Source organism: Acinetobacter sichuanensis, assembly GCF_003024515.2.
Taxonomy (GTDB): Bacteria; Pseudomonadota; Gammaproteobacteria; order Pseudomonadales; family Moraxellaceae; genus Acinetobacter; species Acinetobacter sichuanensis.
Genome location: NZ_PYIX02000010.1, coordinates 1 through 57,671, shown reverse-complemented (window position 1 = coordinate 57,671; position 57,671 = coordinate 1). Strand labels below are relative to the sequence as shown.

Genomic DNA, 57,671 nt, shown 5'->3' with positions numbered 1-57,671 from the left:
ACAGTTTCACCATTGAAAAAAAATGTGAAAAAAACTAAGGTGGAGCGCAGCAATGTCTAGAGAATAAATGCGCATGTTTTTAAAGAAATCCTTATATGCTGCCGTGTTAGCAAGTTTGTCTTTGCCCGTTTTTGCACAAGGTTTGGTGCTCAATAATGAAGATATTCGTACAGATTTAAACTGGTTAAATCAACAAGGTGTGATTCAAATTAGCACATCAACTTGGCCAATGAGTGGTGATGAAATTCAGCGCGCTTTATCTCAAGCAAAAGTTTCTGACAATACACAACAAAAAGTGATTGACTCGATTCAAAATGCATTAAAAGCAGATAACCAAATGGCAAAAGTTGGTTTATTTGCTGAAACAGATCAAAAAAATATTCCGCAAGCTTTTGGTGATAACCAAAAAGCACAATATGCTGCTTCATTGGAGTTGAATGCAGGCGGTGAAAACTGGGATGCAAAATTACGTGTAACTGGTGAGAAAGACCCACAAATTGACAATGGACAAGATGTGAATGTTGAAGGTTCTTATCTTGCAGGAAAATTATTCAACCAATGGGTCATTGCAGGTCAAATTCCAACATATTGGGGACCTGGACATGATGGTAGTTTGATTCGTGGTGATGCCAGTCGTCCTGTCTATGGCTTTACTGCACAACGTGCAGAACAAAATGCCTTTGAATCGAAATGGTTATCTTGGATTGGACCTTGGCAATATCAAGCATTTGTAGGTCGCTTAGATGATTATAAAGCAGTACCAGATACGAATTTAGTGGGTTTACGTTTAACTGCACAGCCTTTACCTTATTTAGAGTTAGGTGCATCACGTACTTTCCAAATTGATGGTGAAGGTCAGCCAGGGAGTGCAAAAGCTTACTGGAATGCTTTTGTCGGTAAAGATAACGAATGTAATGCACAAGGCTGTTCAGGAGAGGGAAATGCATCAAACCAATTGGCAGGTTTTGATGCTCGTTTGAATTTACAACAATTGGCTAACGTTCCGATGAGCTTGTATGGGCAATTTATTGGTGAAGATGAAGCTGGTTTATTACCCTCTAAAAAAATGTATTTAGCGGGTGCAGATTATTCTTCATCTTATAAAGATATGCCATTCCAAGTTTATGCTGAATGGGCGAACACCGAAACAAATGGTGATGCAAAAGGCATTTCTTATAACCATCACATTTATAAAGATGGATATTATCAGCATGGTTTTTCTTTAGGTCATGCGATGGGTGGTGATGGTGAAATGGTCTCAGTCGGTGGTGACATTCGCTTTGATCTTATGAATCGTCTAAGTGGTCGTGCGATTTTTGCTAAAGTAAATCAATCAAATCGTTTAATCAATGTTGCTTTCCCAGAAGATGATAAAATTAAGGCACTTGATTTAACTTGGACACATTATTTAAAACCGACTGTGCCTTTAAAAATTAATGCTTGGGTAAGTGATTCAGATCATCAAGGGAATGATGCAGGTGCATCGGTTGGTGTGGAAATTCCATTAGATAAAGCAATTTTTGGTTATTAATTGTTCATTAAATGCCAAGAAATACCTGAACTCAGGGATACTTGGCAGAGCTAAAGTCATTTAAACTGTGAAGACTTCTTTAAATGACCATAAAGAAGTAATTCCTACCATTAAAGATATAATTTAAATATTATATTTTTAATCGTTTTATAGCCTATTTGAAAAAATAGGCTTTTTTTTTAATATTTTGAATTTATATCCCTATTTAGGGAGTAGATGAAAAAAATAGATCGCTTAATATGAAAAGACTTCTTTCTGACCATAAAGAAGTATTCCTACCATTAGGAATATAATCGCTAAATTATATTTCTAATCGTCTTTATAGCTTATCTCCAGAGATAAGCTTTTTTTATTTTGATTTAGCCGTATAAAAGCAAGAATTTATAGATAAAAAATTCAAAATCATTTTTATAATGCCTTTTTATATTGAATAAACCCTGTTTTGTTAGCGATACGATCATATAGATATTGAGCTGTGATATTAGATTCTTGAATCAGCCAATAAATACGATCAAATTTTCCAGAACATACGCTATAACTATGTTCAATCAGTTGACGTGCTAAACCTTGATTTCTAAACTGCTCATTGACATACAAATCTTGTAAATAGCAATAAGGTAAATCTGTCCACATACTCATATGGGAAATTAAGTGCACAAAACCTGCCACTTGACCCTCAATTTGAATCGCATAACCAAACATATCTGCTTGTTCAGGATTTGTGATGCGCTTCCAAGATAATCTTATTTGTTCATCTGTCAGTTGTGATTTATAAAAGTTTAAATAACCTTGCCAAAGTGGAAGCCATTGTTCGAAATTAATTTCTTCTAGAGGTATAATCTGTGCGGTCATAATGAACTCAAGTATTTTGTTTATGATGTTTTTATATATCAATATAAAAAAACAAGCAAAAGAACTCAAGTGTAAATCATTATAATGAATATAAATTTTAATATGTGTAATAAGTACACCTTTTTGTGAGCTGGTGCTGTCAATGTCTATATCTGAGGAAAGACTTACTCATCTCAAACAGCTTGAAGCTGAGAGTATTCATATTATCCGTGAAGTTGCTGCTGAGTTTGAAAACCCAGTCATGCTTTACTCGATCGGGAAAGACTCAGCGGTTATGCTGCATCTTGCTTTAAAAGCATTCTATCCTGCAAAACTTCCATTCCCACTGTTGCATGTCGACACAGGCTGGAAGTTCAAAGACATGATTGCATTCCGTGACAATATGGCAAAACAACACGGATTTGATTTGATTGTGCATCAAAATAAAGAAGGTAAAGATGCCAATGTAAACCCATTTGATTATGGTAGCTCCAAATATACTGACATTATGAAAACTCAAGGCTTAAAACAAGCACTTGATAAATATAAGTTTGATGCTGCATTTGGTGGTGCACGCCGTGACGAGGAAAAATCTCGTGCCAAAGAGCGTGTTTACTCTTTCCGTGACTCAAAACATCGCTGGGATCCAAAAAATCAACGTCCTGAACTTTGGAATCTTTACAATGGTAAAGTGAACAAAGGCGAAAGTATTCGTGTATTCCCATTGTCGAACTGGACCGAGCTGGATATCTGGCAATATATTTACCAAGAGAGCATTCCTTTAGTGCCTTTGTATTTGGCTGCGGAACGTCCTGTGGTTGAACGTGATGGCACACTGATCATGGTGGATGATGAACGTATGCGCCTGAAAGAAGGTGAAGTTCCACAAATGAAATCGGTACGTTTCCGTACTTTAGGTTGTTATCCATTGACAGGTGCGGTGGAGTCTACAGCAGACACATTGCCTGAAATTATCCAAGAAATGCTTTTGGCAACGAGTTCTGAGCGTCAAGGTCGTATGATTGACCATGATGAAGCGGGCTCGATGGAAAAGAAAAAGCAGGAAGGTTATTTCTAAGAATCTCTCCCGACCTCTCTTTAGAAAAGAGAGGAGAATTTCCCCCTTTGAAAAAGGGGGATACAGGGGGATTAAAAGAAACCGATTTCTAAAGAATATGTGGAGCTTTGAGCAATGTCTCATCAATCAGAATTGATTAGCCAAGATATCTTGGCGTATTTAAAACAGCACGAAAATAAAGACTTATTACGCTTTTTAACTTGCGGTAATGTGGATGATGGTAAATCGACTTTAATTGGTCGTTTGCTTTACGATTCAAAATTGATCTATGAAGATCAATTACAAGCCGTGACTCGTGATTCAAAAAAAGTGGGTACAACAGGTGATGCACCTGACTTGGCGTTACTTGTAGATGGTCTGCAAGCTGAACGTGAGCAAGGGATTACCATTGATGTTGCGTATCGTTATTTCTCCACAGAAAAACGTAAGTTCATTATTGCTGATACTCCGGGACATGAGCAATATACCCGCAACATGGCGACTGGTGCATCTACGGCTGACCTTGCGATTATTTTGATTGATGCACGTTATGGCGTACAAACTCAGACCCGTCGCCATACGTATATTGCGAGCCTGCTCGGTATTCGTAATATTGTGGTTGCGATCAATAAGATGGATTTGGTTGAATTCTCTGAAGCACGTTTCAACGAAATTCAGGACGAATACAATACTTTCGTCAACCAATTGGGCGATCGTAAGCCTGCCAATATCATTTTCTCGCCAATTTCGGCGTTGAACGGTGATAACGTCGTCAACAAGTCTGCAAATACACCATGGTACAAGGGTCAAACCTTGATGGAAACTTTGGAAACTGTTGAAATTTCGCGTGATACCAGCGCACATGAATTCCGTTTTCCTGTGCAATATGTCAACCGTCCAAATCTCGACTTCCGTGGTTTCTGCGGTACGATTGCTTTAGGTTCAGTCAAAGTGGGTGATGAAATCGTTGCCTTACCTTCAGGCAAGAAATCGACGGTAAAAGAAATTGTAACCTTTGATGGCAATCTGGATCATGCGATTGCAGGTCAGGCTGTAACGCTGACGCTGAATGATGAGATTGATGTTTCCCGTGGTAATGTCTTGGTGAAAGCGGGTGAGCAACCATCTTTGTCACGTTCTGTACGTGCGACCGTAGTGTGGATGGCAGACCAACCTTTGGTGGTGGGTAAGTTATATAACATCAAAATTGGTACGCAAACTGTGCCTGCCAAAGTTGAGAAAATTAACTATCGTACCAATGTGAATACTTTAGAAAAAACTCAGGTCGATCAACTGGATTTAAATGCGATTGCAGATGTTGAAATCGAGTTTGATGCACCCGTATTGTTTGACCGTTATCAGGATAGCCGTTATACAGGTTCGTTTATCTTCATTGATCGTTTAAGCAACGTAACGGTTGGTGCGGGTATGGTTGAGGCGGCAGTGGAATGGGCTGCACATGATGAGCCTGTGACTGCGGAAGCACGTGCTGCACGTTTAGGTCAGAAACCTGCTGTTGTAACGGTGACTACTAAAGCATTGGAGCAAGCACAAGCACTTGAAAGTTTGTTGATTCAACAAGGTGTAGTGGCAATCGCTAAAGCAGGTTTAACCGCTGATCAGGTTGCTTTGCTGCGTCAAACAGGTGTAGTGGTTGTAACAGATGTTGAGCAGGGTACAGATGTTACTTTTGCTCAGGAAACAGCAGAAGAATTGGCTGAGAAAATTGTGGAATTGGTTCGTCTGTAATAGCTTGAATTGAGTTAAGAAAACCCGCTTAGGCGGGTTTTTTATTTTTATAAATGATTAAGTCAACTTCATCCATGGAATAATGACTTTAGAAATAGAGATAAATCCTAGATAAAAAAGTGCAATACCTGTCATTGCAAAGCAGATGATATCCACCCCATCTTCCTTAAAATTTTGGTATAAACAAAAAAACACTGAAAGTGTTGCGAATAAAATACTTGTTGGTATAAAAAAGAAGAATAATTGACGTTGCAATTGAATTTTAGCTTTGGCTTTTGATGATGGCAAATAATCATTTGCCTGAACTGTTAAAACATGACCATCTTCAAGTAATAATTCTCCTCGTACAAAAAGTATAATAGGTCTGGTTGGGTCAACTACACTTTTTTGATTGGTGGTTATAAATAGTGCATGATCTAACTTATATGTTTTCTTACTATTTAAAGGATATATAGATTTAGCATCATAGATAAGATTTGCCTGAAGATATGAATATTGTTTTTTTATGACATATTTTTTGAGTTGAGGGTCATAAATTGAAAATGTTGGGGTTTCTTTACGTGCATTAATTCCTGAATGATTATATTTTAACTCAAATAAATCATCAGACTGTTTGACTGTCTTCCAATCTTTAACCTGATGGTATTCATATATAAACATCGCTTGTTTTAGTTTGTTAAAGGTAAGACTTTGAAAGAAAAATCCAATAAAAATGAGAAAAATAATAAACATTATTTTAATCGAAAATCCTTTTTCTGTTTTGGGGTCTTCTGATATCTGATTAACCATTAAAACCCCGATATATTCCCTTTATTTGGATAAGTGAACTGGTGTTGTAGGTCTAAATTAAATTTTTGTTTTGAACCTAATTCAACATTCCATTGGTTAATATTGGGTTGACCTTGCCACGTTGTGTGATTTGGCTGTGGTTGATAGGTTGAATGCGTCATTAATTTTCCATTGCGACTTTGCGGTTCAGCTTCAAATACAGTCAGTTGAACAGGGTAAGGGTGTAAGTTCTCAATACTATATTGCTGCTTTTGAACGGTTTGAAACTTAGCATCTGCAACAGGTCTTTTTTGATCTGATAAATCAATCACATGAATTTTAATTTGATCATCTGTACCAAAGCTTATTTCTAAATGATCAGAAGTCCCATTTTGCCATTGGCGTTCACCAACAAAATCACCATCACGATATAATTTGACTAAACCATGAGGTAAATGATCATCAAGTTTTGCAATACTAGCAATCATAGAAGCTTTTTGGCTTTGTTTTGGAATGACCCAAAGAGAAAGTTTGGCAGGAAAGCTTTCACTACTTAAAGGTAAATAAATTTGTTGCTGACTGCTATAAATTGTAGTTTGCGTATCGGAACGAAACTCGGTGCTCAGGTTTAAATTGTTTGCCTGAAATTGCGGAAATTGTGGTTCTTGCGCTAAAGAGTCTTGAGTGTTGGAAAGTTTAGCAACAGGTGCAGGCATGGCAGCTTCTTGAAATGAATATCCTGCATTGAAAGGCGTGACACGAATGGGCTGAGGCTCATAATAATCTACCCACCAGTTTTGTGGTGTTAATTGCTGTACATAGCCTTGTGGTGTGGCGGTAGAAAGCGTTAATTTGACATTTGACCAATCCTCTCCTGTTTTTTGTGCAATCATAGCCATGCGTGTGAGTTTTACTTGTTTGGTCTGTGTATCAAGTTCAGCTTTATAGATGGGTTGCCAGCGCGCATAAGGTACTAAATAACTCATTTTAATTACACCATTTTGTGGTGCTTTGACATAAAACTTAAGGCTGCGTTGTTTAAATTGATGATCTCCAACGGCTGCTAAATCTTGTCTTAATTCCTGTAGTCGTTGCTCAAGTTTCACTTTTTCAGCTTTGGCTTGGTCAATCGCAATAAAAGCGTCATAAGCCTGTTTTCGTACTTTATTGGCAGAGCCTTTTGTTAGATTTGTTAAGAAATTATTTTGTAACTCGGCTGCTTGAATAATAGAGTTTTGTTCTGCGATTTTATTTTCAATCTGTTCTATTTGAGTTTTTAATTCACGAGACTCAGCACCTGAAGGCTTATCTAAGGCACTGTCTTGGTGAGAAACAGCATTTACCTCAATATTATTTTCAGTTTGATATTGTAATTGAGAAATATCAAAATTTGCAGCAAGACCTTGTAGTGTGACAATATTTTCCCCAGATTTTACGGGAATGTTACGCTCAATTTTTGCTGTTTTTGGATAAAGCGTGACATTGGAAATGGGTGCATCAGTAAGCGTTAAAGCAAAAACCATAGAAATAGGTAAATTTAATAGGCTGAAATAGACTATTGGTTTAATTTTCATGTTTTATCTCTATATAGGAATAAATTAAAATTAGCTAAATAGCCTATAAAATATAATAAGCACGTTACTTTTGAATTAGATTATACAAAAAAATGAAAAAGCCTCAAAATGAGGCTTAGAATTAGTGTGCAGTTGAATTTACGGCAGAAAGGTATTTTTGAATATATTCAGTTCGTAATTCATTACGTTGTCCTGCTGTTTCGGCTTTTTGCATTTTTTGACGCATTTCATTGCGTTCAGTACTGCTCATTTGTTGCCATACTTCACGCATTTTTTGTTTTTCTTCATCTGGAAGTTGCGTAAACCAATCCATTTTTTGTTGTAAGGCAATACTTTGCTCTTCAGGAATTTCCTTGAGGTTTTGATAGCGTTTAATTAATGCACGTTGCTCATCATCAGAAAGAGAGTCCCATGTATCATTGGCTTGAGTGGTCGTATCTTTGGAAAAAATCCAAAAACGCTCTAAGCCAGCAAAACTTGTTTGCAAAAAACCGATAGCACAAAAAGCCAAAACTAATTTTTTAGCTGCCATGGGAATTTTTATCCTCACCAAAAACTGATAACATTTCTAAATCTTCCATCATTTGCGGTGAAAGTTTAGGACTCACAGCAACATGCTGTTGAGTTGGGCTTGTTGGTTTAGTATCGAACGCATTTGGTAAAACAATAATACCTGTCAATGCTGCTGCTAGAGCAAAACCTGTCATTTTCCAGTTGTCATAACGAGACGTTGATTTGTCTTGAATATGATCAAGGACATTGTTCATCACAACTGCTTTATTGCGATGATTATGTGCAAGCCCGTCTAACTTGGATGTGACTTGTTTTGTAAAATCATCATTATTCATCCGATGATCCTCCATAAGGATTTAAATGCGATAACGTAGTTCTCAATCCTTGAATCGCCCTATGGTAATGGGTCTTAACGCTACCTTCTGTGCAATTCATGATAGATGCTGTGGTTTGGGTATCAAAACCTTCCCATGCACGTAACATAAATGCTTGTTGCTGACGCACAGGTAAGCGACTAATCGCTTCCTGAATTTCTTCAATCGTAAGGTCTTGATCTAAAAACTGTAATGGATTTGGTGTTGACTCATCGACGATGTCCATTGCTTCTTCATCATCATTGTCTAAGCTGACTTTACGAAATAATGAAAAAGGTGAAGCACGACGAGCTTCTTTACGACGCCAATCCTGTAACTTGTTGTTTAAAATCGTATAAAATAGGGGATACCATTCTTCAGTGGATTTTTCAGCATAAGATTTGTGCAGTGAAATAAAAGCTTCTTGGACTAAGTCCATCGCGATGCCATTATGCCCCTGTGTTGCACTTTCCATCATTACTAAGGCACGACCTGTCACATCCTGCATAAAAAACTTCAGGCGTTGTTCAGCAGTACTCTTTAGAGCAGCGGCTGTTTCAGACTGTGACTTCTTTGGCGCTAAATCCATAGAGATGGAAAATCCCGTCATTGGGTACCCACCATTATTTTATAAACCTATCTATATAACGTTTAAAAACTCTGATGGGTTGACACATAAAAACAATTATTTTTATCAGTTTAAAGGATTTTTGAAGATGAAAGGCAAATCAATAAAATAAATTAACGAATTAAAGTCGTTGACGTACCATTTCAAAGAAACATACCGAACCTGCAATGGCAACATTGAGTGATTCTTGTCCACCTGGTTGTGGGATGGTGACAGCTTGAGCATGTTGCAAGGCAAATTCTGAAACACCTTGACCTTCATTTCCTAAAATCCACACGCATTGTGAGCGTAAGTTTTTGCTGTATAAGCTTTCTGACTCGTGAGAGCTTGTGACATAAACGGGAATTTTAAATTGTTTTAGAATGTCTTCTAAGACAATATTTTCATAGGTGTGTAAGGAGAAATGAGCACCCATTCCTGCACGTAAAACACGTGGTGACCAGAGTGAAGCTGAACCTTTGGTACATACGATTTGTTCAATACCTGCTGCTGCGGCAGAGCGTAGTAATGTACCGACATTTCCAGGGTCTTGTACATTTTCCAAAATGAGGGTGTCTTCAGTAAAATTTAAAGCTTGTGTAGATGTCGGTAAATCTACAATAGCTAAACATGCTAAAGTGGTACCTAAAGTACTTAAATCTTTATATAAAACTTCGCTGACTACAAAAATAACACCTTGATAATATTCTGTAATCTTTACAAAATCTTCGTGTTCAAGTGCATGTTCAGTGGTGAAAATTGATTTGATTTTACGGTTTTTTTCTAGCCAAGAAAGACACAAATGGGTGCCTTCAAGTACAGTCTGACCTTGTTTCTTACGGTAAGTATTCTGTTCGATTAATCCACGTAAGTGTTTGATTTTGGGATTGTCACGAGATTCTAGAAAAATGGTTGGCATGGGAGTGCATCCAATAAATGTAAGTAGGGGTTGTGCAATTGCGACAACCCCTGAATGGACTTACTCCCTTAAAGTAAGAGAGTAAAATATAAAAATCAGTTGTGGTAATGAGTCACTAAATCGACTTCATTTTTTGAACCAATCACGACAGGTACACGTTGATGGAGTTCAGTTGGCTGAATCTCTAAAATACGAACACGACCTGTTGTAGATGCGCCACCTGCTTGCTCTACAAGCATACTCATTGGGTTTGCTTCATACATTAAACGTAAACGACCTGCTTTTTTCGGATCTTTAGTATCGTATGGATATAAGAAAATACCACTACGGCAAAGAATACGATGAATGTCACCTACCATACAGGCAACCCAACGCATATTGAAATCTTTTTCACGAACAGATGTTTTACCTGCTTGTAATTCTTCAATATAACGCTTTACTGGTGCTTCCCAGTGGCGTTGATTTGATGCATTAATCGCATATTCTTTAGTCTCTGCTGCAACTTGAATATTTTCAGATGTTAAGAGAAATTGTTGAGTTTCAGGGTTAAATGTAAAGAATACAGTACCAGCACCTACAGTTAACGCCATCATGGTAGATGGACCATAGAGCACATAACCTGCAGCAACTTGTTGTGTACCTGCTTGCATGAAATCTTCGGCTTGGGTTACGGCATTTTTAGCGGGTAAAATAGAAAAAATTGTACCTACGCACATGTTGATATCAATATTACTTGAACCATCAAGTGGGTCAAATAAGACTAAATATTGACCATTATCTTGTGCAGGGGTAAATTCATCAAGTTCTTCAGAAGCTAAACCGCCCACATTTTTGTTATTTTTTAACGCATCAATTAAATAATCGTTAGAAATAACATCGAGTTTCTTTTGCTCTTCGCCTTGTACATTTTCGTGTTGTGCGCTACCTAAAACACCTGCCAATGCACCTTTTTGAAGAAGTTGGTCAATAGATTTACAAGTGTTAGCAATAGTTTCGATAACATCAGCAAGTTCAGGTGTTAAATTCCCTTGTTGTTGTTCTAAGTACTGGGATAAAGTACGATTTGACATAGCAAAGCTGCTCCAATAAAAGCGATAATTTTCTAACAAATTAAACAATTCGGCTATTTTAGATGAGTTTGACTCAAAATAAAAATTATCCTGCATTATTTGTCATATTTTTACGCTTGCAAGTATTTTATAAACTGTTATGTTGAAGATACAGAAGAATAGAGTAAAGGAGCACTCATATGACCGTACAAAAGTTTGAAGCGACTCCAACGCCAACTGATGGTATTGATTTAAATGAAATTAGTGCCGAAAATGTGAAGGACGCTTGGAAGGATTACGAAGCAAAACCTGAATATAAAAAGTTCAATAAGCATGATCTTATCGAGTCCATGCAAAGCCCCAAGCCTGAGGAATCAAAAGCGTAGCTTATAAAAATGCCCATGATCATAATGGGCATTTTTAATTGGGAATAAATAATTTTAAATGAGATTTAAAATTATTTTAAAAGTGGAGGAACCGCTTCATAGTTTAATTCTACACGACGATTTTCTTTCCAAGCAGCTTCATTATGACCAGCATTGATTGGCATTTCTTTACCATAACTTACAGCTTCTAATTGGCTTGCATTAACACCATTGGTAATTAAATAGCTTTGTACTGCTTTTGCACGGCGCTCACCGAGTGCCATGTTATATTCACGTGTACCACGCTCATCTGTATGACCTGTCAAAGCAATTTTAGAGTTTGCATTTGCAACTAAAAATTGAGCATGTGCTTGAAGTGTTTGATAGTCTTCATTTGAAAGATCACTGCTGTCATAGTCAAAATGAACCACACGTTTTGCAAGAAAAGCTTTATTTGCTTCAGTAACACCTTTTGAAGATGCACCTGCTAAGTTTTGAGCATTTAATGCAGCATCTTCACTTAAACCACTTGTATTGACGCTATTTGGGTTTGTTGTTGCATTGGCATCAGTGGTTGGTTTGCGGTTTGCACAACCTGTCATGACCAAGCTTACTGCAAGTAAAGGTAGTGCTAAATATTTAATCGTATTCATTGTTAACTCCATAAAGTTATTTTAAAAGTTACCGCATTATTGAAATAAAAACATCTATATTTGAATTATTTAGGTGCCCATGCAGGTTCACGAACTTCACCTTGTTCACTTGGTAAGTTCATGCGGAAACGACCATCTGTTGACATGATCGATAATAATCCACGTGAGCCTTCACGTGTTGCATAAACCACCATTTGTCCATTTGGAGAAAAACTTGGTGATTCATCTAGACTGGTAGGAGTCAAGATATTTGTGATACCTGTTGAGATTTCTTGAATCGCAACTTTATAGTTACTACCAGATGGTCGGTGTACAAGTGCAACATATTTACCATCCGCACTTAAAGAACCTCGTGCATTAAATGCACCACGGAACGTTAAGCGTTTGGTTGTACCATCTGCCAAGTTATAGCGATAAATTTGTGCTGAGCCACCGCGGTCAGAGGTAAAGATAAATGATTTACCATCAGGGGCATAGCGTGCTTCGGTATCAATCGCACTATCATTGGTCATGCGTTTAACTTGACGAGTTTCTAGATCCATTTGATAAATTTCAGGATTGTCATGCATAGACGCAGTAAACAGCATGAATTTACCATCTGGTGAGAAGCTTGGAGCACCATTTAAACCACGGAAGCTTGCAAATTTTTCACGCTGCCCTGTAGCAAGGTCTTGTACATAAATCGCAGGGCGTTTAGTTTCAAAAGAAACATATGCAATTTTTTGTGCATCAGGCGTCCAAGCAGGTGATAAAATTGGATCACGTGATGTCAAAATAGTTTTTGGTTGTTCGCCATCTGTGTCAGCAATTTGTAAGGTATAACGTTGCTCAGGTGTGGCAGGGTTACGTAGCACATAGGCAATACGTCCACTAAAATCACCTTTGATACCTGTCAGAGCTTGATAAATCGCATCCGAGATCATATGTGCTGCGGAGCGTAAACGTGATGCAGGCACAGTTAATAATTCATTGAGTAAGAATTGTTGTTTTTCCACATCGTAGAGTTGGTAGTGTACTGCTAATGAACCATCAGGATTGGTTTTAGTATCACCCACAACGACATAAGGAACGCCACTTGCTTTCCATGCTTCTGCATTAATATTATTTAAGCTTGCTGTTGCAGGAAGGTTTTTTGATGCGCTACTAAAACGCCCAGAGCGGTTTAAGTCATTTTCTACAATAGGATAAATTGTTTGATCATTACCAAATGGCAGAATAGCAATTTTGGGTGCTTCTTCTGGTGCTTTAGCAATTTCTAAATGCAATTGTGCATATGTCGTGGTGACAAAGGCAGGGCTAAAAGCCATTATTACTGCCAAACCGAGTAAGTGTTTAGGCGTCATTTTCATGGGTGTTCATGTACTCAAAATATTGATATTTTAACTATGAATAGCTTTGTAGCATAAAGACATGATTTTAATCTATATAAAGCATGTAATTATGAATGTTCAATGAAATATTACTAGGAACTTTGAAAATTATAGACTTTATTTTTCATTTTCCTGATCTAAGTAATTTTGTGCAACTTTGACATAATGTCGAGCTGAATAGGGTAAAAAGTCTTTTTCTGCTTCAGTCAGTGGTCGTATTTGTTGGACTGGACTGCCTACATAAAGATAGCCACTTTTTAGAACTTTACGTGGAGGAACTAAACTACCCGCACCGATCATGACATCATCTTCAATGATCACATCATCAAGTACGACGGTATTAATACCGATTAATACACGATCACCAATTTGACAACCATGTAAAGTGACATGATGCCCAACGGTAACATCTTCACCAATAATTAAAGGCGAACCATTTGGCTTGCTGTCTTTTTTATGGCTTACATGTAACATGCAATGATCTTGAACATTGCTATTTTGTCCAATTTTAATGGCATTGACATCACCACGAATCACCGCAAATGGCCAAACGGATACATTTTTTGCTAAGCTTACTTCACCTATAACCACGCTTAAGTCATCGATATAACAGGTTGAGTCAATCTTAGGATGATGTTCTAAATAACCACGAATATTTTTTTTCATAAGATTTTTTACACGCGTAAAATTTACCAAGTGCAGTATAAAAGAAAAGCACTCATATCCTAGACATGAATGCTTCTTTTTGATGACATTTAAACAAAATTAAAATAAGTTGCTAAAGAACATTTTAATATGGTCAATCATACGTGCAAAAAAGCCTGCTTCTTCAACCGCATTTATTGCAACTAAAGGTTTTTCAGTAATGACTTTGCCATTAAGCGTAGCAGTCAATTTACCAATTACTTGTCCTTTTTGCAGTGGAGCGTTTAAGTTTGGTTGAACTGAGATTTGCGTTTTAATGGCATTGGCTTGACCTTTTGGCATAGTGACATTAAATGCTTCAGGTAAACCTACTTGTACTTCACTTTCTTTACCAAAATAGACTTTGGCTTTTGCCATGACTTGATTTGCAGGTTGTACATTAACAGTTTCAAAGTTTGAATAACCCCAAGAGAGTAATTCGCGTGTTTGTGATGCGCGTTCATTCATTGATGGTGCGCCAAAAATCACTGAAATTAATCGCATTGGACCGCGTTTTGCTGAAGTCGTTAAGCAGAAACCTGCTTCATTGGTATGACCTGTTTTTAAGCCATCTACACTTGGGTCAGTATATAAAAGGGCATTACGGTTACCTTGTTTAATGCCGTTAAAAGTAAATTCTTTTTCTGAATAAATTGGATAATATTTTGAACTATCGTGAATAATATGTTTGGCAAGCATTGCCATGTCTTTTGCAGTTGAATAATGACCTTCAGCTGGCATACCTGTCGCATTAATAAAACTTGTATTGCTCATGCCAATACGTTTAGCTTCTTGGTTCATTTCATGTACAAATGTACCTTCATTACCAGAAATATGCTCAGCCATTGCTTTTGATGCATCATTACCTGATTGGATAATAATACCACGCAGCATTTCAAGTACAGTTGCTGTGCCATTTAAAGGAACATACATACATGACTCTGTGCTGCTACCACGACACCAAGCCGATTCGTTCATACGAACCTTTTCGTCTTCTGTAAGGTCACCTTTGAGTAGTTTTTGTTCAATAATGTAACTCGTCATCATTTTTGTCATTGATGCAGGAGCGAGTTTTTCATTTTCATTCTTAGATGCAAGGATTTGCCCTGTCTCATAGTCCATCAAAACATAGGATTTATTATTTAATTCTGGTGGATTGGATAAAACAGTTGCTGCATAGGAAAATGAAGGAAAGAGTAACAATGCAGCGAGGGCGCTTTTTGGGGTCATTCTAGGTAGTTCCAATCTTTGTACGAGCACGAAAAGAGCCTAGCATTTTAGGACAAAGCAAAGCCGACTTCTATGGGGTAAGTCGGCTTATTTCATAGGATTTGTAACTAATTCGTTGCTTGTCGATTGGGTCAATTAGTTTTGTGGTTGATAGTTGAGCACATCTTCACAAACACCTGTGTTTGCTTCTTTTCCAGCTTTTTTAGCATCACCTTGTGCTTCTTTTAAGATGCTTTTAAAAGATTTTTCTTTCACTAATTTTTTAATTGTTACTTCTGGATCAGCAGCATCAGGAATAAAATCTTTTAAAAGGCGTTGATAGCCTGCATCAAAGGCATCTTTATCTTTCACTAATTTTGGGCAAATATCTGAAAGTACATAGATTGCTGCTAATTCTTGATCTGTCACATTGACCTGTGTGACTTCAATTTTTTCATCATGAGCGTCTTCTTTTGTTTGATCGGCTGCAAATGCATAAGGCATAGCAATAGAAGTAGATAAAATCCCCAGAGCAAAAGTTTTAAAAAGAGTACGCATAATGAGCCTTGTTAACTTAATGATTTGACTAGAATAAACGTATTCTATGAAAATAAAATAGAGAAAATGTATTGAAGATGTTGGATTTAAATAAAATAGCATCTTTTGGTGAAAATTTGACATCAGCTTGGGTACATGAATACAACACAGTATTCAAACTAGATCCCATTTTTTAGCGAATGCTTATTTACTAATATTTTTAGTAATATTAGTAATAACAGCGAAGTTTTAACTCGCTTAAATCTGTGTAAATCAAAATAATCGGTCATATTTTGCTAAGATGAATCAGCAATATTGTCCGTTTAAATTGAAGAGAAATTGAGTGAATATTTTAATTGCCAATGATGATGGTGTGTTTGCACCCGGAATCCAAGCCTTAGCACAAGCTTTACGACCTTTAGGACGTGTTGTTATTGTGGCTCCTGAAAGTGAACGTAGTGGATTTTCTAGCGCATTGACTTTAGATCGACCACTGCGACCTGTACAGGTCACACAAGATGTTTGGGCAGTAAATGGTACGCCAGCAGATTGTGTTTACTTGGCAATGAATGGTTTATTTGATTTTGAATTTGATTTGGTTGTCAGTGGGATTAATAGTGGCGCGAATCTTGGTGATGATGTTTTATATTCAGGTACAGTGGGAGCTGCATTTGAAGGTCGTTTAATGAAGCAAGCAGCAATTGCGGTGTCATTAGCAGGCAGTAATGTCCGTTCTTATCTCAATCCAGAAGATTATGCAGTTGCAGCACAGTGGGTACACGACTTTATTGCTCAAGGTATTCCTGTTTTACCAGAACGTCACATTTTAAATATTAATATTCCTGATGTACAACAATTAAAAGGTGCTCAAGTTACATATCAAGGAAGACGTATCCAGTCTAAACCAATCACCAGTCAGGTTGACCCACGTGGGCGTCAAGTGTATTGGATTGGTTTAGCAGGGGAAGCGGTTACTGATCCTAAGAAAAATGACTTAGATATTCAATCTGATTTTTTCGCAGTCGCAAATGGCTATGTCAGTATTACACCCATCCAAATGGATGCAACCAATTACAGGGTTTTAAATCACTTACAACAACAGTTATTACACCCTGAAAAGCGCTAAATGGGCTCTATGTTATAAGTTTGTGAAAAAGCTGAGCTAAACCTTAAAAAGCTTGGCTTTTTTGCTAATCTTATACAACTTAACACTATTTCTGGAGAAAGAAATCAATGCTTTCGTTACGATCACAGCAACTTTATCTATCACCTAAAAGCTGGATAAATGCCATCGTTTTATCTTCCGCTGTGATTACTACTTTAGTCATGACAGGTTGTGCGTCAAAACCACAAATTAATAACCCTGTTCGCTATGCGAATGCACCTGATTATTATACTGTGCGTTCAGGTGATACATTGAGTGGTATTGCTGCACGTTATGGCTTAAGTTATATCAGTGTTGCTGAAATGAATGATATTGCATCGCCATATCGTATTTATGTGAATCAATCTATTCGTCTAAAAAAATCAAATAGTACAAATAATAATCGACCAGCTACACAAGCATTAAGTAATACTGATACAGGTATTCAACGTCAAACGATTACTCTACCAAGTAACCAGACCACAACAACAGCTAAGCCTGTAACGCCAACACCAGTTATTCCTGTAACACCAACAGTTCCAAGCACCACAACGCCAACAACTGTAGCATCAAATGGTTTGGTTTGGGTTAAACCATCTAATGGTGCTGTGATTGCTAACTATAATTTAGCTCAAAATATTAAAGGTATTCGTTTTGGTGGCAATGTCGGTGATCCAGTGGTTGCTGCTGCGGCTGGGCAGGTGGTTTATGCTGCCGATGGTCTAAAAGAATATGGTAATTTAGTCTTAGTTAAACATATCAATGGTTATATAACAGCCTACGCCCATAACAGTAAAATTTTAGTGAAAAGTGGCGATAATGTCACAGTTGGTCAGAAAATTGCGGAAATGGGCTCATCTGGTGCTACCCAAACTATGCTAGAGTTTCAAATTCGTTTAGATGGAAAACCGATTAATCCAGCAAATATTTTACCATCTGTCTAATTTATTTAATGCAAATATATATTTTCTTCGTATAATACAATGAGTTGCTTTTAACAAAAAGTGTGAAGCATCTCATAATTTCAGAGGGAAATTTATGTTAGATCAACTTCGAGCGATGGGTGTATTTGCTTGTGTCGTTGAAAAAAGCTCATTCAGTGGTGCTGCGCGCGAGCTTGGCATCACAACCAGTGCCGTTAGTCAGCAAGTTCGATCCCTAGAACAAGAAATGGAAGTAACTCTGCTTCATCGTTCTACACGTAAACTGAGTTTAACAGAAGCTGGTCAAGCCTTTTTTCATAGTTGCCAAGAAATGCTCGCAGCAGCAGAGCGCGGTAAAATTCGTATTAATGAATTGAGAGATGATTTAGTCGGTGAATTACGTATTGCAACCACACCTGAATTAGGTGCGACGCATGTTGTTCCTGCTTTATCTCATTGGATGTCTGCACATCGTGGATTGATGGTACATTTTGAAGCAGATAATCAATTTATTGATTTAATTCAAGAGCGTATTGATATTGCAATTCGCATGTGTGCAAAAGAAGAAGATTCGAATAATTTAACTGCAATACCATTGGCACGTGTTGACCAAGTGTTGGTGGCATCACCAAGTTATTTGAATCAAACCGCACCAATTGCACGTCCTGAAGATTTAATTAATCATGATTTAATTCCTGTTAATATCATGAAAAATTACCAAAGTTTTGCTTTTCAGCATGCAGTATCGGGTGAAAACATTCATGTAGAAATGCAGAATCGTTTACAAACCAATAATGTATTTGTTGCGAAATCTTTATGTCAAAATGGACATGGTATTGCGCGAATTTTATATTTAGATGTACAAAAAGAGTTAATGAATGGGACATTGGTTGAAGTATTACCAGATTGGAAATTACCAACCTTTACTTTAAATGCAATGACATTGAAACGTGAACAACAACCAATGAAAATTCATCGTTGTTTAGATGCTTTAAAACAGTATTTTAGTCAATTACCCGGTGGGCGTATTTATCAAGAAGCTTCTTGATTATTATAATTAAGCTTTATTTTTTATAAGTGCATCACTCATTAACAAATTAACCGAGTTATTTAAATAGCTCGGTTTTTTTAGGCATAAAAAAATGAGTATCACGAAGATACTCATTGATTTATCTGATTTTATTTAGGCAAGAAATGCTTTAATTGCAGGCACTAAGCGTTGAATAAGATCATCCGCTTGTTCTTTATTCATGTTGAGCGCAGGCAGTAAACGGACAACATTGCCAGAAGTGACATTAATGATCAGCTTGTGTTCATCTCGTGCAATATTGACCAGATCACCACAGTCTTTTGGTAATTCAATACCAATCATCATACCAAAACCACGCACAGTGACTTGTTGTTCTGCAAGCTGAGTGCGGAATTGTTCTACTAAATACTGACCAATTTCAGCAGCATTTGCCACAATATTTTCTTTTTGGATCAAATCAATCACAGTATAAACAATACGTGAACCTAAATGTGTACCACTATAAGTTGAACCATGATTACCTGCTGCCAGTACACCAACGCCACGCCCTTGAGTCATCACAGCGCCAATCGGGAAGCCATTTCCTAAACCTTTAGCAGTGGTGAGAACATCTGGAATAATATTTGTGTGTTGATACGCAAAATACTGACCCGTACGACCATTACCTGTTTGCACTTCATCGAGCATCATTAACCAGTTGTGTTGATTACAGATCTGGCGAATATCTTCTAAATAGCTAAAACCTTGAGGTGCTGTGTTGACACCGCCTTCACCTTGAATCGGTTCAACTAAAATAGCCACGATGTCAGGATGGTTGATTGCAGCTTCTTCAATCGCTTCTACATCACCAAATGGAACACGAATAAAACCTTCAACCAAAGGAGCAAAGCCTTCTTGAACTTTTTTGTTACCTGTTGCAGAAAGTGTTGCTAAAGTACGACCATGAAAAGAGTGATCAGCAACAATAATTTTAGGATTGGCAATCCCTTGTAAATGACCAAATTTACGCGCAATTTTAATTGCACCTTCATTTGATTCTGCACCACTATTTGAGAAGAAAATTTCTTCCATGCCTGAAACTTCAGCAAGTTTTTGTGCAGCAGCCGTTTGCCAAGGCACCTCGTAAATATTACTGGTATGAATCAAGGTTGCCGCTTGTTCTGCAATTGCTTCTGCAAGTACAGGATGTGCGTGACCTAAACCACATACAGCAATACCTGTAAGCGCATCTAAATATTCTGTGCCATCTTCTGTATATAGATAAGAGCCTCGTCCTCGCACAAAGCTGATCGGTTGACGGCTAAATACAGGCATCAAATGTGAAGGTTGATCAGGTTGTATTGGAGCGAGCGTAACGTTATTCATGACGAACTCTTTTCTTTGTCTGAGAAGTAAAAAATAAAAGTTTATATAAGCAAAATATGACACAGATTTAAAGCCCAAATACAAATAAAATTGGAAATAATCTTGAAGTCATACTCTTTATGATGGATTTAGGTATAATGCAGGCAGATGAGTTGAGGATTTAATCAATGACTGAACAAGTACGTGATACAGAAGCGTTAATTCGCGATCAAATTGCTAAACATGCAGTGTTACTTTACATGAAAGGTACACCACAATTCCCACAATGTGGTTTCTCTGCACGTGCAGTAGAAGCACTTAGCCAAATTGGTCGTCCATTTGCTTATGTAAACATCTTGGAAAATCAAGATATTCGCGCAACTTTGCCACAAATTGCAAATTGGCCTACATTTCCACAATTATGGATCAATGGCGAGTTGATCGGTGGAAGCGATATTATGCTAGAAATGTTCCAAAATGGTGAGTTAAAAGCACTTGTTGAACAGTATAGCCCAGCACCAGAAGCTTAATTGCTGAAGATGTGAATAAGCACCGTAAGGTGCTTTTTTTATAATATGTATCTTGATGTCAATATAATGATCATATTCAATTGGATAGAAAACAAACATAGATCAGAAATATGGCTCATAAATGAGTTACTGAGGGTTATATTTTTAAAAATTTCAAAATAGTCATTGAATTTAGTCTAATTTGACCGCATCTTTATTAAAAAGCAACGATTGTCTCAAGAGATTAGAATTTATATGCTATTTCATTTACCTACATTACCTGCTGAAATTCGTGTGAGTCATTTAAATGCACGAATTAATGAACAACGAAAAAAAATTGCACAAACTACAGCATCAAAACTTGAATTACTGCAATTAACTCAACAGTTTGCAAAAGAAGCACGTGCGCGTAAAAAGAACAATCAGAAAATCTATGTATTAGATTTTAAAGGTGATGTACAAGCATCAGCAGTTGAAAATTTACGTGAAGAAATCACTTTAATTTTAGCGACTGCAAAATCAGGACGTGATCGTGTTGTAGTACGCCTAGAAAGTCCAGGTGGTATGGTGCATGGCTATGGTTTGGCAGCAGCACAATTGGTACGTTTACGTGATGCGGGTTTCCATTTAACCATTTGTGTTGATAAGGTTGCTGCCAGTGGTGGTTATATGATGGCATGTATTGCATCTGAAATCATTTCTGCACCTTTTGCTGTCGTTGGTTCAATTGGTGTGGTTGCACAAGTCCCTAATTTTAATCGTTTATTGAAAGAACATAATATTGATTTTGAGCTGTATACAGCAGGGCAATATAAACGTACTGTCACCATGTTTGGTGAAAATACCGAAGAAGGCAAAGCAAAGTTTGAAGAGGAATTGCAACAGACACATGCTTTGTTTAAACATTTTGTTGAAAAGTATCGTCCACAATTAAATGTAGAAAAAGTGGCTACAGGTGAACATTGGTATGGTGAAGATGCTTTAAGTTTGAATTTAGTTGATAAATTACAAACATCTGATGAATATCTTTTAGGTTTACTTCCGCAACATGATGTTTATGCTATTCAGACCCGCCGTAAGCCAACTTTAGGTGAAAAGTTGGGTTTACAAGCTGCACAAATGGCGGATAGTTTAATCCCTTCTGTCATGAATAAATTGGTCGATACTTTTGCAAAAGCCAATGCAAGTTTGGTGCAAATGCGTGACCCTAAACTTTAAGTTCTAGATTATTTTTGATCTCTTTGAATGCCAATTATAAAAGATTGGCATTTTTATTGTTTATGTTATTTAGCAGTTAACTGCGCTTGAGTAGATTTCCAATAGATCATTAAACCCGTAAATAATGCGCCTATTGTTGCTAGAAACATATCTTTATGTGCATCCCATACATCACCTTGTTGCCCATTATAGTTTTCAGCTTGTTCTGGCGATAAACCAATCGCTAACCACCATTCAATCCATTCATAAAATAAACTACTTGCCATAATAAATTGGAGGCTAATCAAAAATAGTGCTTTAGGGCTTAGATGAGGCAAAGCAACTTGAAATAAACGATAAAAGAATGGGTAGAGTAATATGCCATAACCAAAATGAACAAAACGGTCATACATATTGCGTTGCCAACCCATTGCTTGATTTAAGTCAAAATGAAATATTGATTTAATCCAATCATTATAAGGAACATAGGAATATAAATAATGTGCGGCTGAAACGTGAATGAGTAAAAAGACAATATAAAGTAAAAATGTTGGATAGCTGAGTCCTATTTTCTTCTGGCAGATCAAAAGCATGATTAACATGAGTACTGTGCCAATTTGATGTAATAGATAAGATTCAAACTCTAAGGGGTGAATACTGGCAATAATAATTGCAAGTAAGAGGATGGCTAAACTGATCCAATGTTGCGTTGTTAAATTTTTATAAATCATTGGCTTTTTTGTCTCTACATCTTATTGGCTGTTTTAATCAGAGTCTAAAGAAAAAAGTGAGTTAATTATATGTTTATAATGATTTTTAATTGTAATTAATTCAGTCGTTCTTGATTGTGCTTTGACGATACATTTGTTAGCTTAGCCTTTTATATAAAATGTTGATTTCAAAAGAGGGAATGATGACAGGCATTATCGTGTTAGATAAATCAACTTTGGTAACTTTGCAAAACTCAGAAAATAAACATATTGTTTTAAATCAGGCTTCTATTGTACGCTTGGGCTATAGCAAAGAGGACATCACCTCAGTTGAGTATGCAGGCAATAATGCGATCATTATTCTTAAAAATGGTGAAAAAATTATATTAGAAAATTTCTTTGTAGACGGTCAACATACACCGCATCAAGTGGTTTTAACAAATAGCAAAGGCATTTTTGAAGAGTTAGTGATCACGGTTGAAGGTTATCATATTAATTATGATCCAAAACGTGTGGTTGATGAGCTTGAACAAAGTCAAGCGGCAGTGCAACAACCTCAGGCTGCGACAGTAGAGGAAACTGAAAAAGTTGCATGGTATGAAAAAGAACTGGTTAAACCTGTTTTGATTTTATTGGGGCTTGAAGGGATTTATTTAGCTGCATTCCATGACAAAGACGATGATGATAGTAGCAGTACACCAGATTTAATTGCACCCGCAACACCAAGTGCAAGTTTAGATGCTGATGGAAAGGTATTAACTGGAAAATCAGAAGCTGGCGCAACCATTTATGTTAAAGACATTAATGGAAAATTGATTGGTGAAGCAACCGTCGATGCAGATGGAAATTTTAAGCTAAATTTAGATCGAGAAATTATTAATAATGAAAAAGTTCTGATTTATGCAAAAGACCCAGCAGGCAATGAGTCAAAATCGACTGTTATAACAGGGACAAAAGATACGATTGCACCTGATGCTGCAAATGCACAAATTAATGCTGAAGGCAGTATTATTTCAGGTAAGGCAGAAGCAGGCGCAAAAATCTATATTTATGATGTGAAAGGTAAAAACTTACTTGCAGGTCCTGTTACGGTTGCAGCAGATGGCACATTTTCAATTTCTTTAAAGCCAGCATTGGCTCAAGGAGATGAAGCAAAAGTTATTGTTGAAGATACAGCAGGCAATAAATCTGAATCAAGTTCAGTGATTGTGGGTAAAGATACTTTAGCACCTGAACAACCTACCGTTGAAGTCAGTCAATCAGGAGATCAAGTACAAGGTTATGCTGAAGCCAATAGTAAAGTCCAAATTAAAAATAGTGATGGTGTGGAAATTGGTTCAGGTGTAGCCGATGATCAGGGCTATTTTTCTATTCAAATTAAACCTGCTTTAGCGGAAAAAGACTCAGCAACGATAAATGTTACAGATGAAGCAGGTAACCAATCTGCCGATTTAGCGATAGAGGCTGGAATGGATACTATTGCGCCTGATGCAGTAAGCGCAGAGCTAAATAGCGATGGTACTGAAGTAACAGGTCAAGCAGGTGCTAACCAAAAAATCGAAATTTATAATAAAGACGGTACTTTAATTGGTGCTGGAAAAACGGACGAAAGTGGAAAATTTACAATCACTTTAGATGGTGGTTTGACTGATAAAGCAGTTGCGGATATTTATACCTATGATGAAGCAGGAAATCGTTCTGAAACAACAAAAGTTGTTGGAACTAAAGATACGATTGCGCCAAATAAAGTGGTTTTAAAAACAGTGACAGATGATGTCGGTACAGAAAATAAAGAAACGATTTCAAATAAAGGTCAAACAGATGATGCTCGTCCTGAGTTTGCAGGTACAGGTGAGTCTGGTGCAATCGTCACGATTTATGATAATGGCTTAGCCATTGCAACTGTAAAGGTAGATAATACAGGTAAATGGACATTTACCCCAGCCAAAGATTTGGCATTAGGTGAACATAGCTTTACATTTACACAAATGGATGCCGCAACCAATAGTAGTGCCATGAGTGATCCATTTCATTTTACTGTCATTGCGCCAGAGCAAGCAAAGGCTGAAGTCACAACAGCAGCATTTATGCTTGAAGATGATCATGCAATTTCAACATTATTAGACACATTGGTTGTAGAGGAAATGGCTCTGCCTATGTCGCAAACTAAAGTGGTTGATCAGTCAGAAGCTGGTTTAAATGCTTTATTGCAACAACAAGAAAATATGCTTTCGCAGCAATATGTAGACCACATTTTAAATGAATTTTCTGATGTTCCAAGTCAAGAACCTACATCCAATAATCAGCAACAAAGCACTCTTAGTGATTTTTCGATTGAATTGAAAAATACATCCATTGATGAGGAATTATTGCAGTCGATTGTTATATTTGGATAAAGTGAATAGGTCGAAAGTAGGAAATGCTACTACTTTTGACCTGCTTTATATCGTTTAAGTCGGATTTTTAATGTAAATCCGCTAAAATATACATTTAAATTTTTGGGTTTTGAGTATGGCGATCATCGAAGCATTTATTGCATCGCAAAATTGTTATTTTAATTATGATTTTGAAGCGCTTGATCAACTTGATAGGGATTTTCCTGAAGAGCTTTTAGTGTCTTTACGTGGCATGCTCTATCGACATGAAATCCAATATCCAGATGCGACTTATTTTATTTATTATAGTGATATTCTCACGGGCGATGAGTTGGAAAAAATGCAAGCAGATTGGATGCGTTATTGCCCATTACTATAATTTTTTGAATAAAATACGGTCTACAAAAAAAGCGAAGTCTAGACTTCGCTTTTTAGTTTTCTGAATCGATTAGATTTTAGAAATAAGATCTTTGATCTGTTTTGCTTGGTCAGCAGCGTTACCTGTATAAGTTGCAGGTGTCATTTCAGCCAAACGTGCGCGATCCGCAGCAGGAACAGCTTCAAGCTCATTACCATTGACAAAATCAACCATCATGTCACGTGTCATGGCTTGACCACGAGTAAGTGCTTTTAATTTTTCGTATGGTTTTTCAACGTTATAACGACGCATAACTGTTTGAATTGGCTCAGCTAAAACTTCTTGAGCATGGTCTAAATCTTCAAGAATACGTGCTGCATTTAACTCAAGTTTACCAATACCTTTTAAGCAAGCTTCAAAAGCGATCAAACTTTGTGCCAAACCAACACCCATGTTACGAAGAACAGTTGAGTCAGTTAAGTCACGCTGCCAGCGAGAGATAGGTAGTTTTTCACCAAGGTGAGCCAAGACAGCATTGGCAATACCTAAGTTACCTTCAGAGTTTTCAAAGTCAATAGGGTTAACTTTGTGTGGCATGGTTGATGAACCGACTTCGCCTTCTTTTAAACGTTGCTTGAAGAAACCTAAAGAGATATAACCCCAAACATCACGGTTAAAGTCGATTAACACAGTGTTGAAACGACGTAATGCATCAAACATTTCTGCGATATAATCATGCGGTTCGATTTGTGTTGTATATGGGTTGAATGTTAAACCTAATGATTCAACAAATGCTTGTGAATGCGCAGGCCAGTTGATTTCAGGATAAGCAGAGTAGTGCGCATTATAGTTACCTACAGCACCATTGATTTTACCTAATAATTCAACTTGTTTGAATTGTTTGATTTGGCGCGCTAAACGATACGCCACGTTTGCCATTTCTTTACCCAAAGTTGTTGGGCTTGCTGTTTGACCGTGTGTACGAGATAACATCGGTTGTTCAGCATGTGTTTCAGCCAAAGCAACGATAGAATCTACGATTTGTTGCATAGAATCTACAAGAACTTCACGACCATTTTTCAACATTAAAGCATGAGAAAGGTTGTTAATGTCTTCTGAAGTACATGCAAAGTGGATGAATTCACCTGCATTTTTAAGCTCTTCAATACCTGCAATTTTTTCTTTTAAGAAATATTCAACTGCTTTTACATCATGATTGGTTGTGCGTTCAATTTCTTTAATGCGGTTAGCATCTTGTTCAGAAAAGTCAGCAACAATCGCATCTAATGCAGCATTGGTTGCAGCAGAAAAAGCAGGAACTTCAGTGATTTCAGGGCGGTTTGCAAGCGCTTGTAACCAACGCACTTCAACGGTCACACGAGCATGGATTAAACCAAACTCAGAGAGGTAAGGACGAAGAGCATCACATTTGCTGGCATAGCGTCCATCTAATGGTGAAAGTGCAGTTAAAGCGTTCATAGAGATTCCTTAGACTTTGGAATTAAAACGAAAAGCGGAAAAGTTCGACATATTTTTCAGTTAAACAATCTGAAACTGAAGTCGAGCAAGGTCTTGAATATCTCGTAGCAATTTACGTTTGCTAAAAATCATGTTCCAAGAGCTACCCCCAAGTTGACGCCATAGATGTGCCATTTGCAAACCTGTAAAAAGACATGCACGAATACGATTAGTATGTGCAGGATCTTTAAAAGCTTCGGCATTACCACGGACTAAAATGCGCGGATTGATTTGCCCCGCAGTATCAACATAAGTTTGTGCTAAATTAGCCACAATACTTGGATGAGCATAGTCTTGATCAAAAAAGGAGAGTTGTTTTAAAATTTTTTGTTGAGCATTTTCAATGGTTTCAACAAACTTTGGATTGCTATATACTTTTTTTTCTAGTGCTAAAAGTGACATCGCATAAGACATAGGAAGTTTTGCACTAGAAAGTTTAGGAATTTTAGATTTAGGTGTGGGAGTAAAGGGTTGGGTAATGCTACTTTCTAATGTTTTTAATCCCAAAGAAATATCAGATAATTGATGAAAAAAATCTAAGGTCTGAGAGGATTGATTTTCAGAAGGACGGATATTTAGGCTGGCTTTAATGAGTTGTTCAAAATAAAAATTACCACTTTCACCAATACTTTGACGACCAGAAATTGCAGTCATATGCGTGAGTTGTGTTGCTTGAAACACAGCTGCTAACGCCAAAGCTTTATTTTGGCGTTGATTCAAAGTTTGAGGCTGTTGAAAGGGCAACTCAACCATGCCTAAATTCCTTTCAAATAAGTTAAAGAATTTTAATCAATAAAATCAGGTTTTGGTGCATTGGTATGATGAATGACACCACCACCTAAACAAATTTCATCTACATAGAACACGACGCTTTGACCAGGAGTAACTGCTCTTTGTGGTTCATCAAATTCGACACGTACACCATTTGGCATGCTAGCATCTTTATAAAGAGTACATGCTTGATCAGGCTGACGATAACGAGTTTTTGCGGTACATTTAAAACCTGTTTCAGGAATATCTTGTTCACCTGCAACCCAATCAATCATTTCTGACCATAAAGTTGTGCTTTGCATGAGTGGATGTTCATGACCTTGACCCACAACAAGACGGTTGCCTTCAATGTCTTTATATAAGACAAACCAAGCACCTTCTTCTGCGCCTTTGAGACCACCTAAACCAATCCCACCGCGCTGACCGAGCGTATAGTACATTAAGCCGTGATGTTCACCAACCACTTTTCCTGTATCTAAAACAATTTTTCCAGGTTGAGCAGGTAAATATTGTTTTAAGAAGTCATTAAAACGACGTTCACCAATAAAACAGATCCCTGTTGAGTCTTTCTTTTTGGCAGTGATTAAACCAAGTTCTTCGGCAATCCTACGCACCTCAGGTTTTTCAATTTCACCGACAGGGAATAAGGTTTTATTAATTTCACGTCCATGCACAGCATGAAGGAAATAAGTTTGGTCTTTATTGTTATCTACACCACGCAGAAGAGGCGCATATTCTTCACCACGTGAATTGGTCATCGTTTCACCACGACGACAATAATGTCCAGTTGCAATAAAGTCTGCACCTAAGTTCACAGCATGATCTAAAAATGCACGAAATTTAATTTCTTTATTACATAAGATATCTGGGTTTGGTGTGCGACCAGCAGCATATTCTGCAAGGAAATGTTCAAAGACACGATCCCAATATTCCATGGCAAAGTTAGCTGTATGCAGCTTGATGCCGATTTTGTCACAGACTGCTTGCGCATCAGCAAGATCTTCCATTGCTGTACAGTATTCTGTGCCATCATCTTCTTCCCAGTTTTTCATGAACAGCCCTTCAACCTGATATCCTTGTTGAAGAAGAAGTGCAGCAGAAACAGAAGAATCTACACCACCTGACATACCGACGATGACACGTTGTTGCATAGGACTAAGCATCCAAATTTGAAATTAAAGGAGAGTTTTGGTGCTCATAGATGAGCGAAAGCGGGTATTTTTGCCCAGAAAGTGCATCTTGTACAGCTTTAATCACCAATGGGCTACGCGCACGTGCTGTATCAAGGAGTTCTTCTAAGGTCATCCATTTTGGACCAATGATGCCTGTATCAAGCTCAGCTTCAGGAAAATATTCGAGTACATGAGCAAGAAAACAAAATCTGTAATAGGTACGATCTGGAAACATTGGAGGGGTATACGTGTAAATTCCTAATAATGAATCGACTTCGACAGCATGACCTGTTTCTTCCATCGTTTCACGAATTGCGGCTTGAATAATGGATTCATCACATTCAACATGCCCCGCAGGTTGGTTAAATACAGTATGTGTTACACCTTCTGTATGTTCTTCTACAAAAAGGAATTTTCCATCTTTTTCAACAACAGTTGCCACTGTTACATGAGGTGTCCAAGAGGTCATAACCGAAACCGTAGGAAATAAAGCACTATTCTACAAAATTTAGAGAGCGGTGGCTATGCACAATAGTAAGGATGAGATAAATTACGCCTTATTCATAATAAAAAATGAGATATTAATCATGTCACAGCATAGAGATTATGTATTTTTCACACAGGAAAAAAGACCAATTTCTGTGGCTTGGTTTAATTCTGAGGATGAGGAAGCTCCTAAAAATTTATCTTTTTCTTCACGTTCTGATATTTTTGGAATCATACTGCGAGATATTGTGGGTTCTTTTCCTGATTTAACAGCTTTACAATTTTTTAAAGAAAATAATGTGCAAGATCTAGATTTAAGTAATGACGTGTTAATGAGTCGCTTGGTGACATTTGATCGCCAACAACAAAAAGATGTTGTGAATCATATTAAGACATTATTTGATTATACAAAAACTCAACCTAAAATTTTTGAGGAATGGGCACATGAATTTTGGGATGATCCTCTAGATGAACAACTTGAAGAAATTGAAAAATTTGCACAACTTGAATGGAATTTAGAAGATCCGCCTTATAGTGATCATGATTCATTTCAAGACTTTATTTTGCTATTAAAGTCGATTCAATTTTTCTTTGAAACTGCATTAGAACATAATAAGTTTATAGGATATTTTGATTATATTGGCTAAGTTAAAAAGGATAGTTATTTAAAGAATAATAAAAAGTAGATGTTTTATTTTTTTTTAAATATATCTGATGTTTATAAAATTAAACCCTGCCGAAACAGGGTTTAATTTTTAGGATTATTTCACAGTAAAGCTTGCAGTAAAACTACGTGCTTCACGTCGTGCATCTGGATCTGATGGCATTGGAAATGGTGCAGCAGAACGTACAGCTTGTTCTACACTTGCTTTTACATCAGGATCAGAAGCATTTACAACAACAGATGCGACGCCACCAGTTTCCGTAAGCGTTACGCGAGCAGAAGCTTTTTGCCCTGAAGAGCCGCTTGGCATACGCCATGCACTACGAACTTTATTTTCAAAATCACGTTTTGCAGAAGATGCAATTTTCTTCGCTTCAGCTCGTTTAGTCGCGGCTTCTTCTTTGGCTTTTTGAGCAGCAGAGGCTTTGGCTTCAGCGGCTGCTTGTTCTTTTGCCTCAGCATCAGCTTTACGTTTTGCCTCAGCATCAGCTTTCGCCTTTTCATTCGCTTCTTGCTTCGCTTTTGCGGCAGCATCGGCTTTGGCTTGGCGCGCTTTTTCGTTTGCTTCTTGCTTCGCTTTTGCAGCAGCATCGGCTTTGGCTTGGCGCGCTTTTTCGTTTGCTTCTTGCTTCGCTTTTTCAGCAGCATCAGCTTTGGCTTGGCGCGCTTTTTCGTTCGCTTCTTGCTTCGCTTTTTCAGCAGCATCAGCTTTGGCTTGGCGCGCTTTTTCGTTCGCTTCTTGCTTCGCTTTTGCGGCAGCATCGGCTTTAGCTTGACGTGCTTTTTCGTTTGCTTCTTGCTTCGCTTTTACAGCAGCATCAGCTTTGGCTTGGCGCGCTTTTTCGTTTGCCTCTTGCTTCGCTTTTGCGGCAGCATCGGCTTTGGCTTGGCGCGTTTTTTCGTTAGCTTCTTGCTTCGCTTTTGCAGCAGCATCGGCTTTAGCCTGACGCACTTTTTCGTTTGCCTCTTGTCTAGCTTTTTCAGCAGCATCAGCTTTGGCTTGACGCGCTTTTTCGTTTGCCTCTTGTCTAGCTTTTTCAGCAGCATCGGCTTTAGCTTGACGTGCTTTTTCGTTCGCTTCTTGCTTCGCTTTTTCAGCAGCATCGGCTTTAGCTTGGCGCGCTTTTTCGTTCGCTTCTTGTCTAGCTTTTTCAGCAGCCTCAGCTTTGGCTTTAGCATTAGCTTCAGCCTTTGCTTTTTCAGCATCATTTTTAGCTTGACGAACTTTTTCAGCAGCTTCTTTTTGTGCTTTTTCAGCTTCTGCTGCTTTTAAACGTGCCATTTCAGCCGCTTTAGCTTGTGCCTTTGCTGCTTCGGCAGCCTTTTGCTCTGCTTCTGCAGCTTTTGCCTCAGCAGCAGCTTTTTGCAGATCTACTTTAGGAGCAGGAACTGGCAATGGAACAGGTACAGCAGTTACAGGAATATTTGGTGCATCCGCAACAGGTTCGGCTGTTTGTTGGATATTTTCAGCAGTTTGAGTATCGGCTGTTTCAGTTGAGTCTGTAACTTCTAAAGGCTCAGCTTCAGGAGGAATAATATCTTCAGGTTTAACTAAAACAGTTTTGAGTTGTTTTGGTGGTTCAAGTGGTTTACTCATCCCTAGAAAAAGTAAGCCAACAATCGCCACCACATGGACACCAAGGGTAAATCCAAGTGCAATCGCATTTTCTTTTGATTGTGGCTTATTGAAATCTTTCATAACTTACTTTAATGGCTCTGTGAGTAACCCAACTTGATTGAGTCCAGCTTCTTGTAATGCAGACATCAGGCTCATAACATCGCCATAAGGGCGAGATTTATCACCATTGACTAAAACACTAAATTTTTGTTGTTTCGTTTCTGAGTCAGTTTGTGCTTGGGTTAAAATTTCTTTTAATTGCTCCAAAGACAATGACTCATTTTTATGCGTATCATCTTTGAGTAAGTATTGCCCGTCTTTATCTAAAGTAACAATGGCTAACGTTTCTTTGGACTCAATAGGTGTACTGTTCGCTTGAGGTAAATCAACATCAATTCCTGTGGTGATCATGGGTGCAGTGACCATAAAAATCACCAAAAGAACTAACATCACATCAATATAAGGAACGACATTCATGTCGCTCTTTAAAGGTTTTTTAACGCGTTCAAAGCGTCCTGAACGTTGTATTGCCATTAGTCATTTTCCTGTGCTGAACCCACAGATTGACGTTGTAACAGCGCCACCATTTCTTCGGCAAAAAGTGCACGATCTGAATAAACTTCTTCGCCTTTTGCCGTGTAATGGTTAAATGCTAATACAGCAGGAATAGCCGCAAAAAGACCAATTGCAGTTGCGATTAAGGCTTCAGCAATACCAGGTGCAACCGTACCTAAGGTCACTTGGTCAACTTGCGCAAGACCAATAAAGGCATTCATGATACCCCAGACAGTACCAAATAAACCGACATAAGGTGCAACAGAACCAATACTTGCTAAGGCACTTAAGCCTTGTTCTAAGCGACTTTGATCACGGCTTAAACCAACACGTAAAATACGTTCAGTACCTTCGATCATTGGTGCTGTTTCAGCATGACGTTTTTTCAGTTTTAAAAACTCGCTTAAACCTTGATAAAAAATATCTTCTAAGCCTTCACGCTTAGAGTTAAGTTGAGCGTTATTGTATAAAGTATTTAACTCAGCACCAGACCAGAAGATTTTTTGAAAATGCTCATCTCCTTGACGGGCTTTTTTATAACCCATATGTAACTTGGCAATCAGATACCAGCTAAATAAAGAGGCGAGTACCAATACGAGCATCACCAGTTGTACGACAGGGCTTGCTTGTAAAATTAAATCAGAAACGTGAAGAGAAGATTCGAGTTGTTGAGTTGCCATAGTTACATGTGCCAATTAAATTTTTTTTATTCGTGAGCTAATTCACGTTGAATTAAATCACGGATTTCATCCGGAATTCGGCAAGGTTTCATCTCAGCATTTAAACATGCTAATTCAACCTCACCAGAAGCAAGTGTGATTTCACCACGATATATATTTTGTTGCAATACAAAAGACGTTGCTTTACACGAAACTACACGTGCTGTAACAGTAATTAAGTCATCCATCAGTATAGGACGCATATATTTCACATTTATTTTATGGACTACAAAGTTATAGTCTTTTTGATGCCAATAGTGGTCAATCCCTGATGCACGTAACCATTCTGTACGTGTACGCTCCATAAAGCGAATATGATTGGCATGGTAAACAATTCCGCCTGCATCTGTGTCTTCGATATATACACGGATTTGAAATTCAAACTTGTTCGCCATGATGTTGTTCCACTTTTACTAAAATTTTGAGCTTTAAAGTTGTTTCTATGGCTTATTTGGAGTGTAAATAGATTTCAAACTTTCACCCTGATCTAAGCTATAAAACGATTTGCAGTTTATCACAATGATTTTTAGGGTAATTGGCACAAGGCACCAAGTTCAGCTTCTTTCATACGGACAATTTATTCGTAAAAGGGGTGACAGTTAAGGCGATATCTTTTGAATAAAACATTCAGTTTACAAACTACCAGGCGCACCAAGCATTGAAGCTAATATAAAAATACCTCCTTGAATTGGACTCGTGACAATATCGAAAGCCACAGTCAGTGGAGTAAAAATTTTAAAAGCTTGGCGACTATAGTTACGCGATGTTGTAGTGACTTGATATTGAATATCAATTGGTTGTTTTAATTTATACTGTAATTGATTCAAATTTTGAACTTTCGAGGCGAGTGTGATTTGAGTGTGAATGGTACGGATACAAAAAGTTTGTTTTGGATAATCGGTTAGTTCGGTTTGGCATTTGAAACCTAAATCTTTGAGTGTTGATGTTTCTTTTGCCGTCAATAATTGTGTTTTCTTTATAAAATACAGACTGGTTATGTAAGGAACTGAACGATTATTTTTCAGTTTTTCATCAACTTTAAGTAAAATTGAATTGTGTTGATGAGTATTTATTTGTGTCATAGCATCATTATCTAAAGCAGGAGCTAGATACAAAGACTTTAAATCAATCTGACTGAAAATTTTTTGAAATAAATCAGCAGAATTATTTGAATCTATATTCGGTTGGACAAAAAAACTATAGGTTTGTCCTGCAAGTACTAAAGCATTTTCATAACCTTGGATGGGTTGGCTTGTATGTCCTATTGCAATAATTTGATCTTGTAGTGCAATTTTAGTTTTAGTCGTTATTTCTGTTTCTGAATTACCAAATAATGCATTAGTTGCACAAGCGGTGAGGAGTAGTGGGCTAAAGAGCATTAAATTTAACTTGATTATATTCATATTTTTTTACCACTTTTATTATTTATCATGGGTTTGTATAGCTGACTTTTATTGTGTATGCCAGCGCATAATTGTAATCATCTGAGCATTCCAAATTTTAAATTTAGTTTAAATATCTGACATATATTGGGCATATCGTTATTGTGATAATACATAGTATTTGTACTTAACAGAGAAATCGATCACTCAGTACGATATCTATTTGAGTTGTGTTTGAAAAATATACATAAATATATTTCAAGAAAGAATATAAATTGAGGATACTAATGAATTCAGTTATTCAAATTTTGAGCTGATACTTGCAAGAAATAGGCATTACCGCAGAAAAAATTACTGCAAATTTAGAAAATTTGAACCTTATACTACAATAACATATACAAGCTTTTACATTTGAAAATATAGCCCTATTTTTAGCTCAACCTTTTGATTTAGATCTTGAATCCATTGTAGATAAATTTTTGCTCCAAAGTAGAGAGTTATTGATTTTGATCAGCTTATGGTGAAATTGGAAATAAAATCACCATAAGCTAAAAAACTAACTCTTCGGTTCGGGTGGCGTCATTCCAAACTGCAAATAGGCTTGATTAGTAGCAATCCGTCCACGTGCTGTACGCATGGCATAACCTTGCTGAATCAAATAAGGTTCGATGACATCTTCCAAGGTTCCTGAATCTTCCGCCATTGCGGCAGCTAAAGCCTCCACCCCAGCAGGACCGCCATCAAAACGATCCAGCAACATACTCAGATAACGACGATCTAAGGTATCTAAACCATCTTTATCGACATTCAACATATCTAAAGCGCGTTGCGCCATTTCCTGAGTCACTTCGCCTGTGCCTTTGACTTGTGCGTAGTCACGGACACGACGTAGCAGACGGTTGGCAATACGTGGTGTACCACGTGCACGACGGGCAATTTCTTTTGCACCATCGGGCGTTGTAGGTACATCCATAAGAGATGCAGAACGAGAAACAATATGGGTCAGATCTTCAACCGAATAAAACTCAAGTCGTTGTACAATTCCAAAGCGATCACGCAAAGGCGAAGTCAGTAAACCTGCTCGTGTCGTTGCTGCAACGAGGGTAAATGGTGGCAAATCCAGTTTGATGGAACGTGCCGCAGGTCCTTCACCAATCATGATATCAAGTTGGTAATCCTCCATTGCAGGGTAGAGAATTTCCTCAATGACAGGGGATAGACGGTGAATTTCGTCAATAAAAAGCACATCGCCTTCTTCGAGATTAGTCAGCATGGCTGCCAAGTCACCTGCACGTTCAAGTACCGGACCTGAAGTGGATTTGAGATTGCCTCCCATTTCACGGGCAATAATATTGGCGAGTGTGGTTTTACCTAAACCCGGTGGTCCAAAAATTAAGGTGTGATCAAGGGCTTCGCCACGTCCACGTGCCGCACCAATAAAGATTTCCATTTGCTCACGCACCACAGGCTGACCAATATAGTCATCGAGTGAAGTTGGACGAATGGCACGATCAAAATGATCTTCGGGTTTTTCAGAACCACTGATTAAACGGTCTTGCATTGGATGATTAATCTAACTCTTTATCTTTAATGTATCAGGATTGACTTATTTATTCATTGACTTCAAAGCGGCACGGATAATATCGCTTGCTTCAGTAAAATCACCTTTGGCAGCATTGACTAACTTTTGTGCTTCCGCAGGTTTATAACCCAAAGATTGTAAAGCGGCTTCAGCTTCTGCAACAGCAGAGTTGCCTGTAAATTGAATTTGTGTGGTACTTGTACCGCTTGCCACAGCACCTGTAGAAAATGCTTTAAAACGATCACGTAGCTCGATCATTAAGCGTTCAGCAGTTTTTGCACCAACACCCGGAACTTTAACCAAGGTTTTAACATCGCCATTTTCAACGGTATGAATTAGCATTTCCACACTTAGGGTTGAAAGAATGCCTAAAGCCATTTTAGGACCAACGCCATTGACTTTTAATAAGGTACGGAAAATGATTTTCTCTTGTTGGTTTAAAAAGCCGTAGAGGAGTTGTGCATCTTCACGGACGGCTAAATGTGTCCATAGGGTGACTTTTTGACCTTTTTGCAGTTGGCAAAAAGTTGAAAGTGGCGTGTCGATTTCATAACCCACACCATTGACATTTAAAAGTACGGTAGGTGCTTCTAAAGCGAAGACTTCACCAATTAGACATCCGATCATTGAGTTTGTTCACTTATTTTGTTCATGGTTGAATAATAGAGATAAATTGAAAAGTTGGCAAAATGAACTGTTTAAATTAATAGCATAGCGCACCTTTAGTTGCAAAAGTAACAAGCCGATAACTTAAGCCATCCGAAGTGTCTTTATCAATACAGCTATGATCTCCTGTTAACTGATGTTCAAATAAATAGGTATATTCATTTTTGAGAATGATCCAATTATTTTTCAAATACAGATTTGTATAAAATGTTTTAAGACTCTCATCTGTCAACTGTGTTTTAGGGACTTTAATTTTTAGTACACGTCTATTATAAGTCCAATCAAAATTAAACGATTCAGGTTGAGTCAATTCCTCTGGGAAAATGAGCTGAGCTTCATCACTAAGTCGTTTAGCTGTTGGTGGAAGCTGTTTCAGTCTTTCTTCAAGTGTTAATGGGACATATGGTTTTGAGTATTTGACTTCAATGTTATTCAATAGATTAAAGACTAAAATTACTCCACCTATAAGTATGCTTAGTGCAATAAGTGGATAGAAATTTTCAATTAATTCCTTAAATATCTCTTTCATTCAATTACTCATGAATTTTACTATTTAAAATTTTAGAAAAACCCCACCTTATTACCTTGTAACTCTTGTGCCAAGTTATAAGCCTGATGGTCTGAAAACTTACTGACAATATCTAAGACTTGCATAATATTGTCATAATGATCATCACTCAAACGTGCTCCAAAGCGATCTAAAATCGACATTAAACGACCATCTTTAAAACTTAAAGTTTTATTCGGTGTTGTGAGTGGAATAAAGGCATCTAAGATATGTTGCAAACTTTGATGAGCAATAATTTCTAAACCTGACTTTTGCGGATGCTCAAAGATTTTTTCACGTGCCAAATTCTTTGCTTTTTCAATCCCAAGTTCAATATCTTCAGCGCAGTACTGTAATAACGAACCTTTTAGCTGTCCCGAAAGAATCTGAAAGTGTTGCTTAGCAAAAGCAGTCGTCACCTCATCAACCAAACGTTTCATGACACGACCACGCAAAGCTGCGATTTTTTGTTGCCAAGTGGTATAGGACATGCTTAATTCCGCAGGCACACCATAATCGCCCAATAAATTCAGGAAAATGGGTTCAACTTCTTCATAAGACAGCATATTTAAAATAATGCCATCTTCAAGGTCAATCAACGCGTAACAAATATCATCAGCCGCCTCTAACAAATACGTCAGCGGATGACGACACCATTGATATTCACCAAGTTGAATCAAACCAAGTTGGTCTGCAATCTGCTTCAAAATTTCTTTTTCTGCTTGGTAACAACCAAACTTGGCACGCTTACTTGCAGGGGTATTGCCTTGTGACTCGATGGTTTTAGACAACCAAGGGTACTTTAAGTAAGCCCCTAAGGTTGCGTAAGTGAGGCGCATGCCCCCATCATTAGGATGGTAATCAATTTTAGTGAGTAAACGTAAACCTTGTGCATTGCCTTCAAACTGACGCACATCAGCTTGTTGTTCAGGGCTTAAATCTTTTAAAAAGTCTGTATGTGAAGCATCGTCAAACCATTCACGAATCGCATATTCACCTGCATGTCCAAAGGGTGGATTGCCAATATCATGTGCCAAACACGCAGCTTGAATGATTGCACCAACATCGGCAGGGGAAATCCATACAGGCAGTTCATCTTGAATTTTTTCTGCGGCAAGCATGCCGAGCGAACGTCCAATGCAAGACACTTCAAGCGAATGGGTTAAACGTGTGTGAATGCCATCGTGCTGTGTCAGTGGATGAACTTGGGTTTTACGATTCAGTTGTCGAAAACTTTGCGAAAATATAATGCGGTCATAGTCTTTATGAAATGGGCTACGTGCTTGTTCTGTACTTTGTTTTTTACTACCAATTCGAACTGTGGAGAGCAGCTCTAACCAACGCATTTGAGTCATTTATCGTTATTCATTTCTGTGTTGCTTTCATCATGCCAAATTTATGCTGAATGTACTAGAGCAGGACGACATAGTTTGTCTTATACCCAAATTTAATTAGAAATTTAAGTATTGGATGTACTTAATTCTTCGCGAACTTGCATGAGTAAAATACCTAAAAAGTTTTTACCTTTTCCATCACCACCATCGCCCCAATAAGCGTCATTTTCTGTATGCTCAATCAACTTTGCCTCACCTGTAGAAATTAATAAGTTTTTTAAATCTTCATGTTGAGTAAATTTAGCAAGTAATGCTTTTTTCATGACATTATTTTTTACGGATTCCCAATCTTTACGCAATTTTTGTTTACGATCACGTCCTAAACGAGCAGCAATCATGGGTGATTTCTCAGTACGAATTTTTTCCTGATACTGTTTATCTGCAAACTTTTGTGCTTGAAAATAATGTTCGGTGGTGTGCCATATTTTTCCATCAAGTTTGATCGGAAAATGGGCAAAGTTGGAAAACTCGCCAAATTCATCTTGTGTGCTATAAAACTTAATTTCGGTCATAGTCATTTCAATTTTTGTTGTGATTTAATAGGTGTTATAGTGACACTATATGGGTTGGAATGCAAATTAAAAGGAATAAAGTAACTAGATGACAACGTTTTATTAAAGAAGTGCCTTAGGGAAAATAAACGTAATAAACTGAAAAATGGGCTTATCGTTCTATATTAATCAATTGTTACTAATCATGTTTGAGCCGTAAAGTCAAAGTAAATTGAGCATTTAAAACAAAGAATTCTTAACTTTTTAACTCTGATATGACTAGCTGAAAACTCGCTTTCACAGTAGAATATGCGCTCTCTCAAGTCACATTGCGGTAGGATCTGTCCGACCTGCCCGTGGAGCCAAAAACAGCATGTTTATCATTGCCGGTGCACCCGCACATTCTTCTTTTAAGCAAACACAACTCTTAAACCGTCTATCGTCTATCAGTTCTGTTCAATCAATAGAAAGCCAATGGGTCTATCTGTTTGACCAAGCGCTCAGCGAGCAACAACAGCAATCTGCGTTACAGCTTTTAAACGATGGCGCATCGTTTGAAGTACGTCAGGCTGCAAGTGATGAAGTCCAGATTTTAGTGACACCACGCTTAGGTACAATTTCGCCATGGTCGTCAAAGGCAACTGATATTTTTGCCAACTGTAATACACCTGTACACCGCCTTGAACGCGGTGTTTTGTTTACTTTAAAGGGTATTTCAGACGTTTCAGATGCAGTAAAACAAGTTTTACATGACCGTATGACGGAAAGTGTTTTCAACCAAATTGAAGATGCTGCTGCATTATTTTCAGAAACTGAACCTAAGCCACTGAACTCAATTGATATCTTGGGTCAGGGTAAAGAAGCTTTAGTAAAAGCCAACTCTGAGTTCGGTTTTGCACTTTCTGACGAAGAAATTGATTATTTAGTTGCGGCATTTAATAAATTGGGTCGTAACCCGCACGATATCGAATTGATGATGTTTGCTCAGGCGAACTCTGAACATTGTCGTCATAAAATCTTTGGTTCTGAATGGACAATTGATGGTGAAGTACAACCATTGTCATTGTTCCAAATGATTAAAAATACCTATAAAGAGTCACCTACAGACGTATTGTCAGCGTATAAAGACAATGCTTCTGTGATCGTAGGCTTTGATACTCAACGTTTCTATCCGAAAAAAGACGAAGAAACCGGTCATCACGTTTATAAATACAAGAGCCAGGCTGCCCACATCTTAATGAAAGTGGAAACGCATAACCATCCAACAGCGATTGCACCATTTGCAGGTGCTGCGACAGGTTCAGGCGGTGAAATCCGTGATGAAGGCGCAACAGGTCGTGGTGGTAAGCCAAAAGCAGGTTTAACAGGTTTTACCGTTTCAAACTTGAACATTCCGGGCTTTGAACAGCCTTGGGAAGATAACTACGGCAAACCATCTCGTATGGCTTCACCTTTACAGATCATGATTGATGGTCCTTTGGGTGGCGCAGCATTTAACAACGAATTTGGTCGTCCTGCGTTAAATGGTTATTTCCGTACTTTTGAACAAAATGTCAATGGTGATGTGAAAGGCTTCCACAAGCCAATTATGATCGCAGGTGGTTACGGTAACATCCGTCCTGACCATGTGGAAAAAGATGCGATTCAACCAGGCGATTTACTGATCGTTCTCGGTGGTCCTGCAATGCTGATCGGTTTAGGCGGTGGTGCAGCATCTTCTGTGGACAGCGGTAAACTCGGTGAAAACCTTGATTTTGCTTCGGTACAACGTGAAAACCCTGAAATGGAACGTCGTTGTCAGGAAGTCATTGATACATGTTGGAGAATGGAAGACTTCAACCCAATCGTATCTGTACATGACGTCGGTGCGGGCGGTATTTCCAATGCAATGCCTGAACTGGTCAATGATCACGAGTTAGGTGCAATCCTTGACCTGCGTAAGATTCCATCGCTTGAAAAAGGCATGTCACCAATGGAGATCTGGTCAAATGAAGCGCAAGAACGTTATGTACTTGCGATCAAACCTGAATCTTTAGAATTATTTGAGTCGATCTGTGCCCGTGAACGTTGCCCATTTGCTGTATTGGGTGAAGCGACTGAAGCACGTCAGTTGACTGTAAATGATCCATTGTTTGAAAATAAAGCTGTGGATATGCCAATGCAAGTGATGCTTGGCGGTACACCGCGTATGAGTCGTACTTTTGAGACAATTGAACGTAAAGGTGATGATTTCACTGCTGCAAAAGTGGTGGATTTAAAAGATGCGATTTTCCGTGTTCTGAAAAACCCAACTGTTGCATCTAAATCATTCCTGATTACCATTGGTGACCGTTCAATCACAGGGATGGTTGCACGTGATCAGTTTGTAGGTCGCTGGCAGGTTCCTGTTGCTGATGCAGCAGTAACAACCACAAGTTTACAAGGCTACACAGGCGAAGCAATGGCAATGGGTGAACGTCCACCTGTGGCATTGTTGAATCCTGCGGCTTCTGCACGTTTATCAGTTGCAGAATCTATTTCAAATATCATGTGTGCCAATATTGAGCAGATCAGCGACATTAAATTGTCTGCGAACTGGATGGCAGCAGCAGGTCAGCAAGGCGAAGATCAGGCATTATTTGAAGGTGTAAAAGCCATTGGTATGGAAATGTGTCCTGCTCTCGGTATTGCAATTCCTGTCGGCAAAGACTCATTGTCAATGCGTACCACGTGGAATGACGAAGGTGAAAATAAATCAGTGACTTCACCAATGTCTGGCGTGATCACTGCATTCGCTCCTGTTTTAGACGTACGTAAAACACTGACGCCTGAACTGAAAAATGAAGATTCAGTGTTAGTTCGCATTGACTTGTCTAAAGGTCAATTCCGTTTAGGTGGTTCGATCCTTGCACAAGTGTATAAAGCGATTGGTTCGATCACTCCTGATGTCGACAGCTTTGACGATTTCAAAGCATTCTTTGCATTGGTTCAGGACTGGAACAATCGTGGCTTGATTAAAGCGTACCATGACATTGGTGATGGTGGTTTAGTCGCAACTGTTGCAGAAATGATGTTTGCTGCACGTTTAGGTGTTGCACTTGAAGATCAATCAACTGAAAGCTTATTTGCAGAAGAAATTGGTGCAGTATTGCAAATTTCTAAAGCAGATTGGGCAACATTAGCAGACGAAGTTGCAGCATCTGTATTAAAAGATGCGATTACTGTGGTCGGTACGGTTAACGATACAGACACCTTAACCGTAAATGGTTTGAGCTTAAGCCGTGCTGAATTACAACAAGCATGGACTGAAGTTTCACATCAAATCCAGCGTTTACGTGACAACGTAGAAACGGCTGATCAAGAATATAGCTTGATTGCCAATACAGAACATAAAGGTCTGATCGCATTACCGACCTTCGATTTGAATGAGCCAGTAGAAGCACCATACATCAATGAACGCCGTCCAAACATGATGATTTTGCGTGAACAAGGCGTAAACGGTCATGTGGAAATGGCAGCTGCATTTGACAAAGTTGGCTTCAACACGGTTGACGTTCACATGAGTGATTTACTTTCAGGTCGTATTGATTTAGACGACTTTGAAGGTTTAGTGGCGTGTGGCGGTTTCTCTTACGGTGACGTATTGGGTGCAGGCGGTGGCTGGGCAAAATCAGTGCTGTTCAACCCTAAACTACGTGATCAGTTTGAGAAATTCTTTAACCGTGACAATACCTTCTCTGTCGGTATTTGTAATGGTTGTCAGATGCTTGCACAGCTTGCACCACTGATTCCGGGTGCAGACAATTGGCCGCGTTTCCGCCGCAATACCTCTGAAATGTTTGAAGCACGTGTTGTGAATGTAAAAGTTGAAAAATCTCCATCGATTCTTTTAGAAGGCATGGAAGGTTCAATTTTACCAATCGCTGTGGCGCATGGTGAAGGTCGTGCGGAAACGACTGCTGAAAACTTTGCATCATTGAATGCAGGTAATCAAGTGATTTTGCGTTATGTCGACAGCTTGGGTAATACAACTCAACACTATCCATTGAACCCGAATGGTTCGCCTGAAGCGATTTCTGGTGTGACGTCGAAAGATGGTCGTGCAACGATCATGATGCCGCACCCTGAGCGTAACTTCCGTGCGATTCAGCATTCTTGGAAACCTGAAGAATGGACTGAAGATGGTGCATGGTTACGTATGTTCCGTAATGCACGTAAATTTATTGGTTGATATTTTTAAATATCAATTGATTTGAAAAGCCCCGTTAGGGGCTTTTTCTTTGCGTATGTGTTTAAAATTGAGTGAAAAATAATCTTTAGTTACATTTCAAAACTTGGTTTATTTTTTGCTTCATTTAAATTGTTCTTATACAGAAAGATTTTTGCTCCAAAACGTATCAATTCAGTGAAGAATGAATGAGGTGCCAAAATGATTAAAACAGTCAATTATCAAAGTATAGATCGGGTTGCACTACGTCAAAAAGGATGGATGTGGTTTGGAGTGATTATTGCATTACAAATTGTGTTTTTAGCTTTGAATTATTTGATCAAAATTTAGTGGAAAAATCACTTCAGTAAAACCACTGCAAATCATTTGTACACTACAAAAGTGGTGGTTTTTTACTGCTAAAAGCAGGATTGGAATCAGTGGAAATTAATTGATATACACATTTTTTGCACTATAAGCCCCTTGGAAACTGGTTAAAGGAGTCTTGAAATATTGCTGAATTTTACTTTGCAAATCACCTGAATTTTCATAACCATAAAAATAAGGAATATCGCTACCCAGACAAAATGAACATGTTGTCGCTTCATAAAAATTTGAATAGGTTTTGGTTGAGCTTGAAAGTCGAGGCACAATGTCAGACGCGTGATAACCTGAAATATAAACTAGCTTTAAATTTTGGGTATTGCCTTGAATGACCCATTTCACAGGGTCATAAGAGGTTAAAATAAGAGAAACTTTTCGATGACTATTAATATGAACAGTCACGGTATCTTCAACATTCTTTTTTTCAGCTCGATAAGCATAATGCCAACAGTCACTCGCAACTTTACTTGAATGTGGGTTATTCGCTTGGCTTTCACATTCTGTTTTGCGTTGTCGTTGTTCAGTTTGAGTATATTCACGTGCATTGGATTCATATACTCCTACATAATGTAATTCTGAGTCTGCAATAATATCCTTAAAATTGATGAGAGACTTTTTCTCAGTTGCTTGGTTTTGATTGATCGAGATCGGTGCATTTGAAGCAGTGTGGGTGGTATTTGTAGTCGAAAATGATTCATCTCGCTCAGATGTGGGTGTACGAACATTTATTTGTCTTGCAGTATTTACTGTTTCAAGTTGTGATGTCGTGATTTCATTTGTAATAGGTTTTTGCTCAGTTTGAATAAGTGCCAAGACCAAAACAATCCAGAAAAAATGAACAAAAATCCAATTTTTAAACATAAATATTCTCAGTTATCTATTTTATTTTTAAGTGTCTTGTTGAGCAGAAAGCTCTTGTCCAACTTTAAAAAATACAGGAGGCTTTAATTTTTGTTTTAAAAATTCTCCATGCATTGCCAATCGGTCAAAATCATTTTGAAAGATATATTGGCTGATTTCTAAAAGCTCATGATGAATCAAGTCTAATTGCTGCTCCATCAATTCATTTGGACTATATTCATGATTCATTTTTCGATCTAAAAATAAGACAGGTAGTTCTTGGTAATTGTGTATGGTTGGTTCTAAGTAGTTATTAATAATTTTTTGAATGTTTAATATTTCATTTTTTGTTGCTTGATCTGGTGAGCGCTTAAATTTTTGAACCAATACAATGATTAGGGCATGAATGTCTTGAAACTTTGTATTGGCTTGAGCTGTGAATAAATCATGAACTTGAAACTGAAGTTTTAAAAAATCATTGAGTAATTTTTGTTCAGGTGAAATACTTTCTTGTGTTATAGATTTTACTAAACGTGTAGGTTGTGGCGTGATATTTTTGGCTGGGGTAGTAGGTCTGTAAATGGGTTGAGTATGTAATTGCTGTAACACAAAATAAATGAGACGACCAAGTGCATAGCCTAAAACAGAGCAACCAAACCAACCTAGCGGCATAATATTAACGAAAGCCAGCAGACAAAAAATGATCGCACCATAACAACCAAACAAATGGTCAGCAGTTTTCCAGTAGGGAAGGTGTGAATTTTCTTGTTTCATTGTTCTTTAATGATGGTTTATTTTACTTTAGAGTTTAAACAATATGGCGTTATTTTGCACTGATTAGATTTAAAAAATGATGATGATATAACTAGGATAAGATAATGAAAAAATGTATTTTATTGGATATTTTAATGATAGAGCAGAGGAGATGTTTTCCTGTTTATAAAAGCCTGAGTTTTAGGTAAATGTAGTTAATGAATAGAGTGAAGCAGTGGAAAATGTACAAAAGATTGCACTTAAAAAATCTATTCTTTGACTCATCCAAACCCTCATATTAAAAAAACCACCCGAAGGTGGTTCTAATTTAGATCTTAAAAATTAATGCGTTGCATCAAAATTATAAGTTTTTTGTTTTTCAGTATCGAACTGACCTTCCCATTTACTAATGACAAGAACAGCCAAGGCATTACCGATCACATTTAAGACAGTACGTGCCATATCTAAAATACGGTCAATACCTGCAATAAATGCTAAGCCTTCAAGCGGAATACCTACACTACCTAAAGTTGCCAGTAAGACCACGAAAGAAACACCTGGTACACCTGCGATCCCTTTAGATGTGATCATTAAGGTCAAGACCAAAACAACCTGTTGAGTAATGGTTAAGTCGATACCATAAAGCTGTGCAATAAAGATCGCTGCAATACTTTGATAGAGCGTTGAACCATCTAAGTTAAATGAATAACCAATTGGCACAACAAAACTGGTGATTGATTTAGGCGCACCATAAGCTTCCATTTTTTCCATCATACGTGGTAAAACGGTTTCAGAGCTTGCAGTTGAATAGGCAAGAATCAATTCATCTTTTAAAATTTTGATAATTGTCCAAATGCTGAATCCACAGAATTTTGCCACAAAACCAAGCACAATAAAGATAAAGAAGAAGATTGCACCGTAAACAAGTACAGCCAGTTTAATTAATGGTACAAGTGAACTGAAACCAAAGTTAGCAACCGTTGCAGCAATCAAACCGAATACACCAAAAGGTGCAAACATCATGATCATATGTGTTACTTTGAACATAGTTTCAGAAACAGCTTTCAACACATCAATCAAAGGTTGTTTGGTTTCTTTAGCGAGTGAACCTAAGCCAATACCGAATATCACAGCAAAGAAAATAATCGGCAACATATGCCCATCATTCATTGCAGTAAAAATATTGGATGGAATTAATGATAAAACAGTATTCACTAATCCATGTGCTTGATGGCTAACTTCTTGTGTGGTTTGTTGATACTGTGAAATGTCAGTCGTTGTTAACTTTGACATATCAATACCAGCACCTGGCTGGAATACATTTGCAGCAACTAAACCAACGATAATGGCAATAGTCGTAATGACTTCAAAATAAACAATCGTTTTGAAGCCAAGTTTACCAACACTTTTGCTGTCTCCAGCATTGGCAATCCCTAAGATAAGCATTGACAGCACAAGAGGAATAACAATCATCTTGATAAGATTGATAAAAATCTTACCTAATGGTTGTAAAAAGTTGGCAACGATATCATCACGGAATTCGGGAGAGTTGTGTAGAAACGCCCCCACGAGAATACCTAAGAAGAGCGCAATAACAATTTGCCAAGCGAGGCTAATTTTCATTTTCTTCATGCTGAGCCCTTAAAATTCAGATTTTGGCGAAATCGAAAACTTGAGAAAATGAACGTCAGAAATCCCCCACGACTAAATATGTGGGAGTCGTGAAATGGGAGATTTAAAATATTCGGAGTATTTCGAAAATACTTTATTTTGCGCTTATTTAAAATCTTGTTCTAATTTTTTTCTGTAAACTGTGTTCTGATTGGATAAAAATAATGCAGTTTTATTTAATAATCCAATCTTATAGTTAAGTTTAATTAATTTCATAAATAATAGTTCATTAATTGATTCTTATTTTTTATGTGAAACATATGCTAAACGGTAATAAGCCCAAACCATCACAATGCCCGTAAAAGTGGCTAAATAAATTAATTTTGGCACAATGATTGAGCTGGGAACGCCCATTTGATTGAGCTGTATAAATAAATTGATACCGTGAGTTGATGGAAATAACTGAGCAAAATATTGCATCCAACTAGGCATTGCTTGTAAGGGCCAAGCTGCGCCTGAAAGTAAAAATAATGGAATCGAGGTAAATACAATTAAGTGTCCTGCGCGTTCAGAAATATCTAAATAACTTGCGAGTAACATACCTATTGCGATTGTACTACTGACAAATATGGGTACTGCGATTAACATCCCCCAGAAATTACCACCACGTGGATAGTCATTGAACCAAAATATAAATCCAAATAAATAATAACAACCTAGGCAACCAATGGTGAGGGCAGCAAGATAAATTGCAAAAAATTCGGTTACAGAGCTTTGCCATTTTTTTTCTCGATAAGCTGCAATCAACATACATAAACCCAAAACAATCGTCTGATGAATGATTAAAGGTGCAACGGCAGGAAAAATATAACTGCCATAGCCAGAGAGTGGATTAAAAAGAGGAGTTTGATGAATAGGTATGGCTATTTTAAAGTGAGAGATATTGCCAAATTTTTCGGTGTATTCAGCAAGGCTATTTTCAATTGCACTGGCAAGCCCAAGCCCAACTTGTTTGGTTCGTAAAAAATAAGCTGCACTTAAATACAGTCCTATGCCGCCAACTTCGCCACGAGCAAGGCTACTTGAGAGATTATGTGGAAGTAATAAAATACTATCAACTTTTTGTTGTTGTACACGACGTTTGGCATATTCAAAATCTGAGGTGATTTCGATAATATCAATATGTGGACTTTTACTGGCTTGTTGAATCAGCATTTGTGTCACAGCGCTTTGTTCTTCATCTACAATAATAATAGGTAAATGCTCAGCCGTTTGTGCTTGATAAGCAACAGGATAAAAAAAACTGTAGAAAAAGACAGATAAAATCATGGTTGTTAAAATAGAGGAATTTTTCGCAATATTTTTAAAAGTTTGAATATAGTATTTAAATAAATCACAGAGCCATTTCATAGACTTTTACTCCTGATAAGATGTTTATGGAGTAAAAAAGTGGATATTGCCAAGTAAAATACACAATAAATCAATAAAATCCCAAGCGGGATCAGTGAAATATAAAGTGGGCTTCCAACAACCCATTGTTCTGTTTGTAACTTTGCATAAGGTGTAAAAGGAATAATATTTGCCCAAAACTGAGTAAATATAGGCGCATTATTTAAAGGAAGAGTCACCCCTGCAAAACTAAGTGATGAGCCGCCATAAACTGCAATAAATCCAAAAGTTTTAGAAAGGTTTTTAGTGGCTAAAACCACAGTGCTACTGATCAATGCATATGCAGTAAATAGTAGGAATTGTCCCAGTAAGATGAGCCATAGTTGACCTGCAACAAACCAACCACGTATGACAATTAGCCAAAACATCCATAACCATGTCCAAAAACAAAAAATTAAAATATAAGTCAAATTTTTGGCAATTAAGGCTTTAAAAGCTGAGCGATGCCCAACCCATTCATTTGTTGTATGGTATTTCAGCTCTTGACCGACAGCAAAAGCCACACAACAACACAGCAATAAATGTAAAATTGCTGGAATCATGAAAGGTTCAAGATAAAACTCATAACTTAGGTTGGGGTTGAAAAGTGGTGAAATTTTGATATTGGCAGTTTCCAGATCAACATAAGGAATTTTGTTTTGTAAATGAGCATTTTTAGCAAAGTTGGCTATGGCTTCAACAGTAGATAACAACATTGCTGAAGAAATTGTATTACCAATACTAAAATAAGATTGATTATATGCAATACTGATCTGAGCGTCTTGTGCTTTGACTAAGCGCTGTTCTGCACCTGAAGGAATGTAAACATAGCCCCAAATTTTGGTTTGATTAATTAATTTTTCGACTTCAGTCGGGTTGTCTGTCACTAGATAAATAGAAACAGCAGTGTTATGACTTAAATATGTGGTTATATTTTGACTCAGTTCACCATGATCTTGATCAATAATTGCAATGGGCAAATGTTCAGCTTTACCTGTATAAAACATGCTACTGAATAAAATAATAATCAATAAGGGGGCAAGTGTGACTAAGCATAAATCCCATTTGTTATTTAATAAGTAGCGAAATTCTCTATATAGGATTGCCCACATAATCATTGGCTCTCTTTGAGTTTGAAAATTACACTCATACCTACTTTAAGATCAGTGATGGGTTGAACAGGGTGGAGTGTGACTTTAAAACTACGAATATCATAACCGCCAGTTTGACGAGTAGTCTTAATGGTTGCAAATTCACCTTCTGCTTCAATATTTCTGATGTTAAACATGAAAGTTTGATTGAGTGCAGGAATAAAGCCTTCTAAACTTTTGCTTTGATAGATCTGAGCATATTGATCTTCTCGGACATTCAAGCTCACCCATTTATCTTCATCTTGTAAAATACTGACTACAGGAACACCCATTGCAACCAACTCAGTCGCTTTACCATAAACTTTTGAAACTGTGCCATTGATTGGAGCATATAGCTTTGTTTCAGCTTCTAACGCATTTGCTTCTGCAACAGCAGCTTTAGCAATTTCAACCTGTGCATCTGCGCTAGATTTTTGTTGAGGAGTGCTACCACGTTGGGCGCGAGCATATTGTTGATAAGCCGCTTCAGTCATCTGCGTGGCTGAAAGTGCAGCAGCTTGCATTTGATCACGACGTTGTCTAGAAATAACGCCTTGTTGATATAAAACATCACCACGTTTAAATGTAATTTGTGCTAAATTTTCCTGTGCTTTTAAACTTTGCCAATTTGCATATAAAGTCGCAATATTTTCTTGTTGTGAACCACGTTCAGTTGTTGATTGTAAGGCAAGAGCCGATTGTAAAGTGGCTAATGCTTGTTGCTTTTTGGCTGCAATTTCAGGGCTGCTAAGGCGAATCATTAATTCACCGTTTTGAATTTTTTGTCCGTCATGCACTAAAATTTCTTCTATACGACTAGGTACTTTCGTACTGATATGAATCGTTTCAGCTTCTACACGACCTTGTATGTCAACAGTTTTGGGTTGATAGCTTTTCCATAAACCAAAAGCAATTAAGCCCAGTAATGCAATCAAAAGTATAAGCATTATCGTAATAATGACTTTTTTCTTTGCTATTGTTTGTGGTGCTGTGGGATGGCTAGGAGTATGTTGCTCAACTTGTGTATCGGTTGTTGTATCTAAATCAGCCAAATTTTGATCGGGTTTAGATGTCGATTGATGATCATTGTCTTGTGTCATTTTATACTCCATCTTAACGAATAAAGTCAGTATTTGACTGATTTATATAATTTTTGAATTGATCAATTGAGCCATGACTTTGTAGAAGCGTGGCAAGAGCCATCACATATTTATAAGCATTGAGCGCTTTTTCAGTTTTTAAGGCGCTGAGTTGATTTTGTGCATCAATCACTTGAGTGGCAGTTCCCATATCTTCTTTAAAAGATAGTGTTTGGATTCTTAAATTTTCCTGAGCAGCTAGTTCATTTTGTTGTAAAAGCTGATTTGACTGTTGCGCTGTGGTTAACTCGCTATAAGACTTATAAATGATATTTTCGATTTCTTGCTGGGTACGTGCTGTCATTAATTCAGTCGCTTGGCGTTGTAATTCGGCTGCTTGAATATTTTTATTTTTATCTATGCCTGAAAATAAATTGTAGCGAGCTGCAACACCAACAATCCAATTTTGATTTTGATCGAGGCTATATTCACCAAAAGCAAAGATATTTGGCTTTTTACTGGCACTTTGTAATTGCACATTTTGGTCAGCGAGTTGCGTATCCATTTGCATTTTTCGGACTAAATTTGAAGTTGTGGGATAGGAAGCGAGCAATTGATTCAGTGATTGGCTTTGCTGGCGATTGACGAATAATGGTGTGGTGAGCTGATCAATGGTTTGTTTATTCAATAGATTGTTGAATTGAAATTGACTAGATTGTAAGTTGGCTACAGCATTTTGATAACTACGTTGTGCATTGTTATTTACCACTTCAAACTGCATACGCTGTCCTTTGCTAATAAAGCCTTGTTTCTCAAGTTTTAAGGCATTTTGATAATGTTTTTGCATGGCAGTGACATTAAAAAGACTTGCTGCTAAAAGTTGTTGTTGTAACTGTACATTAAAATAAGCTTGAATAATTTCAAAGCGTTGAGCATCTTGTTGTTGTTTACTTTCTAAGTCATTACGTTCAGCTTTAAGATGAGTAAGCTGTTTAGTTGCGGACAATAGCCCACCTGTATAAATAGGCATCATCACAGAAACTGTAGGGCGAATAACGTCATCCTCTAATACAACGTTGGCGCTGTCGGGAATTAAACCGATCCCACTGTGAATGCCCTGACCTAACCCATCTTTAAGTGGGTCAGTCAGATCGGTTGGAATATTTTGTTGAGATTGCCATTGATCAACTCTTTCATTCATCCCTTGAGTGAGTGTTTGCTCTAAATTGTTTTTGATATTATTCAGTGGAAGATCAGTTTCTGTATGAAATTTATAAGCACGAATATTGAAATCAATACGAGGTAAGCCAATATATTTAACGGCATCTGCCTGCAATTTTGAGGCTTGGTTTAAGGCATCAGTTGCTTGAGCGCTATATGAGTTTTCCAGAAAATATTGTTCAGCTTGTAAATAACTGAGGTCTTGGGCAAAACTAGCATGAGAAAGGTAAGAAAATACACCCAATATCATCATTTTTTGTAAAGATAAAAAGAATGCTTTTCGATCATTTAATACTTTGGCTTGCATCAGAAAAACCGTCGATATTTATTATATTTAAGCATTCTAACCTGTATTTACTAGAATAAATAATCTAAAAGCGAACTGAAAAATGTGTGCATTTTGTAGTGAAATATTTTTTAAAAATATGAGAATAGGAACTTAAAATGGCACAATATTGTGATATTTTTTACCTTATAATAGGCAGGTAAAAAATTTATCCAAAAAAACTATTTATGGTTTGATTTTACTTTTGTATATAAACAATAAAACTTTCTTATTGAAAACTTGACTTTAAATTTGCAATTACATTGAAAGATTGACTGACAAAGCTGCTGCAAGACCTACAGATTTATGGTTAAATGCGCCTATTTCATTCGTTTCACTTCAATAAGGGAAAAATCATGCGCGCGTACAATTTCTGTGCTGGTCCTGCTGCATTACCTACTGCCGTTTTAGAAAAAGCTCAACAAGAGATGTTAGATTGGCAGGGTAAAGGCTTATCCATCATGGAAATGAGCCACCGTAGCAAAGATTATGTTGCTGTTGCTGAAAAAGCTGAAGCTGATCTTCGTAAATTGATGAACATTCCTGAGAACTACAAAGTATTGTTCTTACAAGGTGGTGCATCACTTCAGTTCTCTGCGATTCCTTTAAATCTTTTAGGTAAAAATCCTAAAGCTGATTATATTCATACAGGTATTTGGTCAGAAAAAGCGACTAAAGAAGCTCAGCGCTATGGCGAGATCAATATCATTGAAGCGGGCACCAAGATCGATGGGAAATTAGCAATTACAGATCAAAGCCAATGGAATTTATCTGATGATGCAGCTTATGTGCATTATGCAGATAACGAAACTATTGGCGGAATTCAATTTGCCAATATTCCTGAAACAGATAAACCTTTAGTTTCAGATTTTTCATCAAGCATTTTATCTGCACCTTTAGATGTTTCTAAATTTGGTTTGATTTATGCAGGTGCGCAAAAAAATATCGGTCCAGCAGGTTTAACATTGGTCATTGTTCGTGATGACTTGTTAGATCAAGCAAAACCTGAAATCCCAAGCCTATTAAAATATGGCGCGCAAGCGAAAAATGATTCTATGGTCAATACACCTGCAACTTATGCATGGTATTTGTCTGGTTTGGTTTTTGAATGGTTACTTGAACAAGGTGGCGTGGACGCAATGCATAAAGCCAATCTTGAAAAAGCTAAACTCCTTTATGGTTATATCGACTCAAGCGATTTTTATGCGAATCCGATTGCAACTGCAAACCGTTCAATCATGAATGTGCCATTTACTTTGGCAAATGCGGATTTGGATAAATTATTTTTGAAAGAAGCTGAAGAAAATCATTTATTAAATCTTGCAGGTCACCGTTCAGTAGGCGGTATGCGTGCAAGTATTTACAATGCTGTTCCATTAGCAGGCGTACAAGCATTAGTTAACTTTATGGATGACTTTGCTAAACGTAATGGTTAATTGATTCAAACTAATAAATAAAATAAAAACCCCTCATTGATGAGGGGTTTTTTTATTGCTTTTGATAATAAGATCAAATTATGGAAAAATGCCTAGAAAATGAATCATCATTGCAGCAAGAAACATACCTAGAATAAAAAAACAACATGCGCCTTTATCTAAACGAATATGGAATTGCTGTGAATTGATTAAGTTGGTTGATTGTTCAGGTATAATTTTCATCGCTGAGCCTAGATTTTAAATTATTGTTGAATCTGGTGGTCGGGGATATTTGTAACATAAAAAAATCAGCAAATAAAGCGCTTGTTCATATGAATGTCATAATCGAGCTAAAATCAGCTTTTAAATAAAAATAAGAGAGCTTATTTATTTTGCATTTTGTTATTTTTTAGGGTTAAAACTGCATAGATATCCAGTTAAATTTGATTGAAAAATATCAAAAGATCATTGAATAAAGAGATTAAATTAATTTTATAATTTTGAATTATATCAATTTATAGGATTAGATATATTATTGGTCATAGGGTGAGAAATATATAAACTTTAGCTTGTGGTCATAATATTTTTTTAGTTAAAAGCATTTACATAAAATAAACAATAATATTTATAATTGCAAAAGTGAAAATCTGCCCCAGTCTGAAATAAAATAAGCTGAATATTTTGTAATATTCAGCTTGGTACATATATAAAATTTAGATAATTTTAAATATTATGCTGGGCTTAAAGCATGAATATTGGCTTGAATCCAAATATTGCCACGAATATATTGTCCAATTTCAAAATCTTTATAAGCACTTTCTTTACTTGCAATACGAACTAAAATTGCGGGTTGATTTTCTTCTAAAATTAAAGTGACATCGTAGAGGGTATAGTTTTGTTGCATAAATTGCATATTGGTTTTACCAACGACTTTACCCTGAAACCATGCCTCGTCTTCTTGACCTAAAGTTTCTCCATATAAATAAGCCACCATTTTGGAGAAATCTACAGTAACAGGGGCTTTATCATCTTCAGATTTAGGTTCCCAAGCATCGATCTGTTCTTGTAAATTTTCAGGCGCAATGCCGTTATTTTTTGACAATATTTCATTTAAAGCACGATGGTGTTTAATTGAAGCTGGATCATCCACAATGATTTGTTCATGATCAGAAACTTTTTCAAGCTCATATGCCCATGCATTGAGTTGCACTTGATAGCTTTGATCACGTTGGTATTGAGCATGATTAACGCTATATAGGCTATCAAAGGCATAAATGGTGCTTTGTCCTAATTGCAGACGTAAAACAGCCTGAGTGTTGGTTTTACAGCGAATAATACGATCAATCTTAGCTTGAACAGAATAAGGGCTGTCAAAACTTGGGAAAGCTGTTTTCACGGCTTTGGGCTTATTATTTTCAACAGCAATAATCTGAGAAATTTGAATTTTCGCATCGCTTGGACCTTGAATAAGCCAAGTTGTTTCATCCATATCACATTCTTTGAGACACAGACCCATTGGCATTATTGGGGCATCCAAAGCAAGACCTAACCATTTAGGGACTTCAGAAGTTGGGTGCTCTGTTAATAAACTCCAATGTTCTACATGACTACCAAAATTTTGGTCATCAATAGTTATGATTTCAGGTCTGTTTTGATTGTTCATATCGATTATGTGAAAAGCTTATCTTATTCTATTAAATCGAGGGTGATTACCATTTTTCAAGGTTTAAAATGTAAATTTACCATTTAAAGCAGTTATTTATTTAGTTTTTGACATGAAAAAACCACCATAACTCATCTTAAGTTAAAGTGTGAAAATAAAATTGAATAATATAATATAGAAAAATATGGCGACCCTACGGGGATTCGAACCCCGGTTACCGCCGTGAAAGGGCGATGTCCTAGGCCTCTAGACGATAGGGTCGTTGTGAGGTGCCGCTATAATATGAATATTCAATAGATTTGTCAAAGCGATTTTGAGGGGAAATAGGTTTAAGTGTTGATTAAATCAGCAATAAGTTGAAAATAATTTAAAGTCGAAATGAAAATAGTTATTTTTTATACAAAACATGAACTTTCAAATAAAAAGGGCGAATATTTTATATACTCGCCCAAGTGTCCTTTTAATTTTTCTGATGATAAAGCCAATAATAACTGGCATAACAGGCTGCCATAAATAATAAACAACCAATAAAACCTGAGAGCATTTCGGGGTCAGCCGCCATACTTAAACCTGTAATGGTACAGGTGATGAAGCCTAAAATGGGTACAAGTGGATACCATGGTGTTCTAAATTTTAATTCAGCCAGAGAATGACCTTGCTTTAACCATGTTCTACGAAAATTAAATTGGCTCCAGCAGATGCTCATCCAGACGATGACCATGGTAAAAGCCGCAACACCAAGCAAATTTTTGAAAATAAAATCTGCACCAAATTGCTCAGAGAGTAAGCCCGGTAAACCACCAATCATGGTGACTAAAATTGCAATAACAGGGGTACCTGATTTAGTCAGTTTTGAAAATATTTTAGGAAGTTGTTTTTGAATTGACAATGCCCACATCATACGAGACGCAGCATATAAACCAGAGTTTGCTGTTGATAATAATGCAGTAATAATGACAAAGCGCATAATATCTTCAGCATAAGGAATACCGATTTGATTAAACACCGTTACAAAAGGGCTACTACTTAAGCCATGACCATGCCCAGCATTTAAACCTGCATCTTGATAAGGTAAAAGTGAACTGATGACAATAATCGTACCCACAAAGAAAATCATTAAACGCCATACAGCAGCATGAATGGCTTTGGGCACATTTTTCTCGGGATTTTCAGTTTCACCAGCCGCGATCCCGATCATCTCTGTACCATTAAAAGCAAAATTAACGATTAACATCGTGGCGAAAATAGGAAATAAGCCATTAGGTAACCAGCCATGTGATGTTAAATTACTAAATAATGGAGCTGATTCGTAGCCACCAAAAGAGATTACGCCAAAAATTGCTGCTAAGCCGACTAAAATAAAAATAGCGACAGTCGAAACTTTAATAAAAGACAGCCAAAACTCAGATTCAGCAAAAAAACGTGTTGAATATAAGTTGGAAAATAAGACTCCAGCAATAAAAATTAAAGTCCAAATCCAAATTGAAATGCTTGGAAACCATTCTTGCATGAGGAGCGCAGCGGCAGTGAATTCTGTACCTAGCGTTGCTGACCAACCTAACCAATACATCCATGACACCATATAACCAGTCCCAGGACCGATATTATTGGCAGCAAAAGCACCAAAGGAGCCTGTTACAGGTTGATTAACAGCTAATTCTCCCAAACATAGCATCACCATATAGGCGATGAGCCCTCCGATAATATATGAAACAACTGCCCCAAGAGGACCAGCCTGTGCAATCACAGACCCTGAACTTAAGAATAAACCTGTACCAATCGCACCACCTAATGACAACATAATCAAATGACGGCGAGACATGGCTCTTTTTAAAGAAATAGGTTTGCCTTCAGCATCAAGTTGCTGAGATGTGGGGGTGGGAGAATTCATCATGATTGTAAAGCGAGGTTTTTAAAAATGTATTCTAGGATAATTTGTGAAAATTCACAAAAAAGTAACATTGAAATGTTAATAAAACTTTGGAATGAATCAGTATTAAAATTTTTATAACGAGGAATAATTGGATTAAATTGCATAATATGAGAATTATGTAATTGTTTATTCCTATAATAAATCCTAAAAAAGCATTTTGTTATCATATTTCTTGAATGAAGTTTTGCTACAATCGCGCTAAGAGCATTTAGAGAGATATTTTGTGTTGTCATTTAAACTTTGGGTAGATGCCGATGCCTTACCTAAAATATTGCGTGAAGTGATTATTCGTGCTTCGGATCGTTATCAACTTGAAGTCACTTTTGTTGCGAATCAGCCCGTAGGTATCACACCTTCAGTCAGAATTAATTCTATTCAGGCTCTCAGCGGGGCAGATCAAGCTGACCAAGAAATCGTTGATCGTATGCAAGAACATGACATTGTGGTCACACAAGATATTCCTCTTGCAGCCCAAGTCATTGAAAAAGGTGGTGTGGCTATTCATCCACGCGGTGAAGTATATACATCCGAAAATGTTAAAGCACGTCTACATTTACGTGACTTTATGGATACCTTACGTGGCGCAGGTGTACAGACAGGAGGTCCACCGCCTATTTCTGAGCGTGATAAACGTGAATTTTCTAGTAGTTTGGATCAGACGATTTTAAAACAAAAGCGTAAAACAATGATTAAGGAGTAGGTAATTTCGATGCCATCGAAAAACAATATTATGATGACTTATATTTTATTGGTCTTCATATGGGCAAGTACGCCTTTAG

General features: G+C 37.3%; 55 protein-coding genes and 1 tRNA gene. 16 read left to right on the top strand and 40 right to left on the bottom strand.

Features of this window, described 5'->3' with window-relative positions; translation table 11 throughout:
- Nucleotides 1-73 precede the first annotated feature (73 nt).
- On the top strand, nt 74-1,531 hold the full coding sequence (locus tag C9E89_RS08395) for a capsule assembly Wzi family protein (RefSeq protein WP_107007798.1): 1,458 nt from the start codon (nt 74-76) through the stop codon (nt 1,529-1,531).
- 408 nt (nt 1,532-1,939) lie between these two features.
- On the opposite strand, the gene C9E89_RS08390 is transcribed toward C9E89_RS08395, so the two are convergent.
- Nucleotides 1,940-2,383 carry a GNAT family N-acetyltransferase gene (locus C9E89_RS08390; protein ID WP_107007797.1) on the bottom strand — a complete coding sequence of 148 codons (444 nt, stop codon included), beginning with the start codon at nt 2,381-2,383 and terminating at the stop codon, nt 1,940-1,942.
- Between the two features lie 148 nt (nt 2,384-2,531).
- Between C9E89_RS08390 and cysD the strand changes: the two genes are divergently transcribed.
- Both cysD and cysN read left to right on the top strand, forming a co-directional pair.
- Nucleotides 2,532-3,440, top strand: coding sequence for a sulfate adenylyltransferase subunit CysD (gene cysD / locus C9E89_RS08385; RefSeq protein WP_171405106.1), 909 nt, complete (start codon nt 2,532-2,534; stop codon nt 3,438-3,440).
- Between the two features lie 114 nt (nt 3,441-3,554).
- Nucleotides 3,555-5,168 (top strand): sulfate adenylyltransferase subunit CysN, encoded by a 1,614-nt coding sequence (cysN, locus tag C9E89_RS08380; RefSeq protein WP_107007795.1) that lies wholly within the window; start codon nt 3,555-3,557, stop codon nt 5,166-5,168.
- A 57-nt stretch (nt 5,169-5,225) separates the two neighbouring features.
- Here the strand turns inward: cysN and C9E89_RS08375 are convergent, their stop codons facing one another.
- The 7 genes from C9E89_RS08375 to C9E89_RS08345 all read right to left on the bottom strand — a co-directional run bounded on the left by C9E89_RS08375 (nt 5,226) and on the right by C9E89_RS08345 (nt 10,972).
- Complete coding sequence (locus C9E89_RS08375; RefSeq protein ID WP_107007794.1) at nt 5,226-5,957, bottom strand: hypothetical protein; 732 nt, start codon at nt 5,955-5,957, stop codon at nt 5,226-5,228.
- Nucleotides 5,957-7,510, bottom strand: a complete 1,554-nt coding sequence (locus C9E89_RS08370) for a DUF4139 domain-containing protein (RefSeq protein WP_107007793.1) — start codon at nt 7,508-7,510, stop codon at nt 5,957-5,959. Before C9E89_RS08370 ends, C9E89_RS08375 begins: the two co-directional genes overlap by 1 nt.
- 121 nt (nt 7,511-7,631) lie before the next feature.
- Entirely contained in the window at nt 7,632-8,042 is a 411-nt protein-coding gene (locus C9E89_RS08365; protein WP_107007792.1) for a DUF3106 domain-containing protein, read from the bottom strand.
- Nucleotides 8,032-8,358 (bottom strand): hypothetical protein, encoded by a 327-nt coding sequence (locus C9E89_RS08360; RefSeq protein ID WP_107007791.1) that lies wholly within the window; start codon nt 8,356-8,358, stop codon nt 8,032-8,034. Before C9E89_RS08360 ends, C9E89_RS08365 begins: the two co-directional genes overlap by 11 nt.
- Nucleotides 8,351-8,965 carry an RNA polymerase sigma factor gene (locus C9E89_RS08355; protein WP_171405105.1) on the bottom strand — a complete coding sequence of 205 codons (615 nt, stop codon included), beginning with the start codon at nt 8,963-8,965 and terminating at the stop codon, nt 8,351-8,353. The genes C9E89_RS08360 and C9E89_RS08355 overlap by 8 nt, the downstream gene beginning before the upstream one ends.
- Before the next feature lie 160 nt (nt 8,966-9,125).
- Nucleotides 9,126-9,902, bottom strand: coding sequence for a TrmH family RNA methyltransferase (locus C9E89_RS08350; protein WP_107007789.1), 777 nt, complete (start codon nt 9,900-9,902; stop codon nt 9,126-9,128).
- 95 nt (nt 9,903-9,997) lie between these two features.
- Nucleotides 9,998-10,972, bottom strand: coding sequence for a class 1 fructose-bisphosphatase (locus tag C9E89_RS08345; RefSeq protein ID WP_107007854.1), 975 nt, complete (start codon nt 10,970-10,972; stop codon nt 9,998-10,000).
- 179 nt (nt 10,973-11,151) lie between these two features.
- Between C9E89_RS08345 and C9E89_RS08340 the strand changes: the two genes are divergently transcribed.
- Nucleotides 11,152-11,337 (top strand): NF038105 family protein, encoded by a 186-nt coding sequence (locus tag C9E89_RS08340; RefSeq protein ID WP_107007788.1) that lies wholly within the window; start codon nt 11,152-11,154, stop codon nt 11,335-11,337.
- 71 nt (nt 11,338-11,408) lie between these two features.
- On the opposite strand, the gene pal is transcribed toward C9E89_RS08340, so the two are convergent.
- The 5 genes from pal to C9E89_RS08315 all read right to left on the bottom strand — a co-directional run bounded on the left by pal (nt 11,409) and on the right by C9E89_RS08315 (nt 15,913).
- On the bottom strand, nt 11,409-11,969 hold the full coding sequence (gene pal / locus C9E89_RS08335; RefSeq protein ID WP_107007787.1) for a peptidoglycan-associated lipoprotein Pal: 561 nt from the start codon (nt 11,967-11,969) through the stop codon (nt 11,409-11,411).
- 65 nt (nt 11,970-12,034) lie between these two features.
- Nucleotides 12,035-13,318, bottom strand: coding sequence for a Tol-Pal system beta propeller repeat protein TolB (tolB, locus tag C9E89_RS08330; RefSeq protein ID WP_107007786.1), 1,284 nt, complete (start codon nt 13,316-13,318; stop codon nt 12,035-12,037).
- Between the two features lie 138 nt (nt 13,319-13,456).
- On the bottom strand, nt 13,457-14,005 hold the full coding sequence (locus C9E89_RS08325; RefSeq protein WP_107007785.1) for a gamma carbonic anhydrase family protein: 549 nt from the start codon (nt 14,003-14,005) through the stop codon (nt 13,457-13,459).
- A gap of 99 nt (nt 14,006-14,104) precedes the next feature.
- On the bottom strand, nt 14,105-15,253 hold the full coding sequence (gene dacC / locus C9E89_RS08320; protein ID WP_107007784.1) for a D-alanyl-D-alanine carboxypeptidase PBP5/6: 1,149 nt from the start codon (nt 15,251-15,253) through the stop codon (nt 14,105-14,107).
- 135 nt (nt 15,254-15,388) lie between these two features.
- Nucleotides 15,389-15,913, bottom strand: a complete 525-nt coding sequence (locus tag C9E89_RS08315; RefSeq protein WP_228198999.1) for an MCR_0457 family protein — start codon at nt 15,911-15,913, stop codon at nt 15,389-15,391.
- 199 nt (nt 15,914-16,112) lie between these two features.
- Between C9E89_RS08315 and surE the strand changes: the two genes are divergently transcribed.
- From surE to C9E89_RS08300, 3 genes are all read left to right on the top strand, one after another.
- On the top strand, nt 16,113-16,895 hold the full coding sequence (surE, locus tag C9E89_RS08310; protein ID WP_107007782.1) for a 5'/3'-nucleotidase SurE: 783 nt from the start codon (nt 16,113-16,115) through the stop codon (nt 16,893-16,895).
- Nucleotides 16,896-17,002: 107 nt separating this feature from the next.
- Nucleotides 17,003-17,857, top strand: coding sequence for a peptidoglycan DD-metalloendopeptidase family protein (locus C9E89_RS08305; RefSeq protein WP_107007781.1), 855 nt, complete (start codon nt 17,003-17,005; stop codon nt 17,855-17,857).
- A gap of 94 nt (nt 17,858-17,951) precedes the next feature.
- Entirely contained in the window at nt 17,952-18,884 is a 933-nt protein-coding gene (locus tag C9E89_RS08300; RefSeq protein WP_107007780.1) for a LysR family transcriptional regulator, read from the top strand.
- A 135-nt stretch (nt 18,885-19,019) separates the two neighbouring features.
- Here C9E89_RS08300 and C9E89_RS08295 read toward each other — a convergent pair whose 3' ends face one another.
- The gene (locus C9E89_RS08295; protein WP_107007779.1) at nt 19,020-20,231 is read right to left on the bottom strand and encodes an aspartate aminotransferase family protein; all 1,212 of its coding nucleotides are present in this window, start codon (nt 20,229-20,231) and stop codon (nt 19,020-19,022) included.
- Nucleotides 20,232-20,398: 167 nt separating this feature from the next.
- Here C9E89_RS08295 and grxD point away from each other — a divergent pair, with 167 nt between their 5' ends.
- Nucleotides 20,399-20,740 carry a Grx4 family monothiol glutaredoxin gene (gene grxD / locus C9E89_RS08290; protein ID WP_107007778.1) on the top strand — a complete coding sequence of 114 codons (342 nt, stop codon included), beginning with the start codon at nt 20,399-20,401 and terminating at the stop codon, nt 20,738-20,740.
- A 234-nt stretch (nt 20,741-20,974) separates the two neighbouring features.
- Nucleotides 20,975-21,937, top strand: a complete 963-nt coding sequence (sohB, locus tag C9E89_RS08285) for a protease SohB (RefSeq protein ID WP_107007777.1) — start codon at nt 20,975-20,977, stop codon at nt 21,935-21,937.
- Nucleotides 21,938-22,002: 65 nt separating this feature from the next.
- On the opposite strand, the gene C9E89_RS08280 is transcribed toward sohB, so the two are convergent.
- Nucleotides 22,003-22,647, bottom strand: coding sequence for a DUF2238 domain-containing protein (locus C9E89_RS08280; protein ID WP_107007776.1), 645 nt, complete (start codon nt 22,645-22,647; stop codon nt 22,003-22,005).
- Between the two features lie 182 nt (nt 22,648-22,829).
- Between C9E89_RS08280 and C9E89_RS08275 the strand changes: the two genes are divergently transcribed.
- Together C9E89_RS08275 and C9E89_RS08270 are read left to right on the top strand one after the other, a co-directional pair.
- Nucleotides 22,830-25,022, top strand: coding sequence for an Ig-like domain-containing protein (locus C9E89_RS08275; RefSeq protein WP_171405101.1), 2,193 nt, complete (start codon nt 22,830-22,832; stop codon nt 25,020-25,022).
- 115 nt (nt 25,023-25,137) lie between these two features.
- Complete coding sequence (locus C9E89_RS08270; protein WP_107007774.1) at nt 25,138-25,380, top strand: hypothetical protein; 243 nt, start codon at nt 25,138-25,140, stop codon at nt 25,378-25,380.
- A 69-nt stretch (nt 25,381-25,449) separates the two neighbouring features.
- Here the strand turns inward: C9E89_RS08270 and purB are convergent, their stop codons facing one another.
- The 4 genes from purB to C9E89_RS08250 are packed head-to-tail and all read right to left on the bottom strand — an operon-like array spanning nt 25,450 to nt 29,289.
- Complete coding sequence (purB, locus tag C9E89_RS08265) at nt 25,450-26,838, bottom strand: adenylosuccinate lyase (RefSeq protein WP_107007773.1); 1,389 nt, start codon at nt 26,836-26,838, stop codon at nt 25,450-25,452.
- A 60-nt stretch (nt 26,839-26,898) separates the two neighbouring features.
- Nucleotides 26,899-27,630: a high frequency lysogenization protein HflD gene (gene hflD / locus C9E89_RS08260; protein ID WP_107007772.1), complete on the bottom strand. Its 732-nt coding sequence runs from the start codon at nt 27,628-27,630 to the stop codon at nt 26,899-26,901.
- A gap of 32 nt (nt 27,631-27,662) precedes the next feature.
- The gene (gene mnmA, locus C9E89_RS08255; RefSeq protein WP_107007853.1) at nt 27,663-28,799 is read right to left on the bottom strand and encodes a tRNA 2-thiouridine(34) synthase MnmA; all 1,137 of its coding nucleotides are present in this window, start codon (nt 28,797-28,799) and stop codon (nt 27,663-27,665) included.
- A 4-nt stretch (nt 28,800-28,803) separates the two neighbouring features.
- On the bottom strand, nt 28,804-29,289 hold the full coding sequence (locus C9E89_RS08250) for an NUDIX hydrolase (RefSeq protein ID WP_107007771.1): 486 nt from the start codon (nt 29,287-29,289) through the stop codon (nt 28,804-28,806).
- A gap of 49 nt (nt 29,290-29,338) precedes the next feature.
- Between C9E89_RS08250 and C9E89_RS08245 the strand changes: the two genes are divergently transcribed.
- On the top strand, nt 29,339-29,953 hold the full coding sequence (locus C9E89_RS08245; RefSeq protein WP_147305714.1) for a hypothetical protein: 615 nt from the start codon (nt 29,339-29,341) through the stop codon (nt 29,951-29,953).
- Nucleotides 29,954-30,067: 114 nt separating this feature from the next.
- Here C9E89_RS08245 and tolA read toward each other — a convergent pair whose 3' ends face one another.
- The 10 genes from tolA to C9E89_RS08195 all read right to left on the bottom strand — a co-directional run bounded on the left by tolA (nt 30,068) and on the right by C9E89_RS08195 (nt 38,945).
- Nucleotides 30,068-31,669 (bottom strand): cell envelope integrity protein TolA, encoded by a 1,602-nt coding sequence (tolA, locus tag C9E89_RS08240; RefSeq protein ID WP_107007769.1) that lies wholly within the window; start codon nt 31,667-31,669, stop codon nt 30,068-30,070.
- 3 nt (nt 31,670-31,672) lie between these two features.
- Nucleotides 31,673-32,122, bottom strand: a complete 450-nt coding sequence (tolR, locus tag C9E89_RS08235) for a protein TolR (RefSeq protein WP_107007768.1) — start codon at nt 32,120-32,122, stop codon at nt 31,673-31,675.
- The gene (gene tolQ, locus C9E89_RS08230) at nt 32,122-32,823 is read right to left on the bottom strand and encodes a protein TolQ (protein WP_107007767.1); all 702 of its coding nucleotides are present in this window, start codon (nt 32,821-32,823) and stop codon (nt 32,122-32,124) included. Before tolQ ends, tolR begins: the two co-directional genes overlap by 1 nt.
- Before the next feature lie 26 nt (nt 32,824-32,849).
- Nucleotides 32,850-33,257, bottom strand: a complete 408-nt coding sequence (ybgC, locus tag C9E89_RS08225; protein WP_107007766.1) for a tol-pal system-associated acyl-CoA thioesterase — start codon at nt 33,255-33,257, stop codon at nt 32,850-32,852.
- Between the two features lie 237 nt (nt 33,258-33,494).
- On the bottom strand, nt 33,495-34,265 hold the full coding sequence (locus C9E89_RS08220; RefSeq protein WP_116746690.1) for a hypothetical protein: 771 nt from the start codon (nt 34,263-34,265) through the stop codon (nt 33,495-33,497).
- A gap of 535 nt (nt 34,266-34,800) precedes the next feature.
- Nucleotides 34,801-35,805: a Holliday junction branch migration DNA helicase RuvB gene (gene ruvB, locus C9E89_RS08215; RefSeq protein ID WP_107007764.1), complete on the bottom strand. Its 1,005-nt coding sequence runs from the start codon at nt 35,803-35,805 to the stop codon at nt 34,801-34,803.
- 45 nt (nt 35,806-35,850) lie between these two features.
- Entirely contained in the window at nt 35,851-36,453 is a 603-nt protein-coding gene (ruvA, locus tag C9E89_RS08210; protein ID WP_107007763.1) for a Holliday junction branch migration protein RuvA, read from the bottom strand.
- Between the two features lie 76 nt (nt 36,454-36,529).
- The gene (locus C9E89_RS08205) at nt 36,530-37,021 is read right to left on the bottom strand and encodes a hypothetical protein (RefSeq protein ID WP_107007762.1); all 492 of its coding nucleotides are present in this window, start codon (nt 37,019-37,021) and stop codon (nt 36,530-36,532) included.
- Between the two features lie 32 nt (nt 37,022-37,053).
- Nucleotides 37,054-38,394, bottom strand: a complete 1,341-nt coding sequence (locus C9E89_RS08200; protein ID WP_107007761.1) for a deoxyguanosinetriphosphate triphosphohydrolase — start codon at nt 38,392-38,394, stop codon at nt 37,054-37,056.
- Between the two features lie 104 nt (nt 38,395-38,498).
- Nucleotides 38,499-38,945 carry an NADAR family protein gene (locus tag C9E89_RS08195; RefSeq protein WP_107007760.1) on the bottom strand — a complete coding sequence of 149 codons (447 nt, stop codon included), beginning with the start codon at nt 38,943-38,945 and terminating at the stop codon, nt 38,499-38,501.
- A gap of 352 nt (nt 38,946-39,297) precedes the next feature.
- Between C9E89_RS08195 and purL the strand changes: the two genes are divergently transcribed.
- Nucleotides 39,298-43,134 (top strand): phosphoribosylformylglycinamidine synthase, encoded by a 3,837-nt coding sequence (purL, locus tag C9E89_RS08190; RefSeq protein ID WP_107007759.1) that lies wholly within the window; start codon nt 39,298-39,300, stop codon nt 43,132-43,134.
- Nucleotides 43,135-43,332: 198 nt separating this feature from the next.
- A complete protein-coding gene (locus C9E89_RS24025; protein ID WP_265935922.1) occupies nt 43,333-43,461 on the top strand; it encodes a KGW motif small protein in 129 nt (42 codons plus the stop codon).
- 96 nt (nt 43,462-43,557) lie between these two features.
- Here C9E89_RS24025 and C9E89_RS08185 read toward each other — a convergent pair whose 3' ends face one another.
- The 7 genes from C9E89_RS08185 to C9E89_RS08155 form a co-directional block, all read right to left on the bottom strand.
- A complete protein-coding gene (locus C9E89_RS08185) occupies nt 43,558-44,355 on the bottom strand; it encodes a hypothetical protein (protein WP_107007758.1) in 798 nt (265 codons plus the stop codon).
- 27 nt (nt 44,356-44,382) lie between these two features.
- The gene (locus tag C9E89_RS08180; RefSeq protein WP_107007757.1) at nt 44,383-45,108 is read right to left on the bottom strand and encodes a hypothetical protein; all 726 of its coding nucleotides are present in this window, start codon (nt 45,106-45,108) and stop codon (nt 44,383-44,385) included.
- Nucleotides 45,109-45,429: 321 nt separating this feature from the next.
- Complete coding sequence (gene gltP / locus C9E89_RS08175; RefSeq protein WP_107007756.1) at nt 45,430-46,719, bottom strand: glutamate/aspartate:proton symporter GltP; 1,290 nt, start codon at nt 46,717-46,719, stop codon at nt 45,430-45,432.
- A 279-nt stretch (nt 46,720-46,998) separates the two neighbouring features.
- The gene (locus C9E89_RS08170) at nt 46,999-48,108 is read right to left on the bottom strand and encodes an ABC transporter permease (RefSeq protein ID WP_107007755.1); all 1,110 of its coding nucleotides are present in this window, start codon (nt 48,106-48,108) and stop codon (nt 46,999-47,001) included.
- Entirely contained in the window at nt 48,105-49,238 is a 1,134-nt protein-coding gene (locus tag C9E89_RS08165) for an ABC transporter permease (RefSeq protein WP_107007852.1), read from the bottom strand. Before C9E89_RS08165 ends, C9E89_RS08170 begins: the two co-directional genes overlap by 4 nt.
- Nucleotides 49,239-49,240: 2 nt before the next feature.
- Nucleotides 49,241-50,356, bottom strand: coding sequence for an HlyD family secretion protein (locus C9E89_RS08160; RefSeq protein WP_107007754.1), 1,116 nt, complete (start codon nt 50,354-50,356; stop codon nt 49,241-49,243).
- Nucleotides 50,357-50,369: 13 nt separating this feature from the next.
- Nucleotides 50,370-51,863, bottom strand: coding sequence for a TolC family protein (locus C9E89_RS08155; protein WP_107007753.1), 1,494 nt, complete (start codon nt 51,861-51,863; stop codon nt 50,370-50,372).
- A gap of 374 nt (nt 51,864-52,237) precedes the next feature.
- Between C9E89_RS08155 and serC the strand changes: the two genes are divergently transcribed.
- Nucleotides 52,238-53,317 (top strand): 3-phosphoserine/phosphohydroxythreonine transaminase, encoded by a 1,080-nt coding sequence (gene serC / locus C9E89_RS08150; RefSeq protein ID WP_107007752.1) that lies wholly within the window; start codon nt 52,238-52,240, stop codon nt 53,315-53,317.
- Nucleotides 53,318-53,395: 78 nt separating this feature from the next.
- Here serC and C9E89_RS23265 read toward each other — a convergent pair whose 3' ends face one another.
- The 4 genes from C9E89_RS23265 to C9E89_RS08135 all read right to left on the bottom strand — a co-directional run bounded on the left by C9E89_RS23265 (nt 53,396) and on the right by C9E89_RS08135 (nt 56,850).
- Complete coding sequence (locus C9E89_RS23265) at nt 53,396-53,539, bottom strand: hypothetical protein (protein ID WP_171405100.1); 144 nt, start codon at nt 53,537-53,539, stop codon at nt 53,396-53,398.
- Nucleotides 53,540-54,026: 487 nt separating this feature from the next.
- The gene (locus C9E89_RS08145; protein ID WP_107007751.1) at nt 54,027-54,959 is read right to left on the bottom strand and encodes a hypothetical protein; all 933 of its coding nucleotides are present in this window, start codon (nt 54,957-54,959) and stop codon (nt 54,027-54,029) included.
- Between the two features lie 185 nt (nt 54,960-55,144).
- Nucleotides 55,145-55,220, bottom strand: a tRNA-Glu gene (locus C9E89_RS08140).
- Between the two features lie 199 nt (nt 55,221-55,419).
- Nucleotides 55,420-56,850: an amino acid permease gene (locus tag C9E89_RS08135; RefSeq protein WP_107007851.1), complete on the bottom strand. Its 1,431-nt coding sequence runs from the start codon at nt 56,848-56,850 to the stop codon at nt 55,420-55,422.
- A 265-nt stretch (nt 56,851-57,115) separates the two neighbouring features.
- On the opposite strand from C9E89_RS08135, the gene C9E89_RS08130 reads away from it, so the two are divergent.
- A complete protein-coding gene (locus C9E89_RS08130; protein ID WP_107007750.1) occupies nt 57,116-57,592 on the top strand; it encodes a YaiI/YqxD family protein in 477 nt (158 codons plus the stop codon).
- Nucleotides 57,593-57,671 lie beyond the last annotated feature (79 nt).

Excerpts from the sequence above, each read along its gene's own strand:
- C9E89_RS08205 (WP_107007762.1), bottom strand. The coding sequence starts at position 37,021 with ATGAAAGAGATATTTAAGGAATTAATTGAAAATTTCTATCCACTTATT.
- C9E89_RS08370 (WP_107007793.1), bottom strand. The coding sequence starts at position 7,510 with ATGAAAATTAAACCAATAGTCTATTTCAGCCTATTAAATTTACCTATT.
- C9E89_RS08325 (WP_107007785.1), bottom strand. The coding sequence starts at position 14,005 with ATGAAAAAAAATATTCGTGGTTATTTAGAACATCATCCTAAGATTGAC.
- mnmA (WP_107007853.1), bottom strand. The coding sequence starts at position 28,799 with ATGCAACAACGTGTCATCGTCGGTATGTCAGGTGGTGTAGATTCTTCT.
- pal (WP_107007787.1), bottom strand. The coding sequence starts at position 11,969 with ATGAATACGATTAAATATTTAGCACTACCTTTACTTGCAGTAAGCTTG.
- C9E89_RS08390 (WP_107007797.1), bottom strand. The coding sequence starts at position 2,383 with ATGACCGCACAGATTATACCTCTAGAAGAAATTAATTTCGAACAATGG.
- C9E89_RS08280 (WP_107007776.1), bottom strand. The coding sequence starts at position 22,647 with ATGATTTATAAAAATTTAACAACGCAACATTGGATCAGTTTAGCCATC.
- C9E89_RS08365 (WP_107007792.1), bottom strand. The coding sequence starts at position 8,042 with ATGGCAGCTAAAAAATTAGTTTTGGCTTTTTGTGCTATCGGTTTTTTG.
- hflD (WP_107007772.1), bottom strand. The coding sequence starts at position 27,630 with ATGGTTGAGTTGCCCTTTCAACAGCCTCAAACTTTGAATCAACGCCAA.
- C9E89_RS08315 (WP_228198999.1), bottom strand. The coding sequence starts at position 15,913 with ATGTCAAATTTTCACCAAAAGATGCTATTTTATTTAAATCCAACATCT.
- ruvB (WP_107007764.1), bottom strand. The coding sequence starts at position 35,805 with ATGCAAGACCGTTTAATCAGTGGTTCTGAAAAACCCGAAGATCATTTT.
- C9E89_RS08305 (WP_107007781.1), top strand. The coding sequence starts at position 17,003 with ATGCTTTCGTTACGATCACAGCAACTTTATCTATCACCTAAAAGCTGG.
- C9E89_RS08375 (WP_107007794.1), bottom strand. The coding sequence starts at position 5,957 with ATGGTTAATCAGATATCAGAAGACCCCAAAACAGAAAAAGGATTTTCG.
- C9E89_RS08360 (WP_107007791.1), bottom strand. The coding sequence starts at position 8,358 with ATGAATAATGATGATTTTACAAAACAAGTCACATCCAAGTTAGACGGG.
- C9E89_RS08250 (WP_107007771.1), bottom strand. The coding sequence starts at position 29,289 with ATGACCTCTTGGACACCTCATGTAACAGTGGCAACTGTTGTTGAAAAA.
- tolQ (WP_107007767.1), bottom strand. The coding sequence starts at position 32,823 with ATGGCAACTCAACAACTCGAATCTTCTCTTCACGTTTCTGATTTAATT.
- C9E89_RS08275 (WP_171405101.1), top strand. The coding sequence starts at position 22,830 with ATGACAGGCATTATCGTGTTAGATAAATCAACTTTGGTAACTTTGCAA.
- C9E89_RS08350 (WP_107007789.1), bottom strand. The coding sequence starts at position 9,902 with ATGCCAACCATTTTTCTAGAATCTCGTGACAATCCCAAAATCAAACAC.
- C9E89_RS08170 (WP_107007755.1), bottom strand. The coding sequence starts at position 48,108 with ATGAAATGGCTCTGTGATTTATTTAAATACTATATTCAAACTTTTAAA.
- cysN (WP_107007795.1), top strand. The coding sequence starts at position 3,555 with ATGTCTCATCAATCAGAATTGATTAGCCAAGATATCTTGGCGTATTTA.
- C9E89_RS08200 (WP_107007761.1), bottom strand. The coding sequence starts at position 38,394 with ATGACTCAAATGCGTTGGTTAGAGCTGCTCTCCACAGTTCGAATTGGT.
- purB (WP_107007773.1), bottom strand. The coding sequence starts at position 26,838 with ATGAACGCTTTAACTGCACTTTCACCATTAGATGGACGCTATGCCAGC.
- ybgC (WP_107007766.1), bottom strand. The coding sequence starts at position 33,257 with ATGGCGAACAAGTTTGAATTTCAAATCCGTGTATATATCGAAGACACA.
- C9E89_RS08195 (WP_107007760.1), bottom strand. The coding sequence starts at position 38,945 with ATGACCGAAATTAAGTTTTATAGCACACAAGATGAATTTGGCGAGTTT.
- sohB (WP_107007777.1), top strand. The coding sequence starts at position 20,975 with ATGCTATTTCATTTACCTACATTACCTGCTGAAATTCGTGTGAGTCAT.
- tolA (WP_107007769.1), bottom strand. The coding sequence starts at position 31,669 with ATGAAAGATTTCAATAAGCCACAATCAAAAGAAAATGCGATTGCACTT.
- C9E89_RS08220 (WP_116746690.1), bottom strand. The coding sequence starts at position 34,265 with ATGAATATAATCAAGTTAAATTTAATGCTCTTTAGCCCACTACTCCTC.
- C9E89_RS08340 (WP_107007788.1), top strand. The coding sequence starts at position 11,152 with ATGACCGTACAAAAGTTTGAAGCGACTCCAACGCCAACTGATGGTATT.
- C9E89_RS08395 (WP_107007798.1), top strand. The coding sequence starts at position 74 with ATGTTTTTAAAGAAATCCTTATATGCTGCCGTGTTAGCAAGTTTGTCT.
- dacC (WP_107007784.1), bottom strand. The coding sequence starts at position 15,253 with ATGACCCCAAAAAGCGCCCTCGCTGCATTGTTACTCTTTCCTTCATTT.
- tolR (WP_107007768.1), bottom strand. The coding sequence starts at position 32,122 with ATGGCAATACAACGTTCAGGACGCTTTGAACGCGTTAAAAAACCTTTA.
- C9E89_RS08295 (WP_107007779.1), bottom strand. The coding sequence starts at position 20,231 with ATGAATAACGTTACGCTCGCTCCAATACAACCTGATCAACCTTCACAT.
- tolB (WP_107007786.1), bottom strand. The coding sequence starts at position 13,318 with ATGAAAATGACGCCTAAACACTTACTCGGTTTGGCAGTAATAATGGCT.
- C9E89_RS08270 (WP_107007774.1), top strand. The coding sequence starts at position 25,138 with ATGGCGATCATCGAAGCATTTATTGCATCGCAAAATTGTTATTTTAAT.
- gltP (WP_107007756.1), bottom strand. The coding sequence starts at position 46,719 with ATGAAGAAAATGAAAATTAGCCTCGCTTGGCAAATTGTTATTGCGCTC.
- C9E89_RS08300 (WP_107007780.1), top strand. The coding sequence starts at position 17,952 with ATGTTAGATCAACTTCGAGCGATGGGTGTATTTGCTTGTGTCGTTGAA.
- C9E89_RS08160 (WP_107007754.1), bottom strand. The coding sequence starts at position 50,356 with ATGACACAAGACAATGATCATCAATCGACATCTAAACCCGATCAAAAT.
- C9E89_RS08155 (WP_107007753.1), bottom strand. The coding sequence starts at position 51,863 with ATGCAAGCCAAAGTATTAAATGATCGAAAAGCATTCTTTTTATCTTTA.
- C9E89_RS24025 (WP_265935922.1), top strand. The coding sequence starts at position 43,333 with ATGATTAAAACAGTCAATTATCAAAGTATAGATCGGGTTGCACTACGT.
- C9E89_RS08185 (WP_107007758.1), bottom strand. The coding sequence starts at position 44,355 with ATGTTTAAAAATTGGATTTTTGTTCATTTTTTCTGGATTGTTTTGGTC.
- purL (WP_107007759.1), top strand. The coding sequence starts at position 39,298 with ATGTTTATCATTGCCGGTGCACCCGCACATTCTTCTTTTAAGCAAACA.
- grxD (WP_107007778.1), top strand. The coding sequence starts at position 20,399 with ATGACTGAACAAGTACGTGATACAGAAGCGTTAATTCGCGATCAAATT.
- C9E89_RS08345 (WP_107007854.1), bottom strand. The coding sequence starts at position 10,972 with ATGTCAAATCGTACTTTATCCCAGTACTTAGAACAACAACAAGGGAAT.
- C9E89_RS08135 (WP_107007851.1), bottom strand. The coding sequence starts at position 56,850 with ATGAATTCTCCCACCCCCACATCTCAGCAACTTGATGCTGAAGGCAAA.
- C9E89_RS23265 (WP_171405100.1), bottom strand. The coding sequence starts at position 53,539 with ATGAAAATTATACCTGAACAATCAACCAACTTAATCAATTCACAGCAA.
- C9E89_RS08180 (WP_107007757.1), bottom strand. The coding sequence starts at position 45,108 with ATGAAACAAGAAAATTCACACCTTCCCTACTGGAAAACTGCTGACCAT.
- C9E89_RS08355 (WP_171405105.1), bottom strand. The coding sequence starts at position 8,965 with ATGGATTTAGCGCCAAAGAAGTCACAGTCTGAAACAGCCGCTGCTCTA.
- serC (WP_107007752.1), top strand. The coding sequence starts at position 52,238 with ATGCGCGCGTACAATTTCTGTGCTGGTCCTGCTGCATTACCTACTGCC.
- ruvA (WP_107007763.1), bottom strand. The coding sequence starts at position 36,453 with ATGATCGGATGTCTAATTGGTGAAGTCTTCGCTTTAGAAGCACCTACC.
- C9E89_RS08165 (WP_107007852.1), bottom strand. The coding sequence starts at position 49,238 with ATGTGGGCAATCCTATATAGAGAATTTCGCTACTTATTAAATAACAAA.
- C9E89_RS08145 (WP_107007751.1), bottom strand. The coding sequence starts at position 54,959 with ATGAACAATCAAAACAGACCTGAAATCATAACTATTGATGACCAAAAT.